The following is a 55,306-nucleotide window of genomic DNA, read 5'->3' on the forward strand; positions in this document are numbered from 1 at the left end:
CGCACTGCTGACCGGCGCCGAGTACGCCTGCGCACGGATCATCCTGGCCAGCCTGGACCCGGACGTCGACGCACTCGCCCCCGCACCCGTGTCCGGGGCGGTCCATGGCTGATGCCGCGCCCTTGTGGGCGGCCGTCGTCCTTCCGGTGGCGCTGTCGGCGGCGGCCGTTGTCACGGCGGGGTTTTCCGCGGTGCTGTCGGGGGAGGCCGCGCGCGGCCGGGCCGGGAGCGCCCGGGAAGCCGGGGTGCGGGCGCTCGCACCGTTGCGTGAAGCCCTGCGGCTGCTCGTCCAGCAGCCACGCCGTACGACGGCCGCCGACCGGCTGCTCGGCCGGCTGGGCGTGATGCTGGTCCCGGTGGCGGCGGTGCTCGCGGGCGGCGTACTGCCGTGGGGTTTCCGCGCGGTGAGTGACCCGTCGGTCGGCGTCGTCTGGTTCAACGCCATGGAGGCGCTCGCCTGGGCGGGGGTGTGGCTGGCCGGCTGGGGGTCGAACTCGGCTCTGTCGCTGATCGGCGGCTACCGGTTCTTGGCGCAGGGGCTGGCCTACGAACTGCCGCACATGTTCGCGCTCACCACCGCCGCTCTCGGAGCCGAGACCCTGAGAGTCGGGGATGTCGTCGCCGCTCAGGACGGGGTGTGGTTCGTGGTGTGGATGCCGGTCGCGTTCGTCGTCTACCTGCTGAGCGCGCTCGCGATGTCCTTCTGGGGGCCGTTCTCCCACCCGCTGTCCCGGGAAGCGGCCGGTGGCGCGTCGGCCGAACTCGCGGGCGTGGACCGTTTGGTGCTCCTGGGCGGGCGGTGGCTGCTGCTCGTGGTGACGGCCGGTTTCAGCGTGCCGCTGTTCCTCGGAGGAGGCCACGGTCCGTTGCTGCCGGGCTGGTCGTGGACGCTGCTCAAGACCGCCGCCGTCCTCGCGCTGCTGGTGGCCGGACGCCGGGCGCTGCCGGTACTGCGGATGGAGCGGTACATGGAAGTGGCCTGGCTGGTGCTGGTGCCGTTGACGCTGCTGCAAGCGCTGTTCGTCGCCGTCGTCGTACTGAACCGATGAAAGGGAAGGAGCGCGACCGATGCTCGACGACGTGATCTTCTGGGTGCTGGCCCTGCCGGCGGTGGCCGGTGGTGCCATGGTGTTCCGGTTCGACTCCATGGCCCGGGCGACGTACGCGCTGCTGGCGTCGCTGCTGTGCGTGGGCGGCGAGGTGCTGCTGCTCGGGCTGGACTACCTCGGCATCGTGATCGTGCTGATGATGACCATCGAGATGGCCCTCATGGCCGTGTTCATGCTCATGTACATGATGAACCCGGCCGGGCTGATGCCGATGAGCATGGTCCACAACAAGAAGGGCGCGACCGTGATCTGCGCGGCGCTCTTCGCTGCCCTGGCCGCGGGCGTCCTCGTCGCTCCGTGGCCGTCCCGGCGCGGTCGGCCGCCGGCCGATCCGACCGGGAATCTGGGTATGTCGCTGATGGGGCCACAGATGCTCACGATGATGACCCTGGGGCTCGCGCTGTTCGCGACCATGGTCGCGACCGTCGTCCTGGCCACCCGCAGGGGCCGGTACGACCGGTTCGGCGACGACCTGAAGTCCCGTACCCCCGACGACCCGGTCCGGGGAGGGGTGGGCGGATGAGTCTGGAGCTCTTCCTGCTGCTGGCCTCCGCCCTGTTCAGCGTCGGCCTGTTCGGGGCGCTGACCCAGCAGTCGGTCGTGATGCTCATGATGGGGTTCGAACTGATGCTGGGCGGCGTCATCGTCGGCGCGGCGGCCGTCTGGCACTACATCGCCCCCGCCGTCGCCGACGGGCAGGTGCTCGTGGTCCTGGCGGTCACGGTCATGGCGGTGGAGATGGCCATCGGGTTCGCTGTGGTCACCGCGCTCTTCAGGGCCCGGGACGTCGACATGACCGACATGGCGGCGGAGCTGAGCGAGTGAGCGCGCTGCTGTGGGTGCTCGTCGCCCTGCCGCTGACCGTGGGGACCCTGCTCGCGGTCGTCGGCCGGCCGGTGGACCGGTACGCACCCGCCGTCGGGGTCGGAACGGCCGTCGCCGGGCTCGGCCTCGCCGTCGCGGCGGCGTTCGCGCACCCACGCGTCGAAGCGCCGCTGCTGGAAGGACTTCCCGCCGGCCTCGCGGTGGACGGCCTGTCGGGCCTCATGGTCGTGACCGTCACCGCGGTGACCACGGCCGTTCTCCTGTTCGGTGTCGCGGACATCGGTCCGGGTGAGGCACGCGCCCGCTTCTTCGGGCTGATGCTGGTGTTCGCCGGCGCGATGCTGGCGACGGTGACCGCGACCACGCTGCCGGTCCTGCTGATGGCGTGGGAGGTGATGGGCGCCACCTCCTGGGCGCTGGTCGGCTACTGGTGGCGAGACCGCGAGCGCGCCGACGCCGCCGGCACCGCCTTCCTCACCACCCGCGCCGCCGACCTCGGCCTCTACCTCGCCGCCGGGGCGGCGCTGGCGAGCGGACAGGCCGGCTCCCTCGCCCTCGACGGCCTGGCGGCCACGACCGGCGCGTGGTCCGACCTCATCACCGCGGGTGTCATCACGGCCGCGTTCGGCAAGTCCGCCCAGCTGCCGTTCAGTTTCTGGCTGTCCCGCGCCATGCAGGGACCCAGCCCCGTCTCCGCCCTGCTGCACTCGGCGACCATGGTCGCGTCCGGGGCGTACCTGCTCCTGAGGCTGGAGCCGCTCCTCGCGCGGTCCGGCTGGGGCGGGCACGTGGTGGCGTGGACGGGCGCCGTGACGGCGCTGGTGCTCGGCCTGGTCGCCGTGGCCCAGAGCGACCTCAAGCAACTCCTCGCCGCCTCGACCTGCGCGCAGATCGGCTTCATGGTGCTGGCTGCCGGCGTCGGTGCGGTGACCGGCGGCACCCTGCAACTCATCGCCCATGCCGCCGCGAAGAGCCTGGCCTTCCTCGTCGCGGGCGCCTGGCTGACGGCCCTGGGCACGAAGGAGCTGCCCGCCCTGCGTGGCGCGGCCCGGCGTTGCCGAACCGCCGGTATCACTTTCGGCGTCGCCGCCCTGGCGCTGGCCGGCGTCCCGCCCCTGGCCCTGTGGCCGGCCAAAGACGTCATCCTCGCCGGTGTCCTCGAGAACAGTACGGCTCTGTATGCCGTCGGGCTGGCGGGCGCCGCGGTCTCCGCCGTCTACAGCGTCAAGGCCCTCTGGTTCGTCTGGCGGCCCGGGCCCACGCCCGTACCGGACGCCTGCGCGCCGCAGCCCCATCCGTACGCGTCCCGGCTGCCGCTCCTGACCCTGGCTGCCGCCTGCGCCGCCCTGACCGTCACCTCCTTCCCGCCCGTACGGGACGCGGTGGGGCGGGCGCTCGGTGGCGAGGCGCAACCGAGCCCGCATGTCCAGGAGTTCGCCCTGACCGGCGTACTGGCGGTCGCCGTCTCCATCGGGGTCTGGATGCGAGGCCCCCGGCCCGTCGCCCTGCCAGGCCGGATCACCCTCGCCGTGTCGCAGTGGCTCGGCCTGGAATCCGCCGTGCGCGGGCTCCTCGTCGCACCCCTGCTGCGCCTGGCCCACGCACTCGCCGTCTTCGACGACCGAGTGCTCGACCGTGCCGTCGACGCGACCGCCCACGGCTCCGTCCGGCTGGCCAGGTGGACCGACGCGCACGTGGAACGGCTCGTCGACGGTGCCGTCGGGAGCGTGGCCGAAGGCGCGAGGGCGCTCGGCCGCTGGGCACGCCGACCGCAGACCGGGCAGCTGCACCAGTACCTCGCCCAGGCGGTCGCCGCCTTCACCGTCCTCGCCGTCGTCCTCGTCCTCGTGAGGTGACCGCCGTGCTCACGGCCATCGTCCTGATCCCGACCGTCGTGGCGGCCCTCCTGCTGTGCGTGCCGCGCAGCGCGCCCCGGAGCCTCTTTCTCACGGCCTGGGCAGCCACCACCGCCGCCGAACTGGCTCTGACGGTGGTCCTCTGGACGGGCTACGAGCCCGGAGCGGGCATGCAGTACGAGACGCGGGCCCGCTGGATTCCCAGCGCCGGCATCAGCTACCACGTCGGGGTCGACGGCCTGTCCCTGCCACTGGTGGCCGTCACCTGCGTGCTGTTCCCGGCCTGCGCCGTGTACGCCTGGCGCTCGACCCGGCGGGTGCGGGAGTTCGCCGCCCTGTTCCTCTTCCTGCAAACCACCTGCCTGGGTCTGTTCGTCGCGCTCGACCTGATCCTGTTCTTCGTCTTCTTCGACCTGTCCATCGTCGCGATGTACTTCGTCATCGCCGGATGGGGGCACAAGGACGCCGCACGCGCCGCCCTGAAGTTCTTCCTCTACACCTTCACCGGCTCCCTCGCCCTGCTGCTCGGCTTCATCGGCCTCTACCTGGCAGCCGCCCCCCACACCTTCGACATCGTGGAACTGACCACAGCGGACCCGCTGGCCGGCCGTGCCACGTACGGCGCCCTCGTCCTCCTCGCCATCGGCGTGGGACTGGCGGTCAAGACCCCCACGGTGCCCTTCCACACCTGGCTGCCGCCCGCGCACACCGATGCCCCGGCCGCCGGTTCGGCGATCCTCGCCGGGGTGCTGCTGAAGATGGGTACGTACGGCTTCCTGCGCATCGCCATGCCCGTCCTGCCGGGCGCCTGGCGCGCGTACGCCCCCGTCCTCGTCACCATCGGGGTGGTCTCCGTGCTGTACGGCGCGCTGGTCGCCCTGGCCCAGAGCGACTTCAAGCGGATGGTGGCCTACACCTCCGTCAACCACATGGGCTACGTCGTCCTGGCCATCGGCGCGGCCGGCGCCGTCGGCACCGGCCAGGACGAGGCCCGCCGCCTCGCCGTCACCGGATCGGTCTTCCAGATGGTCAGCCACGCGCTGCTGACCGGCGCGCTGTTCCTGCTGTCCGGTGTGCTGTACGAGCGTGGCCGTACGTATGAGATGTCCGCCTACTCCGGAGTCGCCGGCCGGGCACCGGTCTTCGCCGCGCTGACCGGTGTCGCCGCCTTCGCCTCCCTCGGGCTGCCCGGCTTCTCCGGCTTCATCGCCGAATTCCAGGTCCTCACCGGCAGCCTCGGCCCGCAGCCGGTGGCCACCGGACTGGCGGTGCTCGGCCTCCTGCTCACCGCCGGCCTGTTCCTGCGCGCCCTGCACCAGATCTTCCTCGGGCCGCTGCGGCTCCCGCTCGCCGCACCGGGCACCGACCGGCCGTTCCCCGACATCCGCGTCCACGAGGGGCTCGCGATCGCCCCGCTGCTCGTCCTGGGCATCGTTCTCGGCCTTGCCCCCCGGTTCGTCCTGGACGTCATCGAGCCCGCCTCGCGCACCGTGCTGGAGCTGCTCGCGAGATGACCGGGATGAACGAGAACCCCCAAGACCTCCTGCCCGAGGTCCTTCTCGCCGCCTCCGCCGTACTCGGTCTGCTGCTCGGCGCGTGGCTGCCGCGCCGCCGCCAGTGGCTGACCGGAGCCCTGGCGGGTACGGCCTGCGCCGGAGGGATCGTGGCCGCGGCACTCGCCGCCGGCGGCCCCGCGCAGACCGCCTTCGGCCCGTCCTTCGCCCTCGACACGCTCACGGCCACCAGCAGGATCGTCATCCTCGGCGCCACCCTGCTGGTTCTCGCGCTCGCCCTGCCACGGCTGCACGGCGACCCGCGCGAAAGCGAGTTCTACGTCCTGCTGCAACTCGCCACCACCGGCGCCCTGGTCCTCGCAGGGGCCCAGGACCTGCTCCTGCTCGCCTCCGGTTACCTGCTGGCCTCCGTACCCGCCTATGCGCTCGCCGGCTTCCGCAAGGACGGCCCGGGCACGGAAGCCGCCCTGAAGTTCTACGTGGTGGGCGCACTCCTCGGCGTAGTCATGCTCACCGGCGTCACCATCCTGCTGGCCGCCGGGCGGACCACGTCGTACGCCGTGCTGCGCACCGAACTGGCCCAGGCGCCGTCCGGACTGGTGGCGGCCGGCACGCTCGCCCTGCTCGCCGGTGTCCTCTTCAAAGCCGGCGGCGTGCCCGGCCACTTCTGGGTACCGGACACGATCCAGGGCAGCTCGGCTCCGGTCGCCGCGTTCCTCACCACGATCCCGAAGACCGGCGCCCTGGCGGCGTTCTACCGGCTCGCCGCCGGCCCCCTCGCGGACGCCGCCCTGCCATGGGCCGACCTGGTGGCGGTGCTCTCGGTGGCCTCCATGACTCTGGGCAACCTGGCGGCCTTCTTCCAGCAGAACGTCAAACGGCTCCTCGCCTACTCCACCATCAGTCAGGTCGGATACCTCCTGCTCCCGGTGGCCGTCGCCGGCCGCACCGGCCTCGCCCAGCAGGCGCTGCTTTCCTACCTGGCCGGGTACGCGCTGACCAATCTCGGGGCCTTCGCCGTCGTCTGCGCACTCGGCCGAGCCCACACCATCGACGACTACCGGGGCGCGGCCCGGGCGCACCCGGCCCTGCTGGCCTCCCTCGTCGTCTGCCTGCTGGGCCTCGTGGGTACGCCCCCCACCGCCGTCTTCCTCGGAAAACTGGAAGCGTTCAGCGCGGCCATCGACGGAGGCTACGCATGGCTGGCCGTCGTCGCGGCGGTCAACACGGTGGCGTCCCTCTTCTACTACCTGCGCTGGATCGCCCCGGCGTTCCTGGCACCCCGCCCGGCCGGCGTCCTCCACCCGACATCAGGCATCGCCGCCGCGACCGCCTACGGAGCAGCCACCGGTTCCGTCCTGCTCGGCCTGCTGGGCGGCACCTTCTTGGACGCGCTGTCCGGCCCCTTGACCCGCTGACCAGCCGTCGCGACCGGTGGCCCGCGCCCGGTAGCGGGCCGCGCGGACTGGTCCGCTCGGTCCTGCTGCACGGAATGCGGGATCAGCTCCTACGCGGAATCACCAGGCCGGATTCGTAGGCGAGGACCACGAGTTGAGCACGGTCCCGGGCGTGGAGCTTGGCCATGGCCCGATTGATGTGGGTCTTGGCGGTCGCCGGGCTGATGACCAGGCGGCCCCGCGATCTCGTCGTTGGACAGACCGTGTGCGGCCAAGGCGACCGTCTCACGTTCGCGGCCGGTCAGTTCCGCCAGCGCGCTGCCGATGCGGGCGGGCGGACGCTGAGCGACGTACCGGTCGATGAGTTTCCGGGTGACGGCGGGTGCGAGCAGGGCATCACCGCGGGCGGCGACGCGTACGGCGTGGAGGAAGTCCTCCGGAAGGATGTCCTTGACCAGGAATCCGGCGGCGCCCGCGCGCAGCGCCTCGAAGACGTACTCGTCCATGCCGTAGTTGGTCAGAATGACGACGTGTACGCCGGCCAGGGCCGGGTCCGCGGCGATGCGCCGGGTCGCCTCGATGCCGTCCATGACGGGCATCCGGATGTCGATGAGGGCGACGTCGGGCCGTTGCTCCCCGAGAAGTGCCAGGCATTGCTGCCCGTCGGCAGCCTCCGCCACCACCTCGATGTCGTCCTCGAGGTCGAGCAGCGCGCGGAAGCCACTGCGGATGAGCGGCTGGTCATCGACCAGCAGGACCCGTATCACAAGGCTCCGTTCGTGGGGAGTTCGGCTTCGACGGTGAAGCCGCCCCCGCTGCGCGGTTCCGTGCGCAGTCGTCCGCCCAGGGCCGTGACGCGTTCACGCATGCCGAGCAGCCCGAGGCCGGGCGTCGGTTCGCCGTGCGAGGAGGCGGTCCTTCCGTTGTCGTCGACGCGGATGGCCAGGGCGTCGGGCCGGTAGCCGATGAGGACGGAGGCAGTGGTGGCGGCGGCGTGCCTGCCGACGTTGGTGAGCGACTCCTGGACGATCCGGTAGGCGGTGCGGCTCACCGCGGCCGGCACGGTGTGCGGATGTCCTTCGACCGTGAGCGTCGTCTCCAGACCCGTGACGCGGAACCGGGTCACCAGGCCGGGGATGTGGTCGAGCCCGTGCGGCGGGGTGACGTCGTCGTCGCGCAGCGCCTCAAGGGTCGCCCGCAGCTCCCGGCTCGCCTCCCGGCCGGCTTCCTGGATCGCGAGCAGGGCCGCCGGCACCTGCTCGCCTCGGCGCCGGGCCACGTGGACGGCGACCTCGGACTGCACCTTGATGACCGAGATCTGGTGGGTGAGCGAGTCGTGCAGTTCCCGCGCGATGCGTACCCGCTCCTCGTCGGCCCGGCGGAGCGCGGTCTCCTCGCGCGTGCGCTCCGCCTCGTCCGCCCGCCGTTCGGCCTGTCGCACCGCCTCCCCGGCGGCGAACGCAGCGACCAGCCAGGCCAGTTCAAGGGTGTTCCGGGCCTGCGCCACGACCTCGCGCGGAGCCCCGTCATGAAGGATCAGGGCCGTGAGATGGAGCACGGCCAGCAGGCCCACCGAGACAGCCAGTGCGGCGGCGCGGTGCCCGGCGCGTACCGCGCTGTAGACCGCGATGAGGTAGGAGACGGCGAGGGCCTCGAACCCGGCCCCCAGGTAACCGACCGCGCACAGCCCGGTGAGGGCAAGGACGACGAGCGGTACCCGGCGGCGCGCGGCCAGCGTCAGCCCGCCGGCCGCCAGCAGCGCGTAACCCAGCAGCTCGCGGCCCCCGTTCGGGTGTGGCCCGGACCGCCCCGTGGCCAGCAGCAGCGCCGCCACCCCCACGGCGGTCGCCCAGTCGCCGACCCCGGCCGGCACAGCGAACCGCCCTTTGTTCATGGGTGCACCGTAACCGGACGCGCCCGTGGGCGAATCCGGCTCGTGGACGAGTGAGCGGGTACCGCGTCTGCGGTACCCGCGCGCCGTCTGCCGCAGCGGCGGTAGCGGGAAGTGTCCGCAGCTGCTGGACGACCGGCAGGCGGGCCGACGCGCATGCTCTCAGGGCACATCGAACCTCGGAAGCAGTGACGGAGAAGGAGGCGAGCGGTATGAGTGCTTCAGCAGCACTGATGGCGGCCGCTGAGGGCGGGATCATCGGCGACGGGCGGACCGGCGCCAACCTGGCCCTCGCAGTAGGGGCGTTCGGGCTGGCCATCGGCCGGCTGGCCCTGGCCCGTGCCGGCCGCCGGATCAGCACCGGCAAGGCGCGCGCCGGCGGGTTGGCGGCCATCGTGGTGGGAACGGCCGGCACGGTCCTCGCGGTGCTGCACCTGGCCACCACCAGCGGTGGCCCCGGCACCGGCAACGGACTCGTCGGCGCCGTCGTGGCCGTCCCGCTGGGGCTGGGCGCCGTGCTCCTGGGCCGCCGGGCTCTGACCCGCTGCCGCCGCGCGGCCCGGATCGCCTGACCGCCGCCCCGTCAGGACGTGCGTGCGGCCGGGGGCATCGAGACCCGGCTGCTGGGGAACCGGAACCCAGCCCGAGCAGGGGGAGACCGGCCGGTGCGCACGTGAGGGCCGGGCGTCAGGTGAGCAGGACCGCCACGCCGTCCAGGATGCGCTCCAGGCCGAAGTCCAGTGGGTCGCCGCCCTGCGGCGTGAAGGCGCCCTCCTCGACAGCTGACGCGAGGGCGGGAAAGCGGTCCGCGTGGCGCTCCAGCACCTCGGTCGTCAGATGGGCCCACTCCTCGTTCCCCGCCTCGTGATGTTCGGCGGTCTGCTGGGTGATGTTGCGGATGTGGCCCACGAGCAGCAGGAAGGTGTCGTGCCGCTGGGGGGCTGACAGCCCGGTTCCGGCGAGCGCGGCCAGGGCGGTCTCCATCCAGCCCAGTTGGTTGGGGCCCATGATCTGGCGGCGCATGCCGGTGGCCGTGAGAATCCACGGGTGGCGGCGGTACACGGCCGAGCACTGGTGGGCCCACTCGGTCAGCTGCGGGCGCCAGCCGCCGGGGATGCCGGCGACGGGGACCGGGCGGCCGATCGCCAGGTCGACCATCAGGTCGACGAGTTCGGCCTTGCCGGGGACATACCGGTAGAGCGCCATCGTCGTGACGTCGAGACTCTTGGCGACCCGCGCCAGTGACACCGCATCCAGACTTTCGTGGTCAGCGATTCGGATGGCCGTCTCGGCGATCCTGCCGGCGGACAGAGAGGGCTTCGGGCCTCGGCTCGGCTGCCCCTGCGCGTCCCACAGCAGGGCGAAGCTCGCCTTGGCGCCGCCCTGCTTCCCCGTCGGTTTCCGGGATTCCTTCTCGCTCATTCCGAACTCCCTCGCCGCCTCCTGTTGACGATCTGCGCTCACTGTTTATAGCGTATATCTAACTGCTTATTGCATACACAGTTCTTGGTTCGCGCATCAGGGAGTCGTCATGCTCGCCGCCATCGCCACCTCCGCCGTCTCGCTCCTGGCCGTCCCGACGGCCGGACTCCTCGGCCACCGCGCCCTGAAGCGGTTCCGAAGCGCCTCCCTCATGAAGATCGACAGCACGAACGGCGTCGATGAGCAGGGCTTCGTCCGTATCGGCGGCATCGACCAATGGATCGCGGTCCGTGGCGAGGACCTGACCAACCCCGTCGTCCTGGAACTGCACGGCGGCCCCGGTGCCTCGACCGCGATCTTCGGGCCGCGCACCAGGTCCTGGGAGAAGTACTTCACGATCGTCCGCTGGGACATGCGCGGGACCCTCAAGACCCTCGGCCGTCGCGGAGCCGGCCGACAGGGCGAGATGAGCTTCGAGCGGATCTACGCGGACGCGGCCGAGGTCACCGACCACATCCGCTCCCGCCTCGGCGTCGACAAGATCGTCCTGCTCGGTCACTCCTACGGCAGCGCCTTCGGCCTGCGGCTCGCCCGCGAGTTCCCGGAGCGCTACTCCGCGTACGTCGGCACCGACCAGAACATCCACGACTGCGGTCGTGACGATTCCGTACACCAGGCACTCCTCACCCGGCTCCGGGCGAGCGGAAAGCGCAAGGAACTCACGGCGGTCGAGAGGCTGGACGACGACAAGCACCGCTGGACCGACCGCGAGCGCGCGATGCACGCCAAGCTGCTGGCCACCAGCGACCCGCTGACCCTGGCCACGATGAAGAAGGTCGTGATGGGCTCCCTGTGGCTGTCGCCGCTGCACTCGCTGCGCGAACTGAGGCACTTCGTGCGGGGCATGAGCCTCTCGGAGCAGGTCACCGCAGGCACGTCCGCGTTCGACGACTGGGCGGACGGTACCGACTTCGAGATTCCGTTCTTCCTCTTCCAAGGCGAGAAGGATGTCCTGACGCCGCCCGACCTGGCCCGCCGCTTCTTCGACGACGTCCGGGCCCCGGTCAAGGCATTCGCGCTGATCGAGGACTGCAGCCACTTCGCGGCGTTCCGCCGGCCGGAGCGGTTCCTCGAACTGCTGCTGGCCCATGTACGGCCGGCCGTGACCGCCGACGAGTCTGCCTCCTTGTGACGCACGGCGATCGCGGTCCTGGGTGAGAGCATGACCGATATGGCTGTGGACCCCGGGGGAGGAGCACCATGGGTGTCACCGTGAATCCAGTCACCGGGCCCCTGCCGCGGCCGAGCCGCAACAGTGGCCCGGCCGACCCGGTCAAGGTGCGTCGGCAGACGGCTCGTGAGTTCGAGAGGCGGTCGCCGGAGGCCTGGGTGGCAGCGGGCACGTAGCGCCCTTCCGCCGGAGTCGTCGCTTCAGTGGACGGGGGCGCGCCAGGCAACGAGCCCCGGCCGGTCCGCCTCGGAGAAACCCACCGCGAACGGTTTGTCGTCGCCGGTCACCAGGTGAACGCTGCACTCCGTCACGCTGTCGCCCGGCGGGACCAACTGCGTGGCCCAGTCGGTCGGGCAGCCGGGGATCTCGTCTGCGTCGTGGACGAACGGGGTCTTCCCCCGTATCTGCCGGCCGCCCTCGGTGAGCAGCCGCACCTGGCCGGCCTGGTCGGCGTAGAGGTCTTCCGGGCCGGGGTTGGTGTAGGTGACCGAAACGTAGTACGGCGTGCCGCGCCGCTCGTTCTCGTTGAGGTCGAGGTCGAGGCTCGTCAGATCGGAAGGGCGGCCCCGGCGTACGGAAACCAGCGTGGCGGGCAGTTCGAGCACACCGTTCTCGATGTCGTTCCACCGGACGCGCACTTTGTCGCCCGGCTCAGCCAGTCCGGCGGATGCCGTCTTGAGGCCTCCCTCGACGGGCCAGGTGGCGACCGCGCCGCCCTCGTCGAGGTAACCGTCCGCGCTGTGCGTCAACGAGAGCACGTCCACACCCTTGCCCAGCGCATAGGCCACGCAGGTCTCGTACGAGTCGCCGGGGGCCAGCGTCTTGGGCGCGGTGTCCGCGCAGGGCAGGTCGACCCCGCCCGGTCGGCCGCCGCTCAGGTAGATCTTCTCCCCGTGCGTCCAGTCGGTGCCGTTCAGGGAGAGTTTGCTGTACACCATGTAGGCGGCGGGGAGCTTCTCGAGGCCGGTGTTGGTGACCTCGAAGGTGAGGTAGTGGGGGACCATGCCCTTCAGGGCCTTGTCCACGCGTGCGCCCCGCATGTCCTCCTCCGACCCCCGGACCAGGCTCTTGACCGTGATCCTGACCTTGTACGACCGGTCGTCGGTGTCCGTGTGAACGACGTCGCGTGCGCCGGTCCGCACCGGCAGGTCCCTCCAGGAGGAGGGCCTCTCCGCAACGCGCTCGACGGACCCGACCGCCCCGTGGCCTTCGGCGCAGCCGGCGAGGAGTGGGATCGATGCCGCGACTATGGAGGCACTTCTGACGTAGCTGGACAGGCGCATGGATTCCCTTTGCGAACGATGATCCGGTGCTTCCCGGAGGAACGACGCGTCGCAGGACGTTCCGTCGGGTGACCCGAACCCCGTAAGGCTTCGGGCGCTCCATTATTCATTGGCCAGGGAAACGAATACGGCATAGGTCCAGTTCACAGCGGTGACGGACGCTGATCGCGCCCAGGCCCACCCGCGCGTCAGCGGTGGGGCCGGGCCGGCGGCGGGACGCCTGCGGTAGCCCCTGTCTCCCCGGCCGACCGCGACCCGTGGGCCGGCAGGGAGCCCCGGCCGGCCCACCACCGCATCAGGCCGACAGCGCCTCGCGGAGCGTTGAGGGCTTGAGCCCGAAGGTGTCGCGGATATCGCTGTCGTCCACGACGAATGGGCGCTCGGACATGTAGCTCATCTCGGCGAACTCCCGCCAGATCGGGTCGGTGAAGGACAGCAGCGCCATATCCCGTTCGGTGAGCGGCTCCAGCCGCGGTTCGGGCGCCCCCAGGAGTTCGGCGAGGTCGGTCGCGGCCCGGCGCAGGGTCGTGGTGATGACCGGAGCGTGCCACGCCCGCCCCCACGCCCGCTCGTCGGCGCTGACCGACACCAACGCCGCTGCGACGTCCTCGGTGTACGAGTAGGAGTGCGCCGCGTCGGGGTTGCCGTGGACGAGAGCCAGTTCGCCGTCGCGGACCCGGGGCGCGACCAGCAGATTGAACGCCGATGTCGCGCCCGGGCCCAGGTACTGGCCGGCCCGCACCTCGGTGACCCGCAACCGCCCTTCGTCGTGGGCGTCCTTGGCCCGCAGCCACAGTTCGGCCCTCACCCGGCCCTTCCGGGTCTGCGGGGCCATCGGAGTGCGCTCGGTGACCGGCCCGGTGGTCCGCTGATAGCCGTAGTGGTTGCCGAGCATCACGTAATCGGCTCCGGCCCGCTCGGTCGCGGTGAGGATCGAGGCGAACAACGGCGGCATGGTTTCCGGCCAGGTGGTGTAGGCGGTCATGGCGGCGTTGAAGACCGTGGCCGCTCCGGCCAGAGCGTCGGTCAGTTCCTCGGTGCGGCCGGCATCCAGGGGGATGCGCTCGATGCGGGGGTGGTCGGGTCCGCTGCCGCTTCGGGTGATGAGGCGGACCTGCTTGCCGCTGTCGGCCAGTTGCCTGGCGGTCGCGACCCCGGTCGCGCCTGCCCCGATGACGACTGCTTCAGCCATGACGTGGTCTCCGGTATCTCTCAGGACGGAACGCTTCCCCGATGGGGGAGACGCGGTTCGCGGGGGCCCGACCGCTCGCCCAACTGTGCCGTGCGGACGCGCGGTAGGGTCAGGGGCCTGAAAGCCACGAGGTCCAAGGATCTAGCCATGCACCGTGTCGCTGTCCTGGCCGTCCCTGCGGTCAAGCCCTTCGACCTGTCCATGCCGTCGACCCTGCTCGGCGCCGCCGAGGTCAAGGGACGCCCCGGCTATGAGGTGACGGTGTGCACCACCGCGCCCGGCACGGTCGCGGCCTCCGGCGGGATCGAGGTCGTGATTCGGCACGGCCTTCAGGCGGTCGCGGCAGCGGACACGGTGATCGTGCCCTCGACTGCCAGCCGCCATGACGCCGAGCCGGCCGCGTTGGACGTCTTGCGGGAGGCCGCCGCCGCGGGCAAGCGCGTCGCCTCGATCTGCAGCGGCGCCTTCGTCCTCGCCCAAGCCGGACTCCTCGACGGCCGTGTGGCCACCACGCACTGGGCGCTGGCCGAGGAACTGCGGCGCTCCTTCCCCGCGGTGCGCGTGGACGCCGACCGGCTGTTCGCCGAGGACGGGCCGATCATCACCGGCGCGGGCTCGGCCGCCGGGATCGACCTGTGCCTGCACCTGATCGGCTGCGACTACGGCGCGGCTGTGGCGAACACGGCGGCCCGCGCCGCCGTCGTCACCCCGGTGCGCCACGGCGGGCAGGCGCAATTCGTCCAGACCCCGCTACCGGCCGAGACCGACTCCTCATTGGACGCCGCCCGCATCTGGGCGCTGCAGCACCTGGACCAGCCGATTTCTCTGCACGATCTGGCCGGTCAGGCCAAGGTCAGCGTGAGGACCCTGACACGCCGCTTCACTGCCGAGACGGGCATGTCCCCCTTCCAATGGCTGCTCCAGCAGCGACTGTTGCGGGCCCGCGAACTGCTGGAGACCACCGACCTCACCGTCGACCACGTGGCCGGCCGCAGCGGTCTCGGCTCCGGCGAATCGCTCCGTCAGCACCTGAGCCGCCAGATCGGCATGACCCCGGCTGCCTACCGCGGCGCCTTCAGCCACCGCCCGCGCGTGAAAACTGGTCGATAGGAGCGCGCCACTCGCCCCGGACGTGCCGTTTCACAGGTGGTTGCTCATGCGACCGTACGCCGCGGGAGACCACCCCCCGAACGTTGCGTGCACCGTAAACCGGGCCTGGACGAGGACCGTCATGACGTTCTCCGGGGTGCGGAGGTCTGAGGCCGGGTGGCGTGCACGGTGCGGTCGTTGCACCAGGACCAGCCACGGCTGCTGTTCGGGGCGCGGCCTCCGCAGACCGGGCCCGGCGGTGCCGACGGGACCGTCGAACGCGGCGACAGCTTCGACCTGGCCGCCCAACCACGCGAACGCGCGCGGCCCCGTCGCGAGAAGGGCATCCGCTGGGGCGGACGGCCTGACAGGGCACGTCTGCTACGGAGTCAGACTGGCCCGGACGACGCGGAATGCGGTCACCGGGTTCGCCGCTCGTGTAACGGTCCGGCCGACGACCACACGCGAGGCTCCCGCGGTGATCGCCGCATGCGGTGTCCCGGGACGGGCGTGATCGGCCGGTGATTCCCCGGACAGCGTGACGCCCGGAGTGATGATCAAGGCATCGGGGCCAAGGGCGCGCCGCAGGACCGCGACGTCCTGCGGCGAGGCGATCACGCCGTGGCAGCCGGCCTTCTGCGCCAACCGGGCCAGTCGGAGCACCTGTTCGTCCACCGTGTCGCCGACGCCGATGTCGGTGAGATCCGCGTCGGACATGCTGGTGACCACGGTCAAGGTAAGGACGCGCATTCCGGGGAACTCGCGGGCGGCCTCGACTGCCGCCGACATGATGCCGCTGCCGCCCATCCCGTGCACGGTGATCATGGAAACGCCCAGCGCCCCCGCGGCGCGCACCGCCCCAGCGACCGAATGCGGGATCTCGAAGAGCTTGAGGTCCAGGAAGACCTCTTTGCCCCGGGCGACGAGATCCTTGATGACATCCGGCCCCGCTGCGGTGAGCAGCTCCAACCCGACCTTGTAGACGCGGCACTCGTCACCCAGCTGCTCGACGAGGGCATCCGCGGCTGCACGGCTGTCGCAATCCAGGGCGACGATGATCTGGCTGGTCGGATCCATAGGCCCATTCTGCCGTCACTCCTCCGCCATGCCGGGGCCGGGTCCTCGCCGCCCGGCGCGAAGGCTCCGTCCCGTACCTGGGGGCGGCCGGTTGTCCGCCAGGGTGAACAGCTGTGCCGGGCTGCGGAGCGCCTCAGCGGTCGGACCCGGGCGACGGCTTCCAGCCGTCCTCGGCCCGGATCGCCTTTGTGATGCGGTGGCTGATGGCGAGCAGCTGCCGGGTCTGGGCCCGGGTCAGGGGGTCGAAGACCAGCCGGTTGACGGTCTCGACGTGGCCCGGAGCGGCCTGGTCGACCTTCTGCGCGCCGGCGTCGGTCAGTGTGGCGAGGGTGTAGCGCCCGTCGGCCGGATCGGGTGTGCGCCGCAGCCAGCCCTTCGTCTCCAGGCGCGCCGCCGCGCGGGAGAGGCGGGACAGGGAGCTGTTGGAGTAGCCCGCCAGCGTGCTCATCCGCAGCGTGCGGTTGTCGGCCTCGGCGAGCGCGAACATCACCCCGTACTCGAAGTGCGTCAGCTCGGCGTCGCGCTGCAGCTGCGCGTCGAGGGCGGCAGGGAGCCATTCGAGGACCGTGGCCAGGGCCGCCCAGGTTTCCAGATCGTCGTCGCTGAGTCGTGACATGGAGGCATCCTAGCGGCATTGACTTGACCAGGAAAGTCATCCGACTTACGTTTCACTTGCTCAGGCAAGTAAAAGAGACCACCGGCACAGCACCACAGGGACGAGCACGACTCATGGATCTGCGACTGAACGACAAGACCGCCTTCGTCAGCGGTTCGACACGGGGCATCGGCTTCGCCATCGCGCGCGCCCTGCTTCGCGAGGGCACCGCGGTCGTCGTCAACGGGCGGAGCGAGACCGGCGTCCAGGACGCCCTGCGACGGCTCAGGGCCGAGCTTCCGGATGCGAGGGTCAACGGCCTGGTCGCCGACTTCGGCGATCCCGCACAGGTCCGGGACCTGCTCGCAGCCCTGGGAGACGTCGACATCCTCGTGAACAACGTCGGCCTCTTCGGCCTCGCCCGCTTCGAGGACGTCTCCGACGACGAGTGGGGGCGCTACTTCGAGGTCAACGTCATGAGCGGTGTCCGGCTCTCGCGCCACGTGCTCGGCGGCATGCTCGACAGGAACTGGGGCCGCATCATCTTCGTCGGCAGCGAGTCGGGCGTGAACATCCCCGCCGACATGGTGCACTACGGGGCGACGAAGGCGGCGATGCTGGCTCTCGGGAATGGTCTGGCCAAGCTCACACGGGGCACCGACGTCACCGTCAACACGATCCTCGGCGGACCCACCTACTCGGACGGCGTCGCGGACACGGTCACCAGGATCGCCCAGGACCAGGCGATGGCGGCCGAGGAGATGAAGGCCGCGATCATCGGCGCAAACCGGACGACGTTGCTGCAGCGGTTCATCGAACCGGCCGAGATCGCGAACCTCGCGCTCTACCTGGCCAGCCCGCACTCATCGGCCACCAACGGAGCGGCGCTCCGCGCCGACGGGGGCGTGCTGACAACGATGGTCTGACCGTCGTCGGGACGGCCGCGTATGCCGGATACAGACCCTTGCAATCGCAGCGGTGCCGACCGAGGGAAGGTCGTTGAGGGAAGGCCGTCAGCCTGGGTGACGCGGGTCCGGGCACGGCCTGGACCGTCTCTTCTCCGGCCAAGCCCGCACTGCCGGACGAGCACACCGTCGTACGCGGGCCGGGAACCGGCCGGGACCTGCACGAGTACCGCCAATCCGCTCCGACTCACCTCGGTCTGCGGGGCGAATCCTCGCTGATGGCGAAGTGCCGGCGCAGGAAGCCGGAGAACGTCCGCCGCCACTTCGAGCCCCTCGGAAGCGATTGCCGAGCACGCCAGCCTGCCCGCCCCTGCCCGACCCTGGCGGCGCCGGTGGTGACGACGCCGACCGGGGCGGTGGCCGTCACCGCCGGTGGGGTCGGGGTGGCGGGTCACCGCACTGCCCACCAGCTCCCCGGCCGGCGGTGGATTGCCTCGGCGCGGGGCCTAACGCAGGGCGGCTGCGAGCAGGCCTTCGAGGGCCTCGCGCGGCACGGTGCCGCCGCTCACAAGCCGGTCGAAGACCAGTCCGTCGAGGCAGGTCAGCAGCGTGTGCGTGCGGTTGTCGACGTCGGTCACGCCGTGCTCGGCGAGGAACTGCCGGACCGCCTCCCGGCCGGCGTTCTCGCGGGGTACGAGGATTTCGCGCAGCTCCGGGTCGCGCGCGCTCTCAACGGCGCAGGCGTAGCGGGCGAGTGAGCGACGGCGGCCCTCGCCGGTGAGACGCTGTCGAGTGAGCAGCGACATGCCGTCCACGAGTTCCTCGGCGCTTCGGAGGGGTGGAAGCTGCTCGACCGTCGACTGCAGTTCTGCTTGGTCGAGTTGGACAAGGCGCATGACGAGTGCGGTGAGCAGCGCGGCGCGGGTGCGGAAGTATGCCGAGGTCGTACCGGATGGCAGGGCCGCTTTGCGGTCGACCGCGCGGTGGGTCAGACCGCGGATGCCCTCGTCGGCGAGTACGTCGAGAGCCGCATCCGCGAGGAGGGCGCGCCGATCCGTAGCCATGGTTCCCCTTCTACACCTGTAGTACCTCAGGTAGGGTCACCATTCTACAGGTGTAGAAAGTCTGGGGGATTCGCCATGGGCAACACGGCGGTGGTCGTCGGAGGGGGCATCGGTGGGCTGGCCGCCGCGATCGGTCTGCGCCGCATCGGCTGGCAGGTGACACTGGTCGAGCGCACGCCGATGTCGGACGACGCGGGGGCGGGCATCTCGCTGGCCGCCAACGGCCTTCGGGCCCTGGACGGACTCGGCGTCGGCGAGGCGGTGCGGGAGGCGTCGCGAGGCCAGTACAGCGGCGGGACCCGCACGCCGAAGGGCGGCGGTCGACCTGCACAGCGACTTCGAGCTGACCTGGGGGCGCGGCACCGAGTTCGGGCACATCGCGTTCCCCGACGGGCGCGCCGAGTGGCACGCGGTCCTCGACCTCCCCGCCGGGACGCGATTCGCCGACCCCCTGGACGAGATGCGCCGACGGTTCCACGACTGGCACGACCCGATCCGTGCCCTGCTCGATGCGACCCAGAACCACGCCGTGCTGCACCACTACGTCAACGAACTCCGCACGCCGCTTCCCTCGTACGCCGTCGGCCGGACAGCGCTGCTCGGTGACGCATCGCACGCGATGACCCCGAACCTGGGGCAGGGCGCCTGCCAGGCGCTGGAGGACGCGGTCACCCTTGCTGCCGCGCTCGCCACCGCGCCCACCGTCGAAACCGCGCTCGCACGGTACGACGCCGAGCGCCGCCCCCGCAGCCAGGCAGTCGCTCGGGCCGCCCGGCAGGCTGGGCGGATGGGCCAACAGCTCTCCCACCCACTGACCGTGGCCCTGCGGAACACGGCGATGCGGCTGACGCCCCCCCCGTGTCGCGACACGCATGATCCTGAGGCATCACGCCTGGGTCCCACCTGAGTTGTCCCAAGACGCTGACCCGCGTTGATGCCCCAGGAGCCGGTGGGGTCAGCGGCCACTCAGGTCCGACAGCGACGGCAACGCCCGCAGGACCGGCAGCCCTCCGGCGCGGCGGCGAAGTCGACCACCGCCGCCCGTTCACACGGCGCCGAGAGAGCCCGGGTCAGCTCCATCGAACTCTCGGCACGACTCGCGGGCGACACCGAGCAACTCCGCCATGGGCACGGGGCGGCGACTCGTCGCGGAGATGTCCTGGCGCGCCTCGGCGGACCACAACGGCGGAAACAGCGACAGTCCCTGAGCGCTGTGCAACGCCCGGACCTCATCCCGCCATCCGGTCCAGCGTAGATCCGTATAGAACTCAGCGAGCGCCCCGGAGACCAGCCAGGTCAGCCACGCCGAGTGGCCGGCCCCCAGTGCCTCCCAACGGAGTGAATCCGGGGCGAAGTAGACGATCTCCCCGGGTGCCCCGGGGCGGCCGGCGCGGTCGGGTGCTCCGCCGTTGAGAGCGAAGACGCCGCCCAGTACATCCTGCGCCACCACCAGACCGGCATCGGGTCGCCAGGCGGAGTCGAACACTCTCGGGAACTGATTGACCTGGGCCAGACTCGGCACCGTCCCGTCCGACGGGCTGCCGAAGACCCGCACCCAGCCGTTGTCCACCACGAGACCACCGCAGTGCAGCACCAGTGCACCCAGATACGACCTGGTCGTCACCTGCAGCTGAAGAAGCGATGCCCGGGCTACGTCGCGGTCGGGTGGCAGCACCTCGACGGGCACCGATCCACCGCCGAGTGTCTCTCTCAGCTCCGGCCAGGCCGGTTCCTCGACGTCGATCAGTTGGTTCAAATCACGCATGCCGCATCCTCGCACCCCGCATCGCGCCCCGACCGGCAGGGCGCTTCGTCGGCCCCATCCATCGCGATGACGTCTCGGTTTTCGCGGCCGCGAGGGCCCGATCGACGAGGTGGGGGACCGGTATGGCTCGTGCGCCTCGGCAGTCGGCTCCTCCTCGACCGTTGACGTACCCGGCTTCGGTCCGCTGCATGTATACGGTCCTACGCCGCCGCGATGGGCTTGGATCTGATGCTGTTCATGGCGGACTGGGAGTTTTTGAGTGCCGTACCCGTCGAGATGCGGGCCGAGGCACTGGAGGATGCCGCTCTCCCGTCCCTGGAGTTCGACTCCGAGTACTGCAGCGACGAGCGGAAAGGCGGCTGGGTGTGGCTTCCGGACCGGGAGCCGCATGGTGCGCCGAGTACGACTTCTTCACGACCACCGGCGCCTTTACGACGTTGCCCGGCACGCGCGGTGTCCCGAATCCTCGGCAGGACCGATGCCCACTGCCCCCTGGCCACCCACCTGCACCTCTCCGGGGCAGCGCGTACAAGCGCAGGTGTGATGGCCCTTCAGCAGCACCAGCGGGATTCCTCATACCATCCGCCAACGGCCTCGTTCGTTTCGCCGCCCGGACAGTCCGCCCGTTCTCGTCGTGTAGGTCGATCTGCCATTCGCCGTTGGTGGGTGCATGGTGCGAGCTGCTCTACGAGGTGGGGTCATGCGGAGCGCAGACCCTGGAGCACAGCCGTGAGAGGGCTGCAGCCGCATGAGCCGGAGCCCGAGCGGATGATGCCGAGGAGCGGTTCTGCCTGCTGGTGACCTACTGCGTGGAAATCGTGACCTCCAGTTCGATCGTCTCCGCGTCGCTTCGGGCGCAGCCGTTCTGCAGAGTGGCCGCGAGCTCCTCGAATGAGGTGCACGGGAGGATGCCGGTCTCTTCCGTCTCGCAGACCATCACCTGCCGCCCCTTCTTGTCGCGCTTCAGTCGTACGCCCATGTGGTGGGTCGGCGTCTCGATCCGCGCGTAGTGCTCCATGCTGCCCTTGCCCTGGGGGAATTGCGTTGTCTGCATGATGTGGTTGGCCAGCTTCTTCCCTGCCTCATCCACCTTGCATTCGATCTTCTTGGGGGTTCCGGTGTCCCAGGCGGCATAGGCTCTCGGAGCCACCGTGGAGTCGCCGAGAAGGTCGTTCACGTCCCGGTACCCGGCATCGGGTTCGAGACTGCGCATGACATCCCAAGCCGTGTTGACGGCGATGACGACTTCCTTCACCTCGTCGCCCACGTCACCGACGCCCCTGTCCTGCAGGAGTTTCGCCAACTCCTTAAGGTCTCCCGCGACAGGCTCGCCCTGGTTTCCCTCGGGCTGCCAGGCAACCAGCGCCTCCCACATCGGCTCAAGCCATAGCGGATCCTGTTGGTGAATCCTCACCCAGCCACCGCAGAGCCCGTTCAGTTTCAGCTCCCCGAGCCATTCCTGCATGTTGTCGGCCGCAGCAGAATTCAGATGGCTGCCGTAGAGCAACTTGCAAACGTAGCCCATCCGTTGCTGGATCTCGGCCTGGTTCAAACTGAGTGAGCGACCCCCGGCCTGAGCGTCCGCTGCTCCGCCGCCCGGCTTCCAGGGGTCCTTCTTCTCCTTGGTTCCTTTGTCACGGGCGCGCTGGACCGGTGCGGAGGCAGTGGTACCGCCGGTCCGCGCCGCCGCCGTCGTAGTCGGAGGGGGCATGGCGCCCCGCGCCGACTCCCTCATCACCCTGGTGGCCGTCACCTCGGCTTCGCGCTCGAATCGGTCGGACGGGTCGCTCAGACTCAACCCGGTGCCACTGTCGACTCCGGCCACCGGGCCCCGCCGTTGCTGGATCACATGGGTGAGTTCGTGGGCCAGCGTGTGCTCGTCGGCTCCGTCCTTGCCGATTGCCACGTGCTCACCGGAGGTGTAGGCGCGGGCGCCGATCTCCGCGGCCGACGTGTGTGCTGCGGTGTCGTCGTGGATGCGGACATCGGAGAAGTCCGCGCCGAAACGGGCTTCCATCCTGGTGCGTATGTCGTCATCGAGGGGGCGGCCCGGAGCACGCAAAACGTCATGGACGGCGGAACGTTGCACGGCGAGCTGCTCGGACTGGTCACGGTCCGGTCCAGCGGAGTGCTGCGGCCCCTCCTCGGCCCCGTGGTGCCCGGCCCGGCGAAGCATCTGGACCACGCCGGCGTTTCCCATGGTGGTCTGCAGAGCGAGAAACTCCGGCATCGGGGCGCGTGGTGTGGATTCGCGGCTGCGCGCCGCTCTGCGGGCGGGCTCGCTTCCGTCGGTCCTGAGGTTCTCGTGGTTGAGCAAGGGACCTCTTCCGTCGTAGGCAACTCGGCCTCTCCTGCATACGCGACGAGGGACCGCCGGGCCAGGTACTCCTGGGCAGTATCGACCGGCCGTCGAGACACGGAGATGGCGCGCACGGGGCAACGGAGGAGGCGGGGCAGGCCGCATGCCCGGCACCGGCGACCGACAGGTCGGCTCCGTCAGACGGTCAGAGCTGATCCCCTACGCCGGCGGACTTCGGGGGGTGGGCCCCGCCGCCGTCCTTGGGATCTTGCTCGCAGGTGCGCCGGTTCACAGAGCGGTCGTTGGGGATCAACAGGACTGCGGTGGTCTGTTCGGGGTGCTCCGGTGCGAGCCAGCCATCGGGCGGGGACCCGTCCGGCCCGGTCCCGTCCTTGGACGAGTAGAGCGTTTCGCAGATCAGCGCTACACGATGCCTGTCGACGGCGCAGACATCGACAGCGGTTCCCAACGATGTGTCGGCTCCGTGGAAACGGTAGTGGAAGTGCACCCGATCGCCCCTGGCGGGCACTTGGGGGTGGCGGCCGAGGCGCCAGTCGACGATTTCGGCGCTGACGCCCGACGGCTGGCCGGACAGATCCGTGACCTGCACCCGTACACCGGCCTCGCCGCGCTCAGCAGTCGTATCAGTGCAACCCCAATGGGTCGAACAGCCGGTCAGAACGAGAACAGCGGCAGTCGACGCAACACCGGCGATCCGCGCGGACCACACCGAGACAACCTCCGGGCAGGAACGGAGAGGACAGCGAAGCATATCCGGCATCCTCCGCTCTCCTATCGGATGTGTGGCGGCTGATCTAGAAGACGTGCACCATCAGCACGATACTGAGGGCAACTCCCACCAAGCCCGCCATGTCGTAGTGCTTCCAGAATGGTTTGCGGGATGCGAGTGCCGTTTCCGCGCGCGCAGGGGACACGGGGTCGTAGAGGACTGCAACGCTGTCACCTTCGCGGGTGCCGGCGGGGACTTGGTCTTCACCTGCACTGTGTGTCCGCTTGACACCGTCTGGCGTCGTGTAGCTCAGCAGAAACTGCGGGCCGCCCTTACCACGCCAGTCACGATCGAAGCACCTCGCGATGACCTCGACGCCCCGGGAGCGAAGCGTCAGCCGTCGCCGCATCTGCCAAACCACGACCAGCAGGAGAAAAACTGCGACACCGTCGTAGGCGATTACGTCCTGCGTCCTCAAAGCTCCCCCAGTTTCGCGACGGCACTGATGAGCATAGCCAGCCGTCGAGACCCTCCTGAGCCGCGTTTCCGGCTCACGAAGCCAGAGGATGAGTGAGGCGAGGTGAAGTCCGGCCTGGTAGCGAGCGGCGAGTTTGTTGTGGCGGGTCGCGATCACCCGGAACTGCTTGAGCCGGGCGAAGCAGAGTTCGACCACGTTGCGTTACGCAAGCCCTCGCACCCGTAGGCGTACGCGGCACAGCGCCGAGCTGCCGACGAGACCCCCAACGCCTACGTCGACCCGTCCACCTCGGTGCTGGAACTCCGTTCCACCGTGGTCAGGTGGCAGGCCGGTACCTGCCGAGAATGATGCGCAGGAGTTCGTCGGCGATCTCTTCCCGCGTGGCGGTCACCCAGCCGACGACCCAGTCGTGCATCAGCCCGTTGATGGCGCCGATGAGGGCCGCCGAGGCCAGGCGGTAGTTGTCGTACGGCGCTTCGCCGCGTTCCACGGCCTCGTCCGCCAAGTCGTTCAGCAGCTCGATCCAGATGGCACGGCGCTGCAGGCGCTGATGGTTGATGCGAGGGCTGACGCCGACGATCTCGACGTGGGCGATACGGGCGTGACGCATATCGTCGGCGGCCCCCCTGAGGTACGCGTGGGTGTACGCGGTGACACGCTCTGCCAGGGGAAGCTCCTGAACCTGTGGCAGCACGTCGAGGACGGCCCTCTCGGCGATCTCGTTGACGTACAGATGGAGGTCGGCCAAGAGGTCTTCCAGGGTGCGGTACTCCTCGTAGAACTGGCGGGTCGACAGGCCGGCCGCTTTGCACAGATCGCCCAGCCTGGTGGCCCGGTACCCCGGTCCGGCGCCGAACAGGTCCAGGCCCGCTGTGCGGAACCGTTCGCGCCGCTCCGCCCGCCGCTCGGCCGCGTTCCTGCCTCCGTACCGGCCCTCGGCCGGGGTGATGCGTCCCGCCACTGCCCGCCCCCTCCTGCCCGCTCGTGCGCGCAATCCTGCCGCACAGGCCTTGCGCCGCGCCCCAGCTCCTCCCTACCATCCGGTAACCCAAGTCTGAATGAGACGGTGTTCAGACTTGGGGGTGCGCGTCACGCCCGCACGGCGCGCGGACTCCTCGGACGAACCGCGAGCAGCCGGCGCGTAGGCAAGGACTGACGCGGTCTTCGCACACGGAGTCGTCCGGCTCTCGGCCGCGGGGCCGACCCACCGCACGGTGCTCCAGTTTCCTGCCCAGTCCGGCACCTCACTTCCCTCGGAGGAGCGAAACATGCACACTGCACCACCACCCCCACCCGCCCTGTCCGGCTCTCATCCGCACGCCGGGAGCAGTCCCCGACGTGGTCGGCGGCTGTGGAGCGCGACCGCGGCGGCGCTGTTGGCCGCGGGCACCCTGGTGCCCGCGAGCACCGCCCACGCCGAACCCGCCCTCCAGGAGGTGATGCTGGTCGGCAACAACTGGGAGGGCACCGCTGACGTCATCAAGTCCACTGGTGATTTCTCCAAGGTCGGCCGGATCAACCTGGTCCCCGACAAGAGCGAGCGACTGCGGGAGATCTACACCGACCCGATCCGGCTGATCTTCTTCCTGGGCATCCGGGAAACCGCGGGAGAGGGCCACGACCAGTTCGTCGACGACATGTACACCACCCCCGACGGCTCGGCGATCGTGGTGTCGCGCCCCAGCTTCGGCGACGTGGCCTCCATCGACACGACCACGGGAGCGGTCAAGTGGCGCTTCCGCGTCTCCGGTTACCGGGCCGACCACATGGCGGTCTCTCCCGACGGGTCCCGAGTGGCGGTATCCGCTTCCACCGGCAACACCGTGCACGTTCTCGACATCAACACGGGGCGTCAGATCGGCTCGTTCGCCACCGGGGACAAGCCTCACGAGAACGTCTTCACCCGTGACGGCAAGATATGGAACATGTCGATCGGCGAGGTCAACAACGACTTCGACGCACCCTGGCAGGACTTCCTCAAGGGCGACCGCAAGATCACCGTGGCGGACGCCCAGACGCTCAAGGTGGTCAGGACCATCGACATGCGGGAACGGCTGAACGCCTTCTCCGGCGGCAAGGACTTCTCCGACTCGCTCCGGCCGGTCGCGTTCACGCCCGACGAGTCCACCATGTACTTCCAGGTCTCGTTCTTCAACGGCTTCTTCGAGTACGACGTCGCCGCCGACCGGATCACCCGGATGAAGACCCTGCCGAAGAACCCCGACACCAGCGACGACCGCACCAGCTTCGTGAACGACTCCCGCCACCACGGCATGTCCATGAACCCGGACGGCACCAAGCTCTGCATCGCCGGAACCATGGACAACTACGCCACCGTCGTCGACCGCGCCACCCTGCAGGAAGGCCCGCTCGTCTCCGCCGCCAAACCGTACTGGGCCACCGTGAGCGGCGACGGCGAGGCGTGCGTCATCTCCGAAAGCGGCGCGGACCAGGTCACCGCCATCAGCTTCACCACCGGCCGGAAGATCACCTCCGTGCCCGTCGGCGACCACCCCCAGCGGGTACGCCTCGCCCACCTCCCCACCGGCTGGACCGGCCCGACCGGCTGACCCCGACTCGGCCGCCGAGGCGTGGGGGAGTACGCGCCCCACGCCCAGGAGACCGCGACCTGACCGGCCGCCCCCGCCCGCCGAGGGACGGCAGGAGCAACAGGCGCGCGACCCGCAGTCCGAGGCACCTGCTCCGGACTGCGGGTCTCAGGACCACCGCGTCCGTCGGAGACCGCGCCGCCTCGACCGGCGCACGAGCCGAGGCTGAGGGCGTGCGAGGGCGGCGTCCTCGGGCGCCGGGTCACGGGCGCGCGTAGCGGGCGCGCGTGGCGTCGATGCAGGTGTCCCGGGATGTCGGCCCGCCGAACCGCAGACGGTCGTAGGCCGTGAACGCAGGCTCCAGCGCGTCGAGTTCGTCGACCAGTCGGTGCAGCCGTTCACACCACTGCGCTGATCCCGCGTCCGGCTCGCTCTCCGCGTCGCCGATCGCGGCCGTCAGGCGATCCTTGCGCTGAATGGTGGACGGGGTCACGGAGTGCAGGCACACGTACCGTCCGCTGAGATAAGCGTCCCACTCCGCCTTCCCGGTGACCGGCTCGGCCCAGTGAGCGGTGAACCACGCTTCCAGGAGCTCCACGCCGCCGGCTTCATCGGCGAGGGCGAACAGATCGGCCGGCACCATCTCGGTTCCGTCGGAGCGCAGATATCCCGGAAGCGGCAGACGCCGTCCCAGCATCAGCCGACGAACCGCGTCGACATCCTGGCCATGGACTGCGCACAGCTCCTCCAGGGCGAGGAACTGTGCGCTGACATAGAGGTCATCGGCGTCGGTCATCGGGTGGTCGCCGTTGACCTCACGGAACCGCTCGGCGAGCTGTTGCTTCAGACCGGGCTCGGACATGGACCGCCTCCGCTGCGTAGACCTGCGCAGGCACCTCCTGCGCAGAACTCGGCACGCTACCGGCCGGACGTTTCGGTGCCTGCCGAACCGTCGTGGGTCGTCGAACGAAACGCGACGCAGCCCCCTCGACCGGTGACCGTCTACCGCCGCGATCCGACGACCGATAATAATTCCTTCTGGTAGGTTTTTTTATTACGGTAGGGGGTTGGGGGAGCACATGGGTGAGGGAACCTGTGGGTCGGGGGAGTGCGGCGGGCGGTATCTCGTCTTCTCCGACGTTGACGAGACCCTGGTGGGGCTGAAGACGATGTTCGACTTCCTCCGCTTCGTCTCGGTCCCGTGGTACGAGCAGGTGGCCGACGGGATTCGCGCTCTGAGCGCGGCCGGGATGCCGCGGTCGGAGGTGAACCGCGCGTACTACCGGCTGTGGGCCGGCCGGAGCGTCGACGAGACGGAACGGCTGGGTGCCGAGTGGTACGCACTGCGGTCCGCCGGAGCGGACTTCTTCCTGCCCGGCACCCAGGCCGAACTCGCGCGGCACCGCGCGGCCGGAGCAGGCGTCGTCCTCGTCTCCGGATCGTTCCCGCCGTGCGTCACGCCGATCGCCGAAGAGGTCGGCGCGGCCCACGTCGTGTGCACCGAACTCCTCGTCGAGAACGGGACGTACACGGGTGAGATCCGGGAGCCGGTCATCAGTGAGGGGAAACGGTCCGCCGTGCGACGGACCCTGCGACTCCATCCCGGTGTCGACGCCCGCGACTGTTACGCCTACGGCGACCACGCCTCCGACATCCCGATGTTCGACTGTGTGGGCCGGCCGTACGCGGTCGGTGACGATCCGGCACTCGCGGCCTATCCACCGGTGCCTGGGGGAAGCGCCCACACCCGGCCCCTCGGCATCCGCGCACGGAGCGAACGCCCAGGGGGCCCGCGGCATGGACGGTGATCGCGCGCCGGTGCCGGCGCGGGGAGAAGTGGCCCCCGGGGCGGAGGCGCTGCTGGAAGGCCGCTGCCGTCAGCGGTCGGCCCCGGCGCCACCCTTCCGCGTGAGGCAGACAGGAGACACCGATCCGCCCCGGCGTACGGGATGTCCCGGTCACGCCTGTACCGGGACAGGCAGGGGAACGACGGCCGGGGGAGCGTGGAGCCCCCCACGGGAGGCTCCGGCCCTGCCCGGGACGCGGTGGATGGCTCCCGAGCCGTCGGACAGCGGCAGACAACTGCCGCCGCTTCGCAGCGCGATGATCTCGGCGGCGACGGAGATCGCGGTCTCCTCCGGTGTTCGAGCTCCGAGATCGAGGCCGATCGGCGAGCGCAGCCGCGCCAGTTCGGCGGGGCCGAGCCCGGCCGCGCGCAACCGGGACAACCGGTCCGCATGGGTGCGGCGCGACCCCATGGCCCCCACATAGCCGAGCGGCAGCCGCAGGGCCATGAGCAGCAGAGGGACGTCGAACTTCGCGTCGTGGGTGAGAACGCACAGCGCGGTGCGGCCGTCCAGCACCGACGACTGCGCGTCCAGATAGCGGTGCGGCCAGTCCACCACCACCTCGTGGGCGTCAGGGAATCGGGCGGTGGTGGCGAACACCGGGCGGGCGTCGCAGACCGTGACGTGATAGCCGAGAAAGCGGCCGGCGCTCACCACCGCCGCGGCGAAGTCGACAGCGCCGAAAACCAGCATGCGCGGCGGCGGCGCCCACGTCTCCACCAGTACCGTGACCGTCCCCGGTACGTCCCCGGGGCACGCACGGCCGTCCGGGGTGAGGGTGAAGACGTCCGTGCGGCCCGCTTGCAGCAGGGCGCGCGCCCCGGCCTCGACGGCGTCTCCGAGAGCGGTGCTCCACGACGGGAACCCGCCGAGGCGGCCCTCGGGCGTGACGACGAGTCCGAGTCCGAGCAGGCGGTCAGGCCCCTCGGTCACCCGGGCCAGCGCGACCGGGAGCCCGGCTGCGATCCGGGCCAGCACGGTGCCGAGGAGCGGAGTGATGTCCCCGGCCTCCGCGGCCGGTCCGGCACGGCCGACCGGCTGGACCAGGATCTCCAGCTCGCCGCCGCACGTCAGCCCCACGGCGAAGGCATCGGTGTCGCTGTACCCGAACCGTTCACGCAGCGGCACGCCCTCGGCGAGGGCGCGCAGGCACAGTTCGTACACCGACGCCTCCACGCAGCCGCCCGAGACGCTGCCGACGGCGCTGCCGTCCTGGCGGACCGCCAGTGCGGCGCCCGGACCGCGAGGGGCGCTCCCCGACACACGGGTGACGGTGGCGACGGCGTACGGTTCACCGGCCGAATGCCAGGCCCGCAACCGTTCAGCTATGTCACGCATACGAATCCTCTCCTCACCGGTCCCGGCAGGTGCAGCGGTGTGCCGTACGGTGCGCCGGGCTCCTGTTCGCGCAGCCACTCCAGGGCCAGCGTCCTGGCCCTCACAGGGCTCCCGGGGTCGCCGCGCCAAGCCACGGCGGCGACGTGGCCCGGGTCGCAGGGCAGATCCCGCACGGTCCAGCCGTCGGGGTGCCCAGCGGGGTCGGTGCCCAGGTAGTCGGCGCTCAGGCCGCGGCTCAGCCCGGTGCCGATGCCCTTGAGATACGCCTCCTTGCGGGTCCAGAGACGACCGAAGGCGGGTCTTCGCGCGGCTTCACCGAGCGCGGCCAGTTCCGCGTGCTCGCGGGGGTGCAGTGCCGGGGCGCAGATCTCTACCGTCTCCGCGCCGGGCAGCTGTTCGACGTCCACCCCGATAGGCATGGACGAGAGCCCGACCAGCACCAACCCGCTGCCGTGGGACAGCGAGAAGTGCGTCGGCGGCCCGCCGGCCTGCTCGGCCTGGTCCGGATGTACGGCGGGCCTGCCATGCGGTTCACCGCAACCGGGGCACGGCTCGCGTACGAAGAGGACCTGCGCGGCGGGCAGGCCGAGCCGGTGGCCGAGCAGCCGGCGCAGGGCGATGTGCGCCAGTGCGTACAACCGGCCGCCAGTGGACCGGCGGCAGGTCCCGGCCCGTTCGCGCTCGGCGTCGTCGAGCACCGCGCGGTCGAAGTCGTCGGCGGCGGTGCCGGTGGAGGGCTGGCGGACCAGCCAGAGCTCGGTCCCGCCCGGGGACCGGCCGGGCGCGCTCACGCCGCTGCCTGCTCGTACCGCGCGGTCACGTGGTCGATCAGGTCGTCGACGACGGCGGCGGTGAGCACGACGTGGAGGCTGACGGGGACCCCGAGATCCGCTTCCAGACGACGTTGGAGCTCCAGGGCGGCCATCGACCCGACACCCAGCTGCCCCAGGCCCGCACGCCCGTCGGTCAGATCGCCCGGAGGCACGCCGAGCGTACGTCCCAGGGCGCGGCGGACATGGCCGGCGAGGTCCTCGCGCACAGGCGAGGCCGGAGAGCCGGGCGGGGCGGGGGAGGCGGGGCGGGAGGATTCGAAACGGGGCATGGAAGTCTCACTTTCTGTGCCGGGCCGGGGGCCCGAGGCGGGGGACGGGGCCACAGGGCCCGGAAGGAGATCAGCGGCGGGCGAGCAGCAGGTCCAGCACCCTCGGCGGGTGCAGCGGCAGCCTCCCGACGTCGCCCGTGAGCTGCAGGGCGTCACGTACGGCGTTGGCCACGGCGGCGCCCACGCCGGCGGTACCGCCCTCGCCGGCACCGCGCACACCCAGCGGATTACCGGGAGCCGGTGAGTCCTCGTACAACTCGACCTGGATGTCCGGCACATCGGCCACGCGCGGCCACAGGTAGTCACGGAAGGTCAGAGAGAGCGGCCTGCCGCTCTCGTCGTAGCGGAACTCCTCGAAGAGCGCCCCGCCGATACCCTGCGCGACGCCGCCGACGAGCTGGCCGTGGACGGATCGGGGGTGGACGGCCCGACCGATCTCGTAACTGACCGCATAGCGCAGCAGGGTGACCCTGCCGGTGTGCGGGTCGACCTCGGCCTGGGTGTAGTGGGCGCCGTACGGATAGGTCATCCCGTCGGCGGCGTACGTGCCACGCCCGATGAGGCCGGGCTCCTCCCCGGTGCGGATGAACCGCGGGGTGAAGCAGGCGGCCGCGACGGCCCCCAGCGACACCCTCCGCTCCGGGGCGTCGGCCACGGCCACCCCGCCCCCGGTCATGACCAGTCGGGACGTGTCGGCTTCCAGGAGTACGGCCGCCACCCGTTTCGCCTTGGCGACGACTGCCTCGGCGGCCAGTTTCACCGCCGTCCCGCCGACCACGGTGGAACGGCTGGCGAAACTGCCCGCGCCGTCCGGCAGGATGTCCGTGTCGGAAAGGACGACCTTCACGGTCCCGGCGGGGACGTCCAGCTCCTCCGCGGTGATCTGGGCCATCACCGTCTCGATGCCCTGCCCCGATCCCGCCCCGCCCATCGATACGCGCACCGCGCCGCCCACACCGATGTCCACCACCGCGCTGTCGTGGCCGAGTCCCGCCTTCTCCAGGAGGACCGCGCATCCGGTGCCCACCAGCCGGCCCGCCGCCCGGGCCGCACGGGCTTCGGCGCGCCAGGCCTCGTAGCCGACGGCCGCCCGGGACTTGTCGAAGTGCTCCAGGTGGTCCTTGCCGTCCAGCAGCATCGGCGCCCCGAAGACCTGCATGGGCCTGCGGTGCGGGAGTTCCGTGGCGTCGAGCAGGTTGCGGCGCCGCAGCTCCACCGGGTCGATGGCGAGACGGGTGGCGGCCAGATCCATGGCGTGCTCGCGCACGAAGTTGTTCTGGAAGCGCCCGGGGGCCCGGTAGGTGCCGATCGGCGTCTTGTTCGTCATGACGATGTGGATGTCACTGCTGCACGCGGCGAGCCGGTAGGGACCGCAGATCATGGCCGAGGTGAGGGCCGCGACGACCGCGCCGTGGGTGCGGATGTACGCACCGCTGTCCAGCCACGCCTCGTCGCGCAGCCCCAGCAGCGTGCCCTCGTCGTCGAAGGCCAGTTCGATGCGGTGGTGCTGCTCGCGGGCGTGATTCGCCGCCAGGAAGTGTTCCTCGCGGTCCTCGGACCATTTGACCGGGCGGCCGGTCAGCCGGCACAAGAACGGAACGAGGAGGTCCTCCGGATAGAACTCACCGCGTATCCCGAAGCTGCCGCCGGCGTCGGACTCCAGCATGTGGATGCTGTGTTCGGGCAGACCGAGCAGGGTGGTGAGCACCCGGCGGTTGAAGTAGGGGACTTTCGTCGCGCCCCAGATCGTCATGCGCTCCGTGCGCTCGTCCCACTCGGCGACCAGCCCGCGGGGCTCCAACGGGGTACCGCTGTGGCGGCCGGTGCCGAGCTCGGCGGTCACCACGTGCGGGGCGGTGCGGAAGACCTCCTCCACACCCCCGTACGCGAAACGCACCACGCCCACCTCGGCGTCCGCGCCGCCCAGACTCTCCGGCCGCTCACCGGCGGCACCCCGGGCATCCAGCGCGACCGGCAGCTCCTCCAGATCCATGCGCACCAGGTCGGCGGCGTCCTCCGCCGTCCAGGGGTCGTCGGCCAGGACGACCGCGACCGGTTCGCCCACGTAACGCACGAACCCGGTGGCAAGCGGGGACTGCAGGTAGGGCGTGAAGTCGAGCCCGGGATGCGGTTGGCGCACCGGGATACGCAGGTCACCCGGCAGGTCCGCGACGGTGTACACCCCGGCGACACCGGGGAGCCGCAGGGCTTCCCGGGTGTCCACGCCGATGATCCGGGCGTGCGCGGAGGGCGAGCGGACCACCCGCATCCACAGCTGTCCGGGACGCGTCACGTCGTCGTGGAAACGCCCACGGCCGGTCAGCAGGCGCTGGTCCTCGAGCCGGGTCACGGACTGACCTATGGCGCTCATGAGGTCTCCTCGGGGAAGCCGGCCAGCGCTGCCACGGCGTCGACGATGCCCCCGTAACCCGTGCAGCGGCACAGATTCGCACTGACGTACTCCTTGATCCGCGCACGGTCGGCGGCGGGTTCCGCGCGCAGCAGACCGGTGCCCAGCATCAGGAACCCAGGGGTGCAGAAGCCGCACTGGAGGGCGCCGTGCTCGCTGAAGGAGGTCTGCAGCTCGCACAGTTTCCCGTCGGGCGCGAGGGACTCGACGGTTTCGATGACGGCGCCGTCCGCCTGGGCCGCGAGCATCAGGCACGACCGCACGGGGGCGTCGTCCACCAGGACGGTGCAGCTTCCGCACTCTCCCTGGTCGCAGCCGACGGTGGTGCCGGTCAGCCCCAGCTTCCGGCGCAGCGCGTCCGCGAGGCCGCGCCAGGGTTCGACCGAGATGGTCCGCTGCTCTCCGTTGACCGTGAGACGCACGGAGCGTTCCGCCGTGCTGTCGGGGGAGTCCATCGCCTGCCTGCTTTCTCTGGGACGTCGGTGGGGAGATAGGGGTGACGGGCTATCAGTGGGCCGGCTCGGCAGTTCCAGTACGGGAGACCGACCGTTCGAAGGCCCGCAGGAGCATCGCCTCGGCCGCGCGGCGGCGGTAGGAGGATGTCGCGAGTGCGTCGGACGGAGGCTCGGGCAGCTCCGCGACCGCATCCCGGACCGCGTCCTGCCAGCCCCCGTCCGGGCGTGTGCCGCACAGGAAGCGTTCCAGCGCCGGGAGCCGCACCGGGCGGTCGGCGGTGCCGGCCAGGGCGGCCCTGACCGAAACGGCGAGCCCGTCGGGACCGAGGCGGACGGCGGCACCGGCGGCCACCAGGGGCAGCCCGCCGTCCTGGAAGGCCGTCTCGCAGAGAGCGGCACCGGGCTCCGGACGGGGCAGGTGGACGTCGGTCAGCAGCTCGTCATGGGCGAGGACGGTGCGCCCGCCACCCGCGAACAGCTGCTGCACCGGGAGCGACCGGCTCCCGCGGGCCCCGTGCACGGTGACCACCGCGTCCAGGAGGACGGCGAGCAGACACCACTCCGCACGCGGGTCCGCGTGGGCCAGACTGCCGGCCAGGGTGCCCCGGGACCGTACCGGCGGGAACCCGATGAGCCGCGCGGTCTCCGGTACCACCGCGAATCCGGGCGGCAGCCGGTCGGCCGTCTCCAGGTCGTGGTGGGTGGCGAGGGCGCCGATGCGCAGGCCCTCGCCCTCCCTGCCGTAGTGCCGCAGTCCGGGCAGCCGGCCGATGTCCACGACGGCCTCGGGCCGCACGGCGCGGCGGTTCAGCTGAGGGATGAGGCTCTGCCCGCCCGCGAGCACCCGCGCGGTGCCCCCGAAGGAGCCGAGCAGCGCGATCGCCTCACCGACTGATGTGGGCTGGTGGTAGGCGAACCGGACCGGCTTCATGACTTCTCCTGAGCGGGGTGCGACGGGTACGGAGGTGAGGGCGGACGGTGGCGACCCCCGCCGGAGTGCGGGGGCCGCCGGCCGACTCAGGGCTGGGCGACGGGCGGCACCAGCAGGGACTCGTGTCCCAGCTGCCGCATCAGGTCGACGATGTCGAAGTGGGCCGAACGCTCGACCACCTTCTCGCCGTCGAACCGGTCGATGCCGATGGCGGTGAACGTCACGCGCTTGCCGCTCGGCGGCAGGCCCCGGAAGGGGCCCAGCTGGGTGCCGATGCACTCCACCCGGGTGACCACGAGGTCGCCTTCAGCGGTCTGCTCCTGGACGAGGTCGCTGATGTCCGGGAACGCGGTACGGAAGGCACGCACCCAGGTACGGACGCCCTCGGGGCCGCGCAGGTCGAACTGCGGCCAGTAGAAGTCCTCGGCGAAGATGTCGTCGGCCAGTTCCAGACGGTTGTTGGTGATGATCTCCTCGAACAGCAGCGCGATGCGCCGCTTGCGGTCCGCGAGGACGGACGGGGCTGTTCCGGTCATGGTGAAGCTCCTTCGGATCAGAGGGTGGAAGGCCGGGTGCGTCCGACCGGTTCAGCGGGTGGCCGCAGAGGGGGCGGCCACCGGCGGAACGGGCTTGGGAGGGCGCGGCAGCCGGGTGCTCATCAGGCAGGCGAGCAGGACCAGCGCCAGGTCGATGGCGGCGACCCAGGTGAGGGCGTCGCCGTAGGCGGTCACACCGTGCCGGGTGCCGACCGCGGCGAAGAACACGGTGCCCAGCACGGCGACCCCCGCGGCGCTGGCGAACTGCTGCGACGTGGTGAGCACTCCGGCGGCGGCTCCCGCCTGCGCCGGACGGGCACCCGCCAGCACGGCCCCGGTCACGGCCGGCACGGCCAGCCCGTTGCCGAGTCCGATGAGGATCATCGGGGCCACCAGGCGCAGCGCGGTCGTGGCGTCCCCGGAGAGCTGCACGTCGATGACGAGCGCCAGCATGCCGACCGCGGCCACGGCCGTCCCGATGGTGATCAGCCGGGCGCCCTGCCGGGCGGCGATGCGGGGGGAGAGGATCGAGGCGATGGCGAACGCCAGGCCCAGCGGGGTGAACATGATGCCGGCCTTCAGCGGGCTGAGCCCGAGACCGGTCTGGAAGACCAGGGTCAGGGCGAACATGAAGCTGAAGAAGGCGCAGAAGGCTCCGAAGCACACGACGAGGCCCTGCACGAACACCTTGTTGCGCAACAGCAGGGTGTCCAGCATCGGCTGCCCGCCGCGGCGCAGCAGAGCGTTCTCCCACTTCAAGGTCAGCGCCATCAGAGGAATCGACGCCACCAGGCAGATCCAGGCCCAGACCGGCCAGCCCTCGCTGCGCCCGATGACGAGGGGGAGCAGGAAAAGGGCCAGCGAGGCCGAGATCCCGAGGGCACCCAGCGGGTCGAGCCTGACCCCGGCGCCCGGCGCCCGGCGGGGCAGCAGCCGCAGTGCGAAGGCCACGGCGGCCAGGCCGATCGGCACGTTGACCAGGAAGATCACGCGCCAGCCGAGGCCGAGCACGTCCACCTGGAGCAGCACGCCGCCCAGGACCTGGCCCGCCACGGCGCCGACGCCGATGGTGACGCCGAACCAGGCGAGTGCCTTGGCCCGCTCCGCCGCGGGGAAGACGCCGGTGATCGTGGCCAGCACCTGCGGCACCATGGCCGCGCCGGTGAGGCCCTGCAGCAGGCGGGCACCGACGAGTTCGCCCGAGTTCTGCGCGAGTCCGCAGAGCAGCGAGGCGATGGTGAAGGCGAGGGTGCCGTAAAGGAACATCGCCCGTGATCCGAGCAGGTCGCCGAGACGCCCGCCGGTGATCAGCCCGCTGGCGTACGTGAACCCGTAGCCGGCGACGATGAGTTCGAGTGCCGCCTGGCCGGCGCCGAGGTCGTGTTCCAGCGAGGGCGCGGCGACGTTGACGACGTAGAGGTCGAATTGGGCCATGAACATGGCGGCGAGGAGGACGGGCAGCATCAGCCAGCGCTTCGCGTAGGGCGCCGGCGGCTGGGCCACGGGCGGCTCCGGACGCGGCTGCGCGGCCGTGTCGGTGAGCTGGGACATGATGGCGTTCACTTTCTCGGGATCCTGGGCGGTGCCCCGGACGGGCCGGTGCGACGGGGGCCGCACCGGCCGGCTGATGGGTGGCGTGCGGTCAGGCGGCCGACACGGTGGGACGGCGGGCCTTCTCCAGGCGCCAGTCGACCTTCGCGTAGTCGGCCTCGGCCAGGGCGATCGCCTCGTCCAGTCCGCGTACGACGGGCAGGCCGAAGTGTCCGACGATCGTCGTCAGGCGCTCGGGGACGGAACCGCCCACGGGCAGGTAGGGGATGGCCAGGTCGTCCAGGGCCTCTAGCAGCAGTTCGTCGCACCGCGCCCGGAAGCCCTCGTTCATCGGCCGGTGCCCGTCGGCGCCGAGCGCGAACTCGTTCCGCAGATGGACGAAGCCGTCGAAGCCCTCCTTGACGTGCTGGCGGAAAGCGTGGCCGAGCTGGTCGGCGACCTCGCCGAAGAAGAGCATCTCGGCCGGGAGAGGGGACGGCACGCCCGTGGCCGCCCCCGGGTCCATGCCGAATTCGACGCGCGCCGCGGCGTAGGTCCACTCCTGCAGCGACGAACCGTCGGCCACGAAGTTGTCGCCCAGAAGCGCCTCGCTGACGGCCCGGCCCACATGACGGCGGACCGCGAGCTGGATGTACTCGGCAGGGGTGACCTCGGTGAGGGCCTTGCCGGGAACGGCGTCCGGCATGATCTCCCGGATCGTCCGTGCGGGCGATCGCGGGATGCCGGTGTAGTGGGCGAGGGCCATGGTGGTGAAGGTCTTGCCGGCCGAGTAGGTGCCGGATATGGACAGTCGCATGGGTGTACTTCCTGTGGGTGGGGGCCGTTCAGGCCGTGACGGCCTTGGCGTCGGAGGGCAGTTCGTGGGCGAAGGTGGCACGCATGCGGATGCCCGCCAGCTCGCCGCTCAGCTCGACGCTGCGCCAGACCGCGCCGCGCAGCGGGAGCGTGCGCTTGGCGGTCACCGCGGTCGTGGCGGTGAGGGGCAGACCGTCCGCCGTCAGCGGCTCGGGGGTCCCGGCCGCCTCGAGCGAGGTCTGCATCATCCACAGCGTGTTGCTGTTCTCCCGGGAGACGGAGTCGAGTTCGTACATCAGCACCTGGGCGAGCTGGAGGGTGACGACGAAGCAGTCGATCAGGGAGACGGACGGCTGCCGGGCCCCCTCGATGCCCTCGGTCGGCGCCGGGCTGCCGGCGACCGGGGTGAAGGCGACCGCTCCGTGCGCCTTCAGTTCCGGGACCGAGACCCGGACGTCGTTCACCGTGTGCCTGCGGAGCTTGAAACCCTCGCCGTAGAAGCGCGGTTCCCCGGGGCCGAGGAGGTCGGCCAGGGAATCGTGGACGACACCGGTCTTCGCTTCGGCCACGACCGGGTGGACCAGCTCGCACCGCACCCGCAGCCCGCCCACCGAGCAGTCGTAGACGGACCGGTGCAGGCCCGGCTCGTCCGGCTCGGGGCCGGTCCGCGTCAGCGAGGCGGAGAGCGGGATGTCGTCGAGCACCTCCTGGGGGGCCGTTCCGGCACGCAGCACCACCTTGGCCAGCTTCACGGCCCTGCGTTCCGCGGCGCCCAGGCCCCACGCGTGGGCCGTATGGGCCTCGGCCAGCTGAACCCCCAGCACCAACGCGTCGACGGTGCTCAGATGGGGCCGCAGGTCGACGCCGGCCTTCTTCTTCGACCAGTCGGCGGGATACGTGATGTCGACGGTCGCGGTGGCCCCGGCGTCGCACGCCCGGGCTCCGGTGACGGCCACCGTGTGGACGTCGTAGACCGCGCGCTGGTAGCCGCGTGAGAAGAAGCGGCCCTCGGCCGGCCCCAGGTAGTCGTCGATGGAACGCAGCAGCAGTTCGGTCGCAGCCATGTCAGACCGCCGCACCGGCTGCGAGAGCCTGGTCGTAGGCGTCCACGAGGTCCTGCACGGTACGCATGTCCGTGATGGAGAACTGCTCCTCGAACGGGTCGACGTCCAGCTCCGACTCGAGCTCGATGAGGAGCTGGGCGAGCATCAGGGAGTTCAGGCCCAGTTCCATGAGGGGGGCGGACGGGGCGACGGCCTCGGCCAGCTCGGGATCGAGCACCAGACCCCGCACCCGGTCGACGACGAGCGCGGATATCTCTGCCTTGCTCAACATGTGATTCCTCCATCTATGACAAGGGACTGACCGGTGACGAAGTGGGCGCGGGGAGAGGTGAGGAAGAGGATCGCGTCGGCGATCTCCTCCACGGTTCCGAGCCTCCCCAGCGGGGTGCGGTGCTGGATCTTCTCCCGGTTGCCGGCGGTGACCTCGGCGGTCATCTCGCTGTCGAAGAAGCCCGGGACGATCGAGTTGACCCGGATGCCGAACGCGCCGAGTTCGCGGGCGAGACTGCGGCTGAATCCGTCGAGCCCCGCCTTCGCCGCCGCGTAGACGGAGACTCCTCGGTAGCCGCGGATGGCGTTGATCGACGAGACGTTGACGATGTTTCCGCCCTGACGGGTCATCAGGCGGGCGCACGCCTGGGTGAGCATCATGGGCGCGAGCAGATTGGTGGTGAGGAGGGTGTCGATCCGCTTGGGCGCGGTCGTCAGGAACAGTTCCTGGTGGAGCACGCCCGCGTTGTTGACCAGCAGGTCGGCCCGTCCGAAGCGCTGCTTGACGCCTCGTACAAAGGCCCGCATGGACGCCGGCTCGGTGAGGTCGGCGGCCTCCCAGTGGAAACGGTCCGGATGGAGCTCCGCGTTGCCGACCGTGAACTCGTTGGCCGTCCGGCTGAAGGTCGCCACCCGCCAGCCGTCGGCGAGCAGACGCTCCACCACGACGCGCCCCAGGCCCCGGCTCCCGCCGCTGACCACCGCGACGCGGCCGTCCTCAGGGGTTCCATCCGGCATGTCGGACCCGGCCACGGCACCGGGCATCGTGCCGGCCGACGCCGTCACACCAGGCTCCGGGACTTCTTGAAGCGGTCGTTGTGGTGCTCGGCCTCGGATATCTCCACGACCGCCGGGACCTTGTACGCTTCCAGCCTGCTCCGGCAGTGGACCCGGGCCCGGCGGGCGAACCCCTCGTGGTCGGCGCCGGCGGTGAGACGGACGACGGCTTTGACCACCATGCCGGTGATGTGACTCGGACGCCCCGAGACCGTGACGTCCGCCACCTCTTCCAGTTCCAGCAGGACGTTCTCGACCTCACTGGGGTAGACCTTCTCGCCGGCCACGTTGATGATCTCCGAACGCCGCCCCAGGATGCGGACGTACGGGCCGTCCACCTCGACGGCGTCCTGGGTGTTGAAGAACCCCTCGTCGTCGAAGGGTGCCGGGGCGTTGAGATAGCCGAGCATCGCCATGTCCGAGCGGATCCAGAGCACACCCTCCCGCACCTGGTACTCGAACCCTGGCCCTCCCAGGCGTACCCAGAGGGTGTCGTCGGCCTTCGACTTGGTCGGCAGGATGCCGAGTTCGGAGAGACCGTACGTCTGCTTGAGCCGAACGGCGGGCAGAGCCGCCTTCAGCCGCCGGAGAGTGCCCAGCGGCATCGGCTCGGTCCCGTAGGTGACGAGGCCGAGGGAGCTGAGGTCGTGCCGCTGGTACGCACCGGAGATCAGCAGCATGTTGAGGAACGTGGGAGTGGTCGGCAGGACCCGGATCCCGAAACGTGCGATCGCCGCGCAGACGGTGTCCGGTGTGCGTTCCGGCAGGGTGACCACCGTGCCGCCCTGACCGATCGTGTGCAGCAGCGTGTTGATGCCGCCGATGTGGTCCAGGTTGAGGAAGGCCAGCGTGGACTGCGGCCTGGCGGGTTCGCCGTACCGGGCGAGTACCTTCGTGAAGTCCAGGACCGTCGCCTTGCTGCGACCGGTCGTACCCGAGCTGAACAGCACCAGGCCCGGTCGCCCGGCCGAACGCAGCCGCCCGTACAACTCGTTGTCGGCGGCCCGTCCGGACCGTGCGAAGGAGTGGCCCGAGCCGTCCGCGCCGATGGTGACCACTGCCTCGACCTGGGCGATCTCGTGGAACTCCGCCCGCTTGGCTACGGGGAGCGGAGTCAGCGGCACGAGGATGACGCCGCGCTCGACGAGAGCGAGCAGGGCGGCGCAGGTCTCGAAGGAGCCGGGCCCCTCCAGGGCCACCACCTGGCCCGCGGCGACCTCGTGGTCGTCCAGGAACGCCCGCCATCGCGCGATTCCGCCGACCAGATCGCTGTACGTGTACCGCACCGAGTCGAAGACGATCGCGTCCGCGTCACCGAATCGATGCAGACGCGCAAGGAATGATGTGATCATTTCGTTTCCCCCTTTTGTGCCGCAGTCGTGCGCCGGCTGCTCGGCCCGCGTGCTGGACACGGCGACCGTGCCGAAGGCGGCAGGATGTGAGAAGGGTGTTCCGGGGTCACTGGACCGCACGGCCCGGGGAGGACTTCGTCGTCCACCCGCCGAGGCGGTCGTCGGGCCGGGGACGGCACCGAGGTGCGTGCTCCGGCGTAGCGTCCGGACGCCGCCTGTGCCTGCGGCTTCCGTGCTCGTGGCGACGACGCTACGAAGTTCAAGTGGGCCTGAAGCAAGTCGAGTGGTGCGTGTCGAGCGTCACTCGGTGCTGCCGGTGGCCGTCCGTCAGATGTAGGCCGGGACCGGCGCCCCGGTCGGACGGGCCGTCGCGGAGGCCGACGTGGCCGGACGGCCGCTCGCCTGCTCGGGGACCGGAGGGAGTCGCTGCTCCGCCCGCCTGTAGGAAGCGAGCCGGTCGTCCACGTGGCGCAGACACCGCTTCAGGCGGGTGGCCTGATCGTCGAGCCGGCGCCGGTGGGCCTCCAGCAGGGCGAGACGCTCGCTCACGCTCCGTTCGTCCTCGCCCTCGCGCACCAGCTCCACGTACCGCGTCAGGTCGGCCACGGTCATCCCCGTCTCCCGCACCTGGACGAGGAAGTCGAGCCATCGCAGATGGGAATCCTCGTACGACCGGCGTCCGCCCGGACCACGGCTCACGTCCGTGACCAGCCCCATCTCCTCGTACCAGCGCAGCGTGTGCGCACGCAGTCCGGTGAGCTGGGCCACCTCGGTGATCGTGTAGCGGCGTTCGTCGGGCGGACGGTTTCGCTCAGGCATCGTCTGACCCCCTGGTAAGGACAACGCGTAAGAACCTGACCGGCGGACTCAGCCGATCGATGAACACGATGCTACCCGAAAGATTCATGCGCGAAGGTTTGTTAGTGGCGGGTGCAGCTCGACATTGCCTTTCCTTGGTAGAGCGTCGCCGCCAGCCAACCTTCTTCACCTGGGGGTTTGGTGGTGCGAGGGTGGGGCGGTGTTGCATTCGTTCTTGAAGGTTTATTTACGGTGCCGCATGCGCTTGCCCGCGTGTGAACGGTGCCGGGGGGTGCGCCGCCCGGCCGGCCGCCACTCAGCCGAGCCCCGGCCAGGCCACCTCGGTCCGCGCGTAGGAGTCGGCAGCCGACTCCATGCGGAGGACGCCGTGGCGGGCCGCGGTCTGGACATCGCGCCACAGGCGCTGGACGTCGCCGGCGGCGTCGCGTACGTGCGCGCCGCCGGCACCGAAGAGCTGGTTCGCCGCCTCCAGCAGCAGGCCGGCGCCGAACGCCGCGTCGCGCTGGTTGGCGGCCGTGAGGGACTCCGTCACCGGTTCCGTGTCCGCGCGGAACGCGGCACGGGCCAGCAGGAGATGTGCTGCGTCGATGCGGGCCGAGGACATGGCCGAGGCGTCGCGCACGGCCGCGCTCCGGTAGGGGCCCCGTCCGTCGGTGCTGACGGCGCCTTCCGCGGCCCAGCCGGACCATGCCCTCCGGAGTGCGTGCGCGGCCCCCAGTGCGGTCGCGCAGAAGATCAGGCCGCCCGCGAGCTGCGCCGGGGCGCGGTGCGGGCGGCCGGACCCGTGGTTGCCGGTGCCGTCCAGCATGCCCGTGAGGGGGAAGGAGCGGTGGGCGGGTACGAGGACGTCGCACGCTTCCACGGCGTCGCTCGCCGTACCCCTCAGGCCCGTCGCGTCCCAGGTCCCGTGCACGGTCAGCTCGCCCGTCGGCACGGCGAGGACCCGGGTCTCCAGCGGTCCGTCCTGCGGTGAGCGCCCGGTCACCGGCGTCGCCAGCAGGACCCAGTCCGAGTACCGCGCGCCGCTGACGCACTCCCACACACCGCTGAGCCGCCAGCCCTTCGGGGTCTCCACGGCCGAGCCGGCCGGTGGCGCGACCGCCGACGCGATCCGCACATCGGGGCCCGCGGCCCACAGGTCGTGCCGGCCGCGCTCCGGAAGGCAGGACGCGAAGCGTCCGTGTGCGGCCCACAGTGCGCCGCACCAGGCGGCCGACGGGCACTCCTGGGCCAGGGCGGCGATGTCCGCGAACAGTGCGGAGAAACTTCCGGCGCCCCGTCCCCCGTAGTCCACGAAGTGGGCCGGCAGGCCGGCGTCCGTCACCGCCCGGACGGTCGCGGGGGCCAGCCGTCCGACCCGGTCCGCCTGACGGGCGTCGGCGCCTGCGACGGCAGCCGCCCGCAGGACGCCCGGGCGGGGGGCCGGAAGCCAGCTTCCCGGAACGGTCGGTGGGGTGAGCGGGGGGTCCGCGGTGTACGAGGGCGTGATCGTGTGGTCCGTCATGCAACTACTCCCTGGCTCCGGATACCGATGCGCGTTGAACATTCATGAGCGAAGGTATTTTTATGTAAGATGGTCGTCTCCAGGTCTGTGGAGGTATGGGGATGGCAAAACAGGAGCGTTCGCGGCGCACCTACGAGCAGTTTCTTGACGCCGCCGCGGAGGAGTTCGCCCGGTACGGCTACTCGGACGCCAACCTGCAACGCGTGGTCGACCGGACCTCCCTGACGAAGGGGGCGCTCTACGGACACTTCGCGCGGAAGGCGGACCTGGCGGAAGCGCTCAGCAGCCATCTGGCGGCGTTGCTCGATGAGCTGAGCGCGCGCGGCGGGGGGTGGGGTCTGGCCGAGCTGCGCTCACTCACCGTCGAGTTCGCGCGTGAGGTGGAGGCCGATCCACGGGTCAACGCCGGGCTGCGCCTCATGCTCGACGCCGCGCAGACGGAGCCGGGGGTGCTCGGCCGTCTGCGGTGGCCGGGGCGGTCCGCGAGCCGCGCCTCGCCGGATGCCGCTGCACCCGGCGAGGCGCACCCCCTCCCGGCCGGTGAGCCGGCCGACCTGGCCCTGGTCATCCTGATGGGTGCGTACGTCACCGCCTCCGCGACCGATCGGAAGGGCCTGGCCGAACGCGTGGACGCGCTCTGGGGTGCCGTCCTGGCCGCGTCGCGCGACGAGGGTCAGGCCGGTCCGTGAACCACGGCCGCCCCGCTGGCGGTGAGCTCCCCGCCGACGGCGGGCTCGCCGGGCAGGCTGGGCGAAGAGGCCCAGGTGGAGAGGCAGGTGGCCAGCAGGGTGCCGTTCTGGACCGCCTCGATGGTCAGCGTGCCGGAGGCCGCCGAGCCTTCGCACGGCTGCCGCTCGGACACCACCAGGCTGATCGGCGCGTCGAGCTCGCCGAAGGCCCGGCAGTCGACCGACATCCCGGTCAGCGCGATTTCGCCGTCCGGGGCACCGGCGTCCCTCGTAGCGCCCCCGGCGTCACCGTTCGCCAGCAGGTGGCCGAGTTGCCGGAAGCCCTCCAGCATGACCATGAGCGGCACGTGATCGCTGGGGTGGTCGAAGTAGATGGCGTGCCGGAGGTCGACCAGCAGCTGCCAGGACCCATCGGCGCCGAGGCCCAGGACGCTGTCCTTGGTGCGCAGCCGCCCGACGGACGACGACGGGAGCCGTGTCGTCCCGATCGCCGGGGAAGGGGTGTCCGCCGGTGCGGCGCCGGCCCCGCGCAGGCCCCTGTACGTACGGTCGTTGACGGCCACCGCGCTGATCTCCCCCTCGCCGCACACCTCGCCGCCGATCGTCAGCACCACCGCCAGGCGCATCCCGTAGCGGCGCGGAGGGCGATTGCCCACCCACTCCCACTGGACGTCGAGTACCACAGGCAGCGGCGTGTCGCCGATGCGCAGCAGTTCCGGCCGGGTGATGCGGAATGCCGTGCCGCTGCCGACGAACCGGTGGGTGAGCGGCACCCCGTAGAAGCGGTGAGCAAGATAGACCAGGCTCTGGCGGACCGTCTCCGCCAGCAGCAGCGGGTCGCTGATGCCGGAGGAACTCGGTGAGTAGAGGGCGTGGTCGCGGGGCCACTGGGCCGCCACCAGGAACCGGTCCTCCCCGGTACGGATCGAATCGGTCACGAATACCTCGGCCACGGCGGCACGGTGCACCATGTGCCGGGGGACCGGCTGGAGGTAGTCGAGCGGCCGCGGAACTAAACCGTTCGCCGGCTCGCCGCCGCCCGTGCCGACTCTGGTGCCGGTTCCCTGGATTCCGTGGTCGTCCGTGCGCTGATCACTGCTCCGAAACATTTCAAGTCCCCCCAAGTCGACCAGCGGAGGCAGGGTGCCTCAGCGGGCGAGGAAGATGATACCGTTGCGAAGGTATATTTCAAGCGAGTATGTGATCGGGCGGTTCGCATACCGAGAGGTAGCGATCTCCGAACCGGTCACGACACACCAGGAAGGTCGCTGATGGCCGGCGAGAAAGAGACCGTGACGCCCTCCCCGGCCGCGCGAAAGGGCGGTCCGGCGGAGCAGACGTCAGGACCCAAGCAGCAGCGTGCGATCCACACACGTCAGCAGGTGCTCGACGCGGCCGCGGAGGCCTTCGCTGCCCGCGGCTACCCGAATGTGACGATCATGGCCGTCGCCGAACTGGCCGGGATGACGAAAGGAGCCGTCTACTTCCACTTCGCCAACAAGGAGGTGCTGGCCCAGGAGGTGGCGGCGAAGTTCTACGAGAGGCTGGGCGTCGTCGTCGAGTCGGTGCGGCAGGACGGGCTGTCGCCCCTGGACGAGGTCTCCGAGCTGCTGATGCGCACCGCCCAGGCGTTCCGCGAGGACGTGGTGGTCCAGGCCGGCGCGCGGCTGCAGATCGAGTACGCACTCATCGGTGCCGACCTCCCCGCGCCGTTCGAGGGGTACACGGAGGCCCTGTGCGAGAGCTTCCGCCGAGCGCGGGCGGCCGGGCTCCTGGCCCCCGGAGCCAACCCCGAGGTGCTCAGCAGGGTGCTCGCGGCGGCCTTCTTCGGCGCGCAGCACATCTCCTGGATCAAGCGGGGCCGTGCGGACCTGGGGGTCCGTGTCCAGGAGCTGCTGTCCACGCTCCTGCCCCAGGCCGAGGTGCTGCCCTGACCGACGCGGCGGACACCTCCGACGCGTGGAGCCGGGGGGGCGACCGGGCCGCTTCGGCGGTCCGCGTGGGGGGGTCGACGGTCGACGGGGGGACTGCCACGCCCCGTTCAGGAGGGAGCCCGGGGGCGAGACACCCTCGGGCCACCCGGCTCCCTGCCCGGCTGCTTCGGCAACCTGACCAGGGCTGTGACCTGCTGCCCAGGTTGTCGGCCGTTGTCACGGTGGTCCTGACCCTGAACGGGCCATCGATCAAACAGTCAAAACACCACGATAAGCACCGTTGCGCTACTAGACTGCGACCGCCCCAAGACCTGGGGATCATTGGGAGGGCGTGCAGGATGAAACGAGCACTGATCAGTGCGTTCGCGGCCGCAGCGTTAGTGATGTCCGGGGCGAGCGTCGCCACCGCTTCCGACAGCGATGCGCCGCGCACCACGCACGGTCCTTGCCAGTACAGCCAGACCCCGGACGAGCCGCCGGCGCGCCGCGTTCCGCTGCCGCCCGACCCACGGCGCACCCCTGCTCGTGGCACGGTCGACGTGGCTGTTCCGACCAACCAGGGACCGCTTCCGCTACGCCTGGACCGAGCGAAGGCGCCGTGCACGGTCCAGAGTTTCCTCCACCTGGCACGGCACGGTTTCTACGACCGTACGGTGTGCCACCGCCTGACGGCGTACCCGACGCTGAAGGTCCTGCAGTGCGGCGACCCGACCGGCACCGGCGAGGGCGGGCCCGGGTACAAGTACAAGGACGAGCTGCCGGTGGATCTGCCGCCCGCAGCCACCGATCCCACGGGCACGCGCCGACTCTATGGACGCGGCCTGCTGGCCATGGCCAACGCCGGGCCGGATACGAACGGTTCCCAGTTCTTCGTCGTCTACGGCGACTCCGCCTTGCGACCGGACTACACGGTGTTCGGCACGGTCGGCTCCGCCGGTCTGGTGACACTCGACAAGGTCGCTGCCGGAGGAATCGAGCCGACCGCGGAGAACCCAGCCCCCCTCGACGGCACACCTGCGCTGAGGACCGAGCTGCTCCACGTCCGGCTGTCCTGCCGACACTGACGCGCGGCGAAGCCGCCGCGTCGGCAAGCCGTGCTGATCGTGCTCCGTTCGAAGGAGCCGCCGCCTACACCGCGGCTTCCAGGGCAGCCCGCCAGACGGGGCTGTCGACGTAGTGGTTGTCGAAGCGTTCCGCGGAGGCGGCGATCTCCTCTGCGTCGGCCTCACCCCGCATCACCCGGCCCAGCAGGCGCAGGTAGTCGAAACGGCCCATGCCCGGTGTGAACACGAACAGGACGTCCGCCTCACAGCCCGGCGCCGCGGCGAAGGCGTGCGGGGTGTGGGGCGGCACGGCCAGGAAGTCACCGGCCTCCAGGACGGTGACCTCCTCACCCGTCAGCACTTGGAGGGAGCCGCTGATCACGAAGAACAGCTCCGTCGCCTTGGTGTGGAAGTGGGCGGGCGCCCCCACGGCTCCCTTCGCGAAGGTGGACCGGTAGCTGGTGAAGCTGCCGGCGGTGCTGTCGGAGTCGGCGAGCAGGGTGATCACACTGCTGGGGTCGGCGCAGGTCTCGGCCTCGGTGTTGCGGGTCAGCACCAGCTGTCCACCGGTCTCGGTGTTCGTCATGTCGGGTCCTTCCTGTTTCATGAGAGTAAGAGGGGGCGCAGGGAGTGGAGACGGCCGCCGGGGCTGCGCGGCGCAGGAGGTCCCTGCGGCATGCGGTGGGATTCAGCCGAAGATCGCGGCGGGTTCGCCGGTGTACCAGGTGTTGTCGATGCGAAGCCTGCGGATGACCCAGCGGTCGCCGTCGCGGACCAGGTCGACGTCGTAAGGGTTCTTCAGGAGCGCGTGTGTGCCCCGGTCGGTGATGAGCAGGTGCTGGGCTTCCACCAGGGCCGTGAGCCGCGCGGTGTCGCCATCGACGGCGATCCGCGGGTTGGTGATCTGGTGTGTGGTGTCCACCCGGCCGCTGAACATGGCCAGAATGGTGGTGACGATGGTGTCGCGCCCGGACATCAGCGGCGGCTCGGCCCCCCACTTGGAGGCGGCCGGGCGGAAGTCCAGCTCGGCGTCGACGGCGAACGCCGAGGCGAACAGCTCCTTGTCCTTCAAGTCCTGGCCCAGGCCGAAGCGGTAGAGCGCGTCGGTGATCTCCATCCGGTCCCTGAGTTCTGCGACGACCGCGGCGGTCTCGTGCGCAGGGGCGGTCAGGGCGCGCTCGTGCGTGACGTACATGATGTTCTCCTGTGCGGGTGAGGTGAGGCCCTCCCGGGGCTTGGCTCATATCCTGCTGAGGCCCGGACGGGGCATCAACGCGCGTCTGCGGAACGACCGTGAAGCCTCGGTTAACGATGGGAGGGTGCGGGATGCTGGAGCCGCGCGAACTGGAGACGTTCCTGACGCTCGCCGAGGTGCTGCACTTCGGCCGTACCGCCGAGCGCTTGCACGTCTCCACAGCCCGGGTCAGCCAGACCATCGCCAAGATGGAGCGCCGTATCGGCGTCCCTTTGTTCAACCGCACCAGCCGTCGGGTGGAGCTGTCCCTGAGAGGACAGCAGTTGTATGACGAGATACGCCCCGCCTGGACCACGATCACCGAAGCCTACGAGCGGGCCGTCGAAGCCGGGAAGGGGCTGAGCGGACTGTTGCGGGTCGCCTTCACCGGGCCTGCGGCGGGCCAGCTACTGGTCGGAGCCACCCAGGTGTTCCGCACCCGGCATCCCGACTGCGCAGTCCGGATCAACGAGGCGCATCTGCCGCAGGTGCTGCCCCGGCTGCACGACGGTGAGGCGGACATCGCCCTGACCTGCTTTCCTCTGCACGAGGAGGGCATCGTGATGGGGCCGGTCCTGGTGCGGGAAGCGCGCATGCTCGCCGTGCCGCAAGGGCATCCGTTCGCCCGCCGCGCGACCGTCTCCGTGGAAGACCTGGCTCGCGTCACCCTGCTGCAGGTTCCCGAAACGCTGCCGGAATCCCTGCGCCGGGACCGGGCGCCGCGCCGGACCCCCGGCGGCCGACCGATAGCACCGGGTCCGTCGGCCATGACGTTCAACGAGATGCTGACACTCGTGGGTGCCGGAGAGGGGGCTCTGGTCGTCGGAGCCCACGCGAGGCGTTACTTCGCCCGCCCCGATGTCGCCTATGTCCCCTTCGAGGACGCCGCGCCAGTGGACTGGGGCTTGGTGTGGTCCGCCGGCGGTGCGACAGCCCGCACTCGCGCCTTCAACGAGGCAGCGCTCAGCCTGGTACAGGCGCCTGCGTCGGACCTCTGAGCTCACCAGCGGCCCGCACACGGCCGGGCAGAGCGTGCCGGCACCGTGACGACGACCCGCCGGGCCCGGCACTCCGGGCGGAGCCCGGGCGGCGAGTCGGTCCTCTCGCCGTGCTCCGTGGACGCATGAGCGCGGAGCGTATTTCTACTCCAGCAGCTTTTCCCTGGTGCAGTAACTTGCCAACGCCCCCTGGAAACGACCAGCTGCCGCAGAGCAGGACGAACGGAGGATCACTCATGCCCCGAGAGGCGCCGTACCTCGCGGTCGCCGACGTGCTGCGCGCGCGGGTTCTCTCAGGGGAGTGGGGGATCGGGGAGCGCCTGCCGTCCCGGGCTCGGCTTGCGGTGGAGTACGGGGTCGGACGCAACGTCGTACAGAGGGCCATGGACCGCTTGGTCCTCGAAGGTCTCCTCGAAGGCCGCGCCGGCTCGGGCACCTACATCCGCAGGCCGCGAGAGCGCCTCCGGCTGGTCCGCTCGCGGCACCGCGAACGCCGGGAAGGTTCCCTTCCTTGGCAGGACAGGAGGGAGCGGGGCAGGGCCGACACCTGGGATGCACAGAGTGAGGTCCGAGTCGCAGCTCCCGAGCCGATCGCCGAGCGGCTCGCCATCAGCCCCGCGGACCTCTGCGTCCGTACGCATTACGAGTTCCTCGCCGACGGGCAGCCTGTCCAGCTTTCCGAATCCTGGGAGCCGATGGCAATCACGGACGGAACGCCGATTGTGCTGCCCGAGACGGGTCCCCTGGCGGGCAAGGGCGTGATCGAGCGCATGCGTTCCATCGGTGTGGTCGTCTCGACCGTGGTCGAGGTGCCGCGCCCGGCTCGTGCCACCCAGGTGCAGGCGAATCTCCTGGGGATCAGCATGGGGGACCTCGTGCTGCAGATCGAGCGGACCATCTTCGACACGGACGGACGTCCGGTGGAGACCGCCGACATGGTCATTCCGGACCGGTGCCGGGAAGTGGTCTACGAGTTCGGAGTCGACCGCCCGTAGCCGTTGAAGCCAGCAAGGACACATCGCCCCTTCGACAGCAGGGAACCCCATGGCGAAACCACCCGGGCCTGGCCTCTTGCGCGATCGGGACTTCGGTCGATTGTTCGCCGCCACTGCGCTGGGTCAGCTGGGTGACCGCATCATCTTCCTGGCCTTGCCCCTGGTTGCCATCGTGGCATTGCACGCCGACGAGTTCCAGGTGGGCCTACTGACCGCGGTGACTTCGGCAGGATCGCTACTGGTCGGGTTGCCGGCGGGCGCATGGGTGGACCGCATGCGGAAGCGATCGGTGATGATCTGCGCTGATTTTGCTCGCGCGCTGCTCCTCCTGACGATTCCTGCGGCGTGGTGGGCGGGCCTTCTCACCATGTGGTGGCTCTGTGCAGTCGCCCTGGCTCATGGAGTGCTGACCGTCTTCTTCGACGTTGCGTACGTCAGCTATCTCCCGCACTTGGTGGGACGGGGCAGGCTCGTGGAAGGGAACTCGAAACTGTCGGCCATACGGTCGGTGACCAGCATCAGCGGGCCGACGGCGGCGGGGCCGCTGGTCGGCCTGGTCGGAGCTCCTGCGACGCTTCTGGTGAGTTCGGCCGGGATGGCCATATCGGGGCTGCTCGCGATCACCATCAGGAAACGCGAGGAGAAGCCCGAGCCGAGCGATCGTCCGCGATTGGCTGGTGAAATCAGGGAGGGTCTGAAGTTCGTCGCCGAGCACCCCGCCCTCAGAGCGATCATGCTGGGGGATGCGGTATTCAATCTCTTCCTGGTGATGTATCAGACCATGCTGCTGGTCTTCTTGGAGCGGGAGATCGGTCTCCAGCCCTTTGAGATCGGAATCATCTTCTCAGGGATGGGTTGCGGTGCCTTGCTGGGCGCGCTCTTGGCGACCAGGGCCTCCGGGCGGGTCGGTCAAGGACCGGTCATCTGGCTGGCGTCACTGGTCACCTGTCCGTTGACCGCGTTCATGCCGTTGGCCCGAGCGGGTTGGAGCGTGTATGCGGCTGCGATCGGACTCGCGGCTCTGTCACTGGGGGGAGTCGTCCGTGTGGTGGCTCAGTCGAGCTTCCAGCAGGCCCTGACGCCGGATCGGCTTCTGGGCCGGATGAGCGCAACAGCTCGGTTCGTTTCCTGGGGCGGTATTCCTCTCGGTGGGCTGCTGGGCGGAGCCTCGGGCTCCGTGTTCGGACCGGCAGCCACTCTGTGGATCGGTGCGGCGGGTATGACACTGAGTGTCCTTCCGAACGTCCTGTCACCGCTCCGGACGATGCGGACGGTGTCCACGGATGAGGCCCCCGGGTTCGCGCCCGAGAGAGCGGACTGCGCATCGCGCCCGGGCGGTGCCGGGCCGCCGGCGCCGCGCCGGGCTTCACGGGACCGCGGGCTGTGCCTCCGAGTGGAGGTGCGTGCCGATCCGCAGAAATGCCTGGACGAACGGGACGACCGGCACGGCGGAGGAGATCACCTGGGAACCGAAGTGGACGACGACGAGGTCGAGCCCCGGTGAGACGAACAGCCGCTGGCCGTGGATTCCGCTGGCCATGTACGAGCCGTAGGGGTCGTTCGGGATCCACCACAGGTCGTGGTACGACAGCGTGGCCGGCGAGGTCGGGGGCGCACCGGGGAAACGCACACGGCGCGGGTAGCCGTCGGGGACGCCGCTGACGATGGCCGTGGCCACGGCCTCGGGCACCACCTGCCGGTCACCGACCGCTCCGCCGCAGCGCAGCATCTCGCCGAGGCGGGCGACGTCACGCGCTGTGGCACTGAAGCCCCCGCTCGCCGCCTCGACGCCGTCCCCGTCGAGGATGTAGTAAGCGTCCTCCTCCGCCCCGATCCGGGACCAGAGGAGTTCGCCGACCAGGGCCGAGATGCTCGTACCGGAGACCCGGCGGAGGACTTCGGCGAGGGCCTCGACATTGCCGTTCTCGTAACAGAAGTCCGTTCCGGGCGCACCCGCGGCGCGAGCCGTGAGGAGGTGCTCGCGGATGGTGGCCGGTCCGTGGTAGCCGAAGGGGCGCAACCGGGGGGACAGTACGGCGAAGTACCGCTGCGCCTCGATGGCCTTGTCGAAGTGCCGGCCTGCGTAGGAGACCTGGGTGCCCATGTGGAGCAGGTCCTCGATCCGGGCCTCGCCGAAGGCCGTTCCCGCGAGTTCGGGGACGTAGGCGGACGTCCGGACGGTGCGGTCCAGGTGCCCCTGGTGGGCCAGGACCGCCGCGACCAGGCCGATGTAGGACTTCGCCGCCGATGCGTTGAAGTGCGGGGTGTGCCCTTCGGTGCCGTGCAGATACCTCTCGTACACCACGGAGCCGCGATGCAGGACCAGAAAGGCGTCAGTCTGCGCGGCGGCGAACAGGTCCGGCAGCGTGAACGCGGCACCGCCGTTCAGTCCGAGGGGCAGCGTGTCGAGCGCGTGCGTGCCGAGGCCGGGAACGGCGGACCTTCCGGGCAGGTTGCGGGGCCGGTCAGAGCCGCGCCAGACCCTGCGGCTCGGTGAGAGCTCGCGGCCGGAGGCCGTGAAACGGCGAATCCAGGCGGGGTCCGTGTAGCCGCGCGCCCACGCGAGGTCACTCAGTGGGGCCGTCTCGGTCATGTGTCGCTCCGTCCGTCTGCGGCAAGGGGCTGCAAGATCTCAAACATGCTTCTCGGTACCGTACACATGGTTCAGTTTTGGGAACAGAGGTCATTTACGGCCGGGTGAACTCGTTGACGCGCAGGCGGCCGGAAGCTACGTTTCCAAATGAAGCGATCGATATCAGACAGGCAGTCCGGAAAGCTGGCGTGGCTGTCGCGCATCCCGCCGCGGACGACGCGAGCTCCGGGCGCACCCTGCTCCCCGCCTCCTCCGCACCCCTTCATCCCGAGCCGCTGGAGTGTGCCTCATGGTCGAACCGCCCTCGTCCGCCCCACCTCTCGACACGGCCGTCGGCCCCGTCGACGCCCAGGGGGCACCACCGCGTCCCGCGTTCGATCGGCGGCACGCATGGCTGATCGCCGCGATGATCGTCTCGTTCATGCTCATCAATTACGCGGACAAGTCCGTGCTGGGGCTCGCGGCCGTACCGATCATGGATGAGCTCGGGATCAGCAACAGCACGTACGGGATGATCTCCAGCTCGTTCTCGCTGCTGTTCAGCCTGTCGGGGCTGATCGTCGGCTTCGCCTCGGCCCGCCTCTCCAGCCGGGTCCTGCTCTTCGCCATGGCCGCCCTGTGGGCGGTGGCCCAACTGCCGGTGCTCGTCGTGGCGTCGGTGCCCGCGCTGGTGGCCGGGCGCGTACTGCTCGGGGCCGCCGAAGGGCCGGCGGCGTCGATGTCGATGCACGCGCTGTACAAGTGGTTCCCGGCGGACCGCCGCGGTCTGCCGTCGGCCCTGCAGATCAGCGGGGCCGCCCTGGGCACGCTGGTCGCGGCTCCGGTGGTCACCTGGCTGATCACGAGCTTCGGCTGGCGCTCGGCGTTCGTGGTCCTCGCGGTGGCGAGTGCGCTGTGGAGCCTGGTCTGGTGGCGGGTGGGGCACGACGGGCCGCACGGCGGCGAGGCCGCACCGGGCGGACATCGGGCCGTCGGTGCTCCGGCTTCCGCGCCCCCGCCCACACCCGGCGGGGGCGGACCTCGGACTGCGGGTACCCCGGGCGCTGAAACCGCGCGCGCCTCGGAGCGACTGCCGTACCGGCGGCTCCTGCTCAACGGCACGGTGCTCGGGTCGATCGTCGCCGCCTTCGGGGCGTCCTGGGCGCTGGCGTTGAGCCACGCCTGGCTCCCCGCCTACCTGCGCACGGAACTCGGAATGACCCCCGGGGGAGGCGCGACGGTCATCAGTGCCATCTCCGCGTTCAGCCTCGTGCTGCTGCTCTCCATACCCGTACTGGTGGACCTCCTCCGCCGCCGGGGGCGATCGAGCCGCTGGTCGACGGCGGTCCCGCAAGGCGTCGCCGTGGCCGTCGCGGCGCTGGCCATGGCAGCCCTCCCGTTCGTCGACGGCCGGGGGGCCCACCTCGCGCTGCTCGCCCTGGCGTTCGGCGGTCACGCCATCGTCTTCCCGCTGCACTACATGACCGTTTCGGCCGTGGTCCCGGCGGTCCAGCGCGGTGCCGTGTTCGGTGTCGTCGCCGCGGCCGGAACCCTGCCGGGACTGGTCTCCCCGTATCTGACCGGGCACCTGCTGGACTTCGCCGCCTCGCGGAGCGCCGGCTACACCCAGGCCTACCTGCTGTCCGCCGCCGTCATGCTCGTCTGCGCCGTGGCCGCCCTGATCGCCATCCGGCCGGAGCAGGACGCGCGGCGGCTGAGGCTGGGCTGACCGCCCCCGGACGGCCGCGAGGTGCCGGAATCCCGCGGCCGCCCGGGGCTCAGGCCGGGCGGGTGAAGCCGCTGGCCCAGTACCGGCCGTGCAGGGCGAGGTCGAGCAGCATCCGGACGACCTCCTCGTCGGGCAGCGACGGGACGTCCTGCTCCACCCACCAGCGCAGCACGGCGATCTGCTCCCCGACCCAGACGCGGGCCAGCAGTTCAGGGTCGATGCGCGGCTGCACGGCGTTGCGTTCCGCTCGGGCGCGGAACTCCTCGGCCGTCGCCCGGGCAAGGGCGTCCATGAACATCTGCAGCGGCTTGCCGTCGCCCTCGCCCCGCAGCACGATCCGGTACCGGTCGCGCTCCTCGCGGGCGTGCCGCAGCATCTCCAGGACCGGCCTGCCGGTGAAGCCGACCTCGCTGTCGGCGACGACGGGCTCGATCCGGGTGGCGAGCCCGGCCAGGAGGTCCGCCGTCACGCGGGCGAACAGGTCCTCCTTGTCGCGGCAGTGCGCGTAGAAGGTCGCGCGGGCCACGTCCGCCCGCTCGGTGATGTCCTCGACGGTCAACGCGGTGAAACCGCGCTCCAGCACCAGCTCCACCAGGGCAGTCCCCAGGGCGCGGCGTGACCGCCTCGTCCGTCTGTCCTCGGCCACGAAGCCACCTTTCCTCGATCGTGACGCTGCGAGCGCGCCCAGTCTAGAAGACTCTTGACACTTCTTACTTTACTGAACAAGCTGTCTGTAAATGAATTGACTGTGCATCTTCTGTTCCCTTGGAGTACGGCTTCATGAACCTCGGCACCTATCTCTCACGCAGCGCCCGCTACTGGCCCGAGGCCCCCGCCCTCGTGTGCGGGGAGCGTTCCTGGTCCTTCGCCGAGCTGGAGTCCTCGGCGAACCGCCTCGCCTCCGCCCTCGCCGCGCGCGGTCTTCGCCCCGGTGATGTGGTGGCCTCCCTCGCATGGAACCGCGGGGAACTGGTGGAGACCGAGTTCGCCCTGTACAAGGCAGGATTGACCCGCGCACCGATCAACGCGCGCCTCGGGCGGAGCGAGATCGCGCACATCCTGCGCTACGCCTCCGTACGCGCCCTGGTCT

At 70.6% G+C, this 55,306-nt stretch carries 53 protein-coding genes and 4 pseudogenes (2 of these 57 cut by a window edge); 22 read left to right on the forward strand and 35 right to left on the reverse strand.

Annotated features, from left to right (window positions below):
- The 7 genes in view from ACFUJY_RS17755 to ACFUJY_RS17785 are tightly spaced (at most 19 nt apart) and all read left to right on the forward strand, a layout consistent with a single transcriptional unit that may run on beyond the window.
- On the forward strand, positions 1–112 hold the final stretch of the coding sequence (locus ACFUJY_RS17755; RefSeq protein WP_383300079.1) for a hypothetical protein. The gene continues 1,223 nt to the left of window position 1, outside the view; only the last 112 of its 1,335 coding nucleotides appear in the window; its start codon lies off the left edge, out of view; the stop codon is at positions 110–112.
- Positions 105–1,049 carry a complex I subunit 1 family protein gene (locus ACFUJY_RS17760; protein ID WP_383300080.1) on the forward strand — a complete coding sequence of 315 codons (945 nt, stop codon included), beginning with the start codon at positions 105–107 and terminating at the stop codon, positions 1,047–1,049. The genes ACFUJY_RS17755 and ACFUJY_RS17760 overlap by 8 nt, the downstream gene beginning before the upstream one ends.
- A gap of 19 nt (positions 1,050–1,068) precedes the next feature.
- Complete coding sequence (locus ACFUJY_RS17765) at positions 1,069–1,632, forward strand: NADH-quinone oxidoreductase subunit J (protein ID WP_383300083.1); 564 nt, start codon at positions 1,069–1,071, stop codon at positions 1,630–1,632.
- The gene (locus ACFUJY_RS17770) at positions 1,629–1,934 is read left to right on the forward strand and encodes an NADH-quinone oxidoreductase subunit NuoK (protein ID WP_383300085.1); all 306 of its coding nucleotides are present in this window, start codon (positions 1,629–1,631) and stop codon (positions 1,932–1,934) included. Before ACFUJY_RS17765 ends, ACFUJY_RS17770 begins: the two co-directional genes overlap by 4 nt.
- Positions 1,931–3,790: an NADH-quinone oxidoreductase subunit L gene (locus tag ACFUJY_RS17775; RefSeq protein WP_383300087.1), complete on the forward strand. Its 1,860-nt coding sequence runs from the start codon at positions 1,931–1,933 to the stop codon at positions 3,788–3,790. Before ACFUJY_RS17770 ends, ACFUJY_RS17775 begins: the two co-directional genes overlap by 4 nt.
- Positions 3,791–3,795: 5 nt before the next feature.
- Positions 3,796–5,304 (forward strand): NuoM family protein, encoded by a 1,509-nt coding sequence (locus ACFUJY_RS17780; protein WP_383300090.1) that lies wholly within the window; start codon positions 3,796–3,798, stop codon positions 5,302–5,304.
- Complete coding sequence (locus ACFUJY_RS17785; RefSeq protein ID WP_383300093.1) at positions 5,301–6,722, forward strand: NADH-quinone oxidoreductase subunit N; 1,422 nt, start codon at positions 5,301–5,303, stop codon at positions 6,720–6,722. Before ACFUJY_RS17780 ends, ACFUJY_RS17785 begins: the two co-directional genes overlap by 4 nt.
- An 82-nt stretch (positions 6,723–6,804) precedes the next feature.
- Here the strand turns inward: ACFUJY_RS17785 and ACFUJY_RS17790 are convergent.
- Positions 6,805–7,468, reverse strand: a pseudogene (locus ACFUJY_RS17790) (response regulator).
- A complete protein-coding gene (locus ACFUJY_RS17795) occupies positions 7,465–8,595 on the reverse strand; it encodes a histidine kinase (RefSeq protein WP_383300095.1) in 1,131 nt (376 codons plus the stop codon). The pseudogene ACFUJY_RS17790 and the gene ACFUJY_RS17795 overlap by 4 nt, the downstream one beginning before the upstream one ends.
- Before the next feature lie 209 nt (positions 8,596–8,804).
- On the opposite strand from ACFUJY_RS17795, the gene ACFUJY_RS17800 reads away from it, so the two are divergent.
- Entirely contained in the window at positions 8,805–9,164 is a 360-nt protein-coding gene (locus tag ACFUJY_RS17800) for a DUF6223 family protein (protein ID WP_383300098.1), read from the forward strand.
- Positions 9,165–9,279: 115 nt separating this feature from the next.
- Here ACFUJY_RS17800 and ACFUJY_RS17805 read toward each other — a convergent pair whose 3' ends face one another.
- Positions 9,280–10,014, reverse strand: a complete 735-nt coding sequence (locus ACFUJY_RS17805; RefSeq protein ID WP_383300100.1) for a TetR/AcrR family transcriptional regulator — start codon at positions 10,012–10,014, stop codon at positions 9,280–9,282.
- Between the two features lie 109 nt (positions 10,015–10,123).
- Between ACFUJY_RS17805 and ACFUJY_RS17810 the strand changes: the two genes are divergently transcribed.
- Positions 10,124–11,206 carry an alpha/beta fold hydrolase gene (locus tag ACFUJY_RS17810; protein WP_383300102.1) on the forward strand — a complete coding sequence of 361 codons (1,083 nt, stop codon included), beginning with the start codon at positions 10,124–10,126 and terminating at the stop codon, positions 11,204–11,206.
- Between the two features lie 239 nt (positions 11,207–11,445).
- On the opposite strand, the gene ACFUJY_RS17815 is transcribed toward ACFUJY_RS17810, so the two are convergent.
- Both ACFUJY_RS17815 and ACFUJY_RS17820 read right to left on the reverse strand, forming a co-directional pair.
- The gene (locus ACFUJY_RS17815; RefSeq protein WP_383300105.1) at positions 11,446–12,387 is read right to left on the reverse strand and encodes a hypothetical protein; all 942 of its coding nucleotides are present in this window, start codon (positions 12,385–12,387) and stop codon (positions 11,446–11,448) included.
- Between the two features lie 436 nt (positions 12,388–12,823).
- Positions 12,824–13,720: an NAD-dependent epimerase/dehydratase family protein gene (locus ACFUJY_RS17820; RefSeq protein ID WP_383300106.1), complete on the reverse strand. Its 897-nt coding sequence runs from the start codon at positions 13,718–13,720 to the stop codon at positions 12,824–12,826.
- A 147-nt stretch (positions 13,721–13,867) separates the two neighbouring features.
- On the opposite strand from ACFUJY_RS17820, the gene ACFUJY_RS17825 reads away from it, so the two are divergent.
- Complete coding sequence (locus ACFUJY_RS17825) at positions 13,868–14,830, forward strand: GlxA family transcriptional regulator (RefSeq protein WP_383300108.1); 963 nt, start codon at positions 13,868–13,870, stop codon at positions 14,828–14,830.
- A gap of 360 nt (positions 14,831–15,190) precedes the next feature.
- On the opposite strand, the gene pyrF is transcribed toward ACFUJY_RS17825, so the two are convergent.
- Together pyrF and ACFUJY_RS17835 are read right to left on the reverse strand one after the other, a co-directional pair.
- Entirely contained in the window at positions 15,191–15,886 is a 696-nt protein-coding gene (gene pyrF / locus ACFUJY_RS17830; protein WP_383300110.1) for an orotidine-5'-phosphate decarboxylase, read from the reverse strand.
- 133 nt (positions 15,887–16,019) lie between these two features.
- The gene (locus ACFUJY_RS17835) at positions 16,020–16,502 is read right to left on the reverse strand and encodes a MarR family winged helix-turn-helix transcriptional regulator (RefSeq protein WP_383300112.1); all 483 of its coding nucleotides are present in this window, start codon (positions 16,500–16,502) and stop codon (positions 16,020–16,022) included.
- A gap of 113 nt (positions 16,503–16,615) precedes the next feature.
- Here ACFUJY_RS17835 and ACFUJY_RS17840 point away from each other — a divergent pair, with 113 nt between their 5' ends.
- Positions 16,616–17,407 carry an SDR family NAD(P)-dependent oxidoreductase gene (locus ACFUJY_RS17840; RefSeq protein WP_383300115.1) on the forward strand — a complete coding sequence of 264 codons (792 nt, stop codon included), beginning with the start codon at positions 16,616–16,618 and terminating at the stop codon, positions 17,405–17,407.
- 485 nt (positions 17,408–17,892) lie between these two features.
- Here the strand turns inward: ACFUJY_RS17840 and ACFUJY_RS17845 are convergent, their stop codons facing one another.
- Entirely contained in the window at positions 17,893–18,450 is a 558-nt protein-coding gene (locus ACFUJY_RS17845) for a TetR/AcrR family transcriptional regulator (protein WP_383300117.1), read from the reverse strand.
- Positions 18,451–18,525: 75 nt separating this feature from the next.
- Here ACFUJY_RS17845 and ACFUJY_RS17850 point away from each other — a divergent pair.
- Positions 18,526–19,385: pseudogene (locus tag ACFUJY_RS17850) on the forward strand (FAD-dependent monooxygenase).
- A 110-nt stretch (positions 19,386–19,495) separates the two neighbouring features.
- On the opposite strand, the gene ACFUJY_RS17855 reads toward ACFUJY_RS17850, so the two are convergent.
- From ACFUJY_RS17855 to ACFUJY_RS17880, 6 genes and pseudogenes are all read right to left on the reverse strand, one after another.
- Positions 19,496–20,215: a DUF2625 domain-containing protein gene (locus tag ACFUJY_RS17855; protein WP_383300120.1), complete on the reverse strand. Its 720-nt coding sequence runs from the start codon at positions 20,213–20,215 to the stop codon at positions 19,496–19,498.
- A gap of 802 nt (positions 20,216–21,017) precedes the next feature.
- The gene (locus tag ACFUJY_RS17860; RefSeq protein WP_383300122.1) at positions 21,018–22,532 is read right to left on the reverse strand and encodes a DUF4157 domain-containing protein; all 1,515 of its coding nucleotides are present in this window, start codon (positions 22,530–22,532) and stop codon (positions 21,018–21,020) included.
- A gap of 187 nt (positions 22,533–22,719) precedes the next feature.
- Positions 22,720–23,124, reverse strand: coding sequence for a hypothetical protein (locus ACFUJY_RS17865; RefSeq protein WP_383300124.1), 405 nt, complete (start codon positions 23,122–23,124; stop codon positions 22,720–22,722).
- Between the two features lie 205 nt (positions 23,125–23,329).
- Positions 23,330–23,722: a DUF3592 domain-containing protein gene (locus ACFUJY_RS17870; protein ID WP_383300299.1), complete on the reverse strand. Its 393-nt coding sequence runs from the start codon at positions 23,720–23,722 to the stop codon at positions 23,330–23,332.
- 69 nt (positions 23,723–23,791) lie between these two features.
- Positions 23,792–23,923 (reverse strand): annotated as a pseudogene (locus ACFUJY_RS17875) (IS5/IS1182 family transposase); the annotation flags it as partial.
- Positions 23,924–24,038: 115 nt separating this feature from the next.
- The gene (locus ACFUJY_RS17880) at positions 24,039–24,683 is read right to left on the reverse strand and encodes a TetR/AcrR family transcriptional regulator (RefSeq protein WP_383300126.1); all 645 of its coding nucleotides are present in this window, start codon (positions 24,681–24,683) and stop codon (positions 24,039–24,041) included.
- 307 nt (positions 24,684–24,990) lie between these two features.
- Between ACFUJY_RS17880 and ACFUJY_RS17885 the strand changes: the two genes are divergently transcribed.
- Complete coding sequence (locus ACFUJY_RS17885) at positions 24,991–26,292, forward strand: YncE family protein (RefSeq protein ID WP_383300128.1); 1,302 nt, start codon at positions 24,991–24,993, stop codon at positions 26,290–26,292.
- A gap of 241 nt (positions 26,293–26,533) precedes the next feature.
- On the opposite strand, the gene ACFUJY_RS17890 is transcribed toward ACFUJY_RS17885, so the two are convergent.
- Complete coding sequence (locus tag ACFUJY_RS17890; RefSeq protein ID WP_383300131.1) at positions 26,534–27,133, reverse strand: DUF6058 family natural product biosynthesis protein; 600 nt, start codon at positions 27,131–27,133, stop codon at positions 26,534–26,536.
- A 217-nt stretch (positions 27,134–27,350) separates the two neighbouring features.
- Between ACFUJY_RS17890 and ACFUJY_RS17895 the strand changes: the two genes are divergently transcribed.
- Complete coding sequence (locus ACFUJY_RS17895; protein WP_383300134.1) at positions 27,351–28,079, forward strand: HAD family hydrolase; 729 nt, start codon at positions 27,351–27,353, stop codon at positions 28,077–28,079.
- A 150-nt stretch (positions 28,080–28,229) separates the two neighbouring features.
- On the opposite strand, the gene ACFUJY_RS17900 is transcribed toward ACFUJY_RS17895, so the two are convergent.
- From ACFUJY_RS17900 to ACFUJY_RS17970, 15 genes are all read right to left on the reverse strand, one after another.
- Positions 28,230–29,456 carry an XdhC family protein gene (locus tag ACFUJY_RS17900; RefSeq protein ID WP_383300137.1) on the reverse strand — a complete coding sequence of 409 codons (1,227 nt, stop codon included), beginning with the start codon at positions 29,454–29,456 and terminating at the stop codon, positions 28,230–28,232.
- Positions 29,444–30,247 carry a 4'-phosphopantetheinyl transferase family protein gene (locus tag ACFUJY_RS17905; protein WP_383300139.1) on the reverse strand — a complete coding sequence of 268 codons (804 nt, stop codon included), beginning with the start codon at positions 30,245–30,247 and terminating at the stop codon, positions 29,444–29,446. The genes ACFUJY_RS17900 and ACFUJY_RS17905 overlap by 13 nt, the downstream gene beginning before the upstream one ends.
- The gene (locus ACFUJY_RS17910; RefSeq protein WP_383300142.1) at positions 30,244–30,558 is read right to left on the reverse strand and encodes an acyl carrier protein; all 315 of its coding nucleotides are present in this window, start codon (positions 30,556–30,558) and stop codon (positions 30,244–30,246) included. Before ACFUJY_RS17910 ends, ACFUJY_RS17905 begins: the two co-directional genes overlap by 4 nt.
- Before the next feature lie 70 nt (positions 30,559–30,628).
- Positions 30,629–32,929 (reverse strand): xanthine dehydrogenase family protein molybdopterin-binding subunit, encoded by a 2,301-nt coding sequence (locus tag ACFUJY_RS17915; protein WP_383300144.1) that lies wholly within the window; start codon positions 32,927–32,929, stop codon positions 30,629–30,631.
- Complete coding sequence (locus ACFUJY_RS17920; protein WP_383300147.1) at positions 32,926–33,423, reverse strand: (2Fe-2S)-binding protein; 498 nt, start codon at positions 33,421–33,423, stop codon at positions 32,926–32,928. The genes ACFUJY_RS17915 and ACFUJY_RS17920 overlap by 4 nt, the downstream gene beginning before the upstream one ends.
- A 52-nt stretch (positions 33,424–33,475) precedes the next feature.
- The gene (locus tag ACFUJY_RS17925; RefSeq protein WP_383300150.1) at positions 33,476–34,354 is read right to left on the reverse strand and encodes an FAD binding domain-containing protein; all 879 of its coding nucleotides are present in this window, start codon (positions 34,352–34,354) and stop codon (positions 33,476–33,478) included.
- Between the two features lie 86 nt (positions 34,355–34,440).
- Complete coding sequence (locus tag ACFUJY_RS17930; protein ID WP_383300153.1) at positions 34,441–34,890, reverse strand: ester cyclase; 450 nt, start codon at positions 34,888–34,890, stop codon at positions 34,441–34,443.
- Positions 34,891–34,941: 51 nt separating this feature from the next.
- Positions 34,942–36,453 (reverse strand): MFS transporter, encoded by a 1,512-nt coding sequence (locus ACFUJY_RS17935; protein WP_383300156.1) that lies wholly within the window; start codon positions 36,451–36,453, stop codon positions 34,942–34,944.
- Positions 36,454–36,532: 79 nt separating this feature from the next.
- Positions 36,533–37,237, reverse strand: a complete 705-nt coding sequence (locus ACFUJY_RS17940; RefSeq protein ID WP_383300159.1) for an AAA family ATPase — start codon at positions 37,235–37,237, stop codon at positions 36,533–36,535.
- 28 nt (positions 37,238–37,265) lie between these two features.
- Positions 37,266–38,300: an AvrD family protein gene (locus ACFUJY_RS17945; RefSeq protein ID WP_383300161.1), complete on the reverse strand. Its 1,035-nt coding sequence runs from the start codon at positions 38,298–38,300 to the stop codon at positions 37,266–37,268.
- A 1-nt stretch (position 38,301) separates the two neighbouring features.
- Positions 38,302–38,571 (reverse strand): phosphopantetheine-binding protein, encoded by a 270-nt coding sequence (locus ACFUJY_RS17950; RefSeq protein WP_383300164.1) that lies wholly within the window; start codon positions 38,569–38,571, stop codon positions 38,302–38,304.
- Positions 38,565–39,356: an SDR family NAD(P)-dependent oxidoreductase gene (locus ACFUJY_RS17955; protein WP_383300167.1), complete on the reverse strand. Its 792-nt coding sequence runs from the start codon at positions 39,354–39,356 to the stop codon at positions 38,565–38,567. Before ACFUJY_RS17955 ends, ACFUJY_RS17950 begins: the two co-directional genes overlap by 7 nt.
- On the reverse strand, positions 39,353–40,699 hold the full coding sequence (locus ACFUJY_RS17960) for a class I adenylate-forming enzyme family protein (protein WP_383300170.1): 1,347 nt from the start codon (positions 40,697–40,699) through the stop codon (positions 39,353–39,355). Before ACFUJY_RS17960 ends, ACFUJY_RS17955 begins: the two co-directional genes overlap by 4 nt.
- 327 nt (positions 40,700–41,026) lie before the next feature.
- Positions 41,027–41,518 (reverse strand): MerR family transcriptional regulator, encoded by a 492-nt coding sequence (locus ACFUJY_RS17965; protein WP_383300173.1) that lies wholly within the window; start codon positions 41,516–41,518, stop codon positions 41,027–41,029.
- A gap of 295 nt (positions 41,519–41,813) precedes the next feature.
- A complete protein-coding gene (locus ACFUJY_RS17970; protein ID WP_383300176.1) occupies positions 41,814–43,022 on the reverse strand; it encodes an oxidoreductase in 1,209 nt (402 codons plus the stop codon).
- Positions 43,023–43,123: 101 nt separating this feature from the next.
- Between ACFUJY_RS17970 and ACFUJY_RS17975 the strand changes: the two genes are divergently transcribed.
- Entirely contained in the window at positions 43,124–43,711 is a 588-nt protein-coding gene (locus ACFUJY_RS17975; protein WP_383300179.1) for a TetR family transcriptional regulator, read from the forward strand.
- On the opposite strand, the gene ACFUJY_RS17980 is transcribed toward ACFUJY_RS17975, so the two are convergent.
- Entirely contained in the window at positions 43,696–44,820 is a 1,125-nt protein-coding gene (locus ACFUJY_RS17980; protein ID WP_383300182.1) for a ScbA/BarX family gamma-butyrolactone biosynthesis protein, read from the reverse strand. The genes ACFUJY_RS17975 and ACFUJY_RS17980 overlap by 16 nt on opposite strands.
- Positions 44,821–44,982: 162 nt before the next feature.
- On the opposite strand from ACFUJY_RS17980, the gene ACFUJY_RS17985 reads away from it, so the two are divergent.
- Positions 44,983–45,645: a ScbR family autoregulator-binding transcription factor gene (locus tag ACFUJY_RS17985; RefSeq protein WP_383300186.1), complete on the forward strand. Its 663-nt coding sequence runs from the start codon at positions 44,983–44,985 to the stop codon at positions 45,643–45,645.
- A 338-nt stretch (positions 45,646–45,983) separates the two neighbouring features.
- A complete protein-coding gene (locus ACFUJY_RS17990; RefSeq protein WP_383300189.1) occupies positions 45,984–46,709 on the forward strand; it encodes a peptidylprolyl isomerase in 726 nt (241 codons plus the stop codon).
- A gap of 64 nt (positions 46,710–46,773) precedes the next feature.
- Here the strand turns inward: ACFUJY_RS17990 and ACFUJY_RS17995 are convergent, their stop codons facing one another.
- Complete coding sequence (locus tag ACFUJY_RS17995; RefSeq protein ID WP_383300192.1) at positions 46,774–47,274, reverse strand: cupin domain-containing protein; 501 nt, start codon at positions 47,272–47,274, stop codon at positions 46,774–46,776.
- 102 nt (positions 47,275–47,376) lie between these two features.
- Positions 47,377–47,883: a nuclear transport factor 2 family protein gene (locus ACFUJY_RS18000; RefSeq protein ID WP_383300195.1), complete on the reverse strand. Its 507-nt coding sequence runs from the start codon at positions 47,881–47,883 to the stop codon at positions 47,377–47,379.
- Positions 47,884–48,014: 131 nt separating this feature from the next.
- On the opposite strand from ACFUJY_RS18000, the gene ACFUJY_RS18005 reads away from it, so the two are divergent.
- The 3 genes and pseudogenes from ACFUJY_RS18005 to ACFUJY_RS18015 form a co-directional block, all read left to right on the forward strand.
- A complete protein-coding gene (locus tag ACFUJY_RS18005) occupies positions 48,015–48,920 on the forward strand; it encodes a LysR family transcriptional regulator (RefSeq protein ID WP_383300197.1) in 906 nt (301 codons plus the stop codon).
- Positions 48,921–49,156: 236 nt separating this feature from the next.
- Positions 49,157–49,915 (forward strand): GntR family transcriptional regulator, encoded by a 759-nt coding sequence (locus tag ACFUJY_RS18010; protein ID WP_383300200.1) that lies wholly within the window; start codon positions 49,157–49,159, stop codon positions 49,913–49,915.
- A gap of 49 nt (positions 49,916–49,964) precedes the next feature.
- A pseudogene (locus tag ACFUJY_RS18015) lies at positions 49,965–51,182 on the forward strand (MFS transporter); the annotation flags it as partial.
- A 99-nt stretch (positions 51,183–51,281) separates the two neighbouring features.
- On the opposite strand, the gene ACFUJY_RS18020 reads toward ACFUJY_RS18015, so the two are convergent.
- Complete coding sequence (locus ACFUJY_RS18020; protein WP_383300203.1) at positions 51,282–52,508, reverse strand: serine hydrolase domain-containing protein; 1,227 nt, start codon at positions 52,506–52,508, stop codon at positions 51,282–51,284.
- 289 nt (positions 52,509–52,797) lie between these two features.
- On the opposite strand from ACFUJY_RS18020, the gene ACFUJY_RS18025 reads away from it, so the two are divergent.
- Positions 52,798–54,216, forward strand: a complete 1,419-nt coding sequence (locus ACFUJY_RS18025; RefSeq protein WP_383300206.1) for an MFS transporter — start codon at positions 52,798–52,800, stop codon at positions 54,214–54,216.
- 49 nt (positions 54,217–54,265) lie between these two features.
- Here ACFUJY_RS18025 and ACFUJY_RS18030 read toward each other — a convergent pair whose 3' ends face one another.
- Positions 54,266–54,862: a TetR/AcrR family transcriptional regulator gene (locus ACFUJY_RS18030; protein ID WP_383300209.1), complete on the reverse strand. Its 597-nt coding sequence runs from the start codon at positions 54,860–54,862 to the stop codon at positions 54,266–54,268.
- 134 nt (positions 54,863–54,996) lie between these two features.
- Between ACFUJY_RS18030 and ACFUJY_RS18035 the strand changes: the two genes are divergently transcribed.
- On the forward strand, positions 54,997–55,306 hold the 5' portion of the coding sequence (locus ACFUJY_RS18035; protein ID WP_383300212.1) for a class I adenylate-forming enzyme family protein. The gene runs 1,271 nt beyond the window's last position; only the first 310 of its 1,581 coding nucleotides appear in the window; it begins with the start codon at positions 54,997–54,999; its stop codon lies beyond the right edge, outside the window.

The sequence above is a fragment of the Streptomyces sp. NPDC057249 genome, assembly GCF_042669245.1.
Lineage (GTDB): Bacteria > Actinomycetota > Actinomycetes > Streptomycetales > Streptomycetaceae > Streptomyces.

Bases quoted from the DNA above. Each gene is read 5' to 3' on its own strand.
- ACFUJY_RS17760 (WP_383300080.1), top strand. From the start codon at position 105: ATGGCTGATGCCGCGCCCTTGTGGGCGGCCGTCGTCCTTCCGGTGGCG.
- ACFUJY_RS17765 (WP_383300083.1), top strand. From the start codon at position 1,069: ATGCTCGACGACGTGATCTTCTGGGTGCTGGCCCTGCCGGCGGTGGCC.
- ACFUJY_RS17770 (WP_383300085.1), top strand. From the start codon at position 1,629: ATGAGTCTGGAGCTCTTCCTGCTGCTGGCCTCCGCCCTGTTCAGCGTC.
- ACFUJY_RS17785 (WP_383300093.1), top strand. From the start codon at position 5,301: ATGACCGGGATGAACGAGAACCCCCAAGACCTCCTGCCCGAGGTCCTT.
- ACFUJY_RS17795 (WP_383300095.1), bottom strand. From the start codon at position 8,595: ATGAACAAAGGGCGGTTCGCTGTGCCGGCCGGGGTCGGCGACTGGGCG.
- ACFUJY_RS17800 (WP_383300098.1), top strand. From the start codon at position 8,805: ATGAGTGCTTCAGCAGCACTGATGGCGGCCGCTGAGGGCGGGATCATC.
- ACFUJY_RS17805 (WP_383300100.1), bottom strand. From the start codon at position 10,014: ATGAGCGAGAAGGAATCCCGGAAACCGACGGGGAAGCAGGGCGGCGCC.
- ACFUJY_RS17810 (WP_383300102.1), top strand. From the start codon at position 10,124: ATGCTCGCCGCCATCGCCACCTCCGCCGTCTCGCTCCTGGCCGTCCCG.
- ACFUJY_RS17820 (WP_383300106.1), bottom strand. From the start codon at position 13,720: ATGGCTGAAGCAGTCGTCATCGGGGCAGGCGCGACCGGGGTCGCGACC.
- ACFUJY_RS17825 (WP_383300108.1), top strand. From the start codon at position 13,868: ATGCACCGTGTCGCTGTCCTGGCCGTCCCTGCGGTCAAGCCCTTCGAC.
- pyrF (WP_383300110.1), bottom strand. From the start codon at position 15,886: ATGGATCCGACCAGCCAGATCATCGTCGCCCTGGATTGCGACAGCCGT.
- ACFUJY_RS17835 (WP_383300112.1), bottom strand. From the start codon at position 16,502: ATGTCACGACTCAGCGACGACGATCTGGAAACCTGGGCGGCCCTGGCC.
- ACFUJY_RS17840 (WP_383300115.1), top strand. From the start codon at position 16,616: ATGGATCTGCGACTGAACGACAAGACCGCCTTCGTCAGCGGTTCGACA.
- ACFUJY_RS17845 (WP_383300117.1), bottom strand. From the start codon at position 18,450: ATGGCTACGGATCGGCGCGCCCTCCTCGCGGATGCGGCTCTCGACGTA.
- ACFUJY_RS17855 (WP_383300120.1), bottom strand. From the start codon at position 20,215: ATGCGTGATTTGAACCAACTGATCGACGTCGAGGAACCGGCCTGGCCG.
- ACFUJY_RS17885 (WP_383300128.1), top strand. From the start codon at position 24,991: ATGCACACTGCACCACCACCCCCACCCGCCCTGTCCGGCTCTCATCCG.
- ACFUJY_RS17890 (WP_383300131.1), bottom strand. From the start codon at position 27,133: ATGTCCGAGCCCGGTCTGAAGCAACAGCTCGCCGAGCGGTTCCGTGAG.
- ACFUJY_RS17895 (WP_383300134.1), top strand. From the start codon at position 27,351: ATGGGTGAGGGAACCTGTGGGTCGGGGGAGTGCGGCGGGCGGTATCTC.
- ACFUJY_RS17900 (WP_383300137.1), bottom strand. From the start codon at position 29,456: ATGCGTGACATAGCTGAACGGTTGCGGGCCTGGCATTCGGCCGGTGAA.
- ACFUJY_RS17910 (WP_383300142.1), bottom strand. From the start codon at position 30,558: ATGCCCCGTTTCGAATCCTCCCGCCCCGCCTCCCCCGCCCCGCCCGGC.
- ACFUJY_RS17915 (WP_383300144.1), bottom strand. From the start codon at position 32,929: ATGAGCGCCATAGGTCAGTCCGTGACCCGGCTCGAGGACCAGCGCCTG.
- ACFUJY_RS17920 (WP_383300147.1), bottom strand. From the start codon at position 33,423: ATGGACTCCCCCGACAGCACGGCGGAACGCTCCGTGCGTCTCACGGTC.
- ACFUJY_RS17925 (WP_383300150.1), bottom strand. From the start codon at position 34,354: ATGAAGCCGGTCCGGTTCGCCTACCACCAGCCCACATCAGTCGGTGAG.
- ACFUJY_RS17930 (WP_383300153.1), bottom strand. From the start codon at position 34,890: ATGACCGGAACAGCCCCGTCCGTCCTCGCGGACCGCAAGCGGCGCATC.
- ACFUJY_RS17940 (WP_383300159.1), bottom strand. From the start codon at position 37,237: ATGCGACTGTCCATATCCGGCACCTACTCGGCCGGCAAGACCTTCACC.
- ACFUJY_RS17945 (WP_383300161.1), bottom strand. From the start codon at position 38,300: ATGGCTGCGACCGAACTGCTGCTGCGTTCCATCGACGACTACCTGGGG.
- ACFUJY_RS17950 (WP_383300164.1), bottom strand. From the start codon at position 38,571: ATGTTGAGCAAGGCAGAGATATCCGCGCTCGTCGTCGACCGGGTGCGG.
- ACFUJY_RS17960 (WP_383300170.1), bottom strand. From the start codon at position 40,699: ATGATCACATCATTCCTTGCGCGTCTGCATCGATTCGGTGACGCGGAC.
- ACFUJY_RS17965 (WP_383300173.1), bottom strand. From the start codon at position 41,518: ATGCCTGAGCGAAACCGTCCGCCCGACGAACGCCGCTACACGATCACC.
- ACFUJY_RS17970 (WP_383300176.1), bottom strand. From the start codon at position 43,022: ATGACGGACCACACGATCACGCCCTCGTACACCGCGGACCCCCCGCTC.
- ACFUJY_RS17975 (WP_383300179.1), top strand. From the start codon at position 43,124: ATGGCAAAACAGGAGCGTTCGCGGCGCACCTACGAGCAGTTTCTTGAC.
- ACFUJY_RS17980 (WP_383300182.1), bottom strand. From the start codon at position 44,820: ATGTTTCGGAGCAGTGATCAGCGCACGGACGACCACGGAATCCAGGGA.
- ACFUJY_RS17985 (WP_383300186.1), top strand. From the start codon at position 44,983: ATGGCCGGCGAGAAAGAGACCGTGACGCCCTCCCCGGCCGCGCGAAAG.
- ACFUJY_RS17990 (WP_383300189.1), top strand. From the start codon at position 45,984: ATGAAACGAGCACTGATCAGTGCGTTCGCGGCCGCAGCGTTAGTGATG.
- ACFUJY_RS17995 (WP_383300192.1), bottom strand. From the start codon at position 47,274: ATGACGAACACCGAGACCGGTGGACAGCTGGTGCTGACCCGCAACACC.
- ACFUJY_RS18000 (WP_383300195.1), bottom strand. From the start codon at position 47,883: ATGTACGTCACGCACGAGCGCGCCCTGACCGCCCCTGCGCACGAGACC.
- ACFUJY_RS18005 (WP_383300197.1), top strand. From the start codon at position 48,015: ATGCTGGAGCCGCGCGAACTGGAGACGTTCCTGACGCTCGCCGAGGTG.
- ACFUJY_RS18010 (WP_383300200.1), top strand. From the start codon at position 49,157: ATGCCCCGAGAGGCGCCGTACCTCGCGGTCGCCGACGTGCTGCGCGCG.
- ACFUJY_RS18020 (WP_383300203.1), bottom strand. From the start codon at position 52,508: ATGACCGAGACGGCCCCACTGAGTGACCTCGCGTGGGCGCGCGGCTAC.
- ACFUJY_RS18025 (WP_383300206.1), top strand. From the start codon at position 52,798: ATGGTCGAACCGCCCTCGTCCGCCCCACCTCTCGACACGGCCGTCGGC.